Source organism: Nocardiopsis sp. NPDC055879, from assembly GCF_053615935.1.
The window spans coordinates 112,177-169,847 of sequence record NZ_JBSHCT010000015.1 but is presented as its reverse complement, the minus strand read 5'-3'; the positions used below and the strand labels follow the sequence as shown (position 1 = coordinate 169,847).

49 protein-coding genes (2 of these 49 only partly in view) are annotated in these 57,671 nt (G+C 69.2%); 26 read left to right on the top strand and 23 right to left on the bottom strand.

Annotated elements, in window-relative coordinates:
- A protein-coding gene (locus ACWGKS_RS19425) for a Bcr/CflA family efflux MFS transporter (protein WP_452455302.1) crosses the window boundary here: on the top strand, positions 1–242 show its 3' end. Its footprint begins 997 nt before the window's first position; only the last 242 of its 1,239 coding nucleotides appear in the window; its start codon lies beyond the left edge, outside the window; its stop codon occupies positions 240–242.
- Here the strand turns inward: ACWGKS_RS19425 and ACWGKS_RS19420 are convergent.
- Both ACWGKS_RS19420 and ACWGKS_RS19415 read right to left on the bottom strand, forming a co-directional pair.
- The gene (locus ACWGKS_RS19420) at positions 239–1,408 is read right to left on the bottom strand and encodes a sialidase family protein (RefSeq protein WP_358513814.1); all 1,170 of its coding nucleotides are present in this window, start codon (positions 1,406–1,408) and stop codon (positions 239–241) included. The genes ACWGKS_RS19425 and ACWGKS_RS19420 overlap by 4 nt on opposite strands.
- Before the next feature lie 50 nt (positions 1,409–1,458).
- Positions 1,459–2,208, bottom strand: coding sequence for a FadR/GntR family transcriptional regulator (locus ACWGKS_RS19415; RefSeq protein ID WP_358513816.1), 750 nt, complete (start codon positions 2,206–2,208; stop codon positions 1,459–1,461).
- Positions 2,209–2,322: 114 nt separating this feature from the next.
- Between ACWGKS_RS19415 and ACWGKS_RS19410 the strand changes: the two genes are divergently transcribed.
- The 7 genes from ACWGKS_RS19410 to ACWGKS_RS19380 all read left to right on the top strand — a co-directional run bounded on the left by ACWGKS_RS19410 (position 2,323) and on the right by ACWGKS_RS19380 (position 10,402).
- Positions 2,323–3,903, top strand: coding sequence for an ABC transporter substrate-binding protein (locus ACWGKS_RS19410; RefSeq protein ID WP_358513818.1), 1,581 nt, complete (start codon positions 2,323–2,325; stop codon positions 3,901–3,903).
- Positions 3,904–3,973: 70 nt separating this feature from the next.
- The gene (locus ACWGKS_RS19405) at positions 3,974–4,924 is read left to right on the top strand and encodes an ABC transporter permease (RefSeq protein WP_452455303.1); all 951 of its coding nucleotides are present in this window, start codon (positions 3,974–3,976) and stop codon (positions 4,922–4,924) included.
- Between the two features lie 4 nt (positions 4,925–4,928).
- Positions 4,929–6,887 carry a dipeptide/oligopeptide/nickel ABC transporter permease/ATP-binding protein gene (locus ACWGKS_RS19400; protein ID WP_358513822.1) on the top strand — a complete coding sequence of 653 codons (1,959 nt, stop codon included), beginning with the start codon at positions 4,929–4,931 and terminating at the stop codon, positions 6,885–6,887.
- Positions 6,884–7,864, top strand: coding sequence for an ABC transporter ATP-binding protein (locus ACWGKS_RS19395; RefSeq protein ID WP_358513824.1), 981 nt, complete (start codon positions 6,884–6,886; stop codon positions 7,862–7,864). The genes ACWGKS_RS19400 and ACWGKS_RS19395 overlap by 4 nt, the downstream gene beginning before the upstream one ends.
- Positions 7,861–8,790: a dihydrodipicolinate synthase family protein gene (locus tag ACWGKS_RS19390; protein ID WP_358513826.1), complete on the top strand. Its 930-nt coding sequence runs from the start codon at positions 7,861–7,863 to the stop codon at positions 8,788–8,790. Before ACWGKS_RS19395 ends, ACWGKS_RS19390 begins: the two co-directional genes overlap by 4 nt.
- On the top strand, positions 8,787–9,719 hold the full coding sequence (locus ACWGKS_RS19385) for an ROK family protein (protein WP_452523423.1): 933 nt from the start codon (positions 8,787–8,789) through the stop codon (positions 9,717–9,719). Before ACWGKS_RS19390 ends, ACWGKS_RS19385 begins: the two co-directional genes overlap by 4 nt.
- Positions 9,716–10,402 carry an N-acetylmannosamine-6-phosphate 2-epimerase gene (locus ACWGKS_RS19380; RefSeq protein ID WP_452455304.1) on the top strand — a complete coding sequence of 229 codons (687 nt, stop codon included), beginning with the start codon at positions 9,716–9,718 and terminating at the stop codon, positions 10,400–10,402. The genes ACWGKS_RS19385 and ACWGKS_RS19380 overlap by 4 nt, the downstream gene beginning before the upstream one ends.
- A 52-nt stretch (positions 10,403–10,454) precedes the next feature.
- Here the strand turns inward: ACWGKS_RS19380 and ACWGKS_RS19375 are convergent, their stop codons facing one another.
- The 4 genes from ACWGKS_RS19375 to ACWGKS_RS19360 form a co-directional block, all read right to left on the bottom strand.
- The gene (locus ACWGKS_RS19375) at positions 10,455–12,122 is read right to left on the bottom strand and encodes an ABC transporter ATP-binding protein (protein WP_358510106.1); all 1,668 of its coding nucleotides are present in this window, start codon (positions 12,120–12,122) and stop codon (positions 10,455–10,457) included.
- Complete coding sequence (locus ACWGKS_RS19370; protein WP_452455306.1) at positions 12,119–13,000, bottom strand: ABC transporter permease; 882 nt, start codon at positions 12,998–13,000, stop codon at positions 12,119–12,121. Before ACWGKS_RS19370 ends, ACWGKS_RS19375 begins: the two co-directional genes overlap by 4 nt.
- Positions 12,997–13,932 carry an ABC transporter permease gene (locus tag ACWGKS_RS19365; RefSeq protein ID WP_358510112.1) on the bottom strand — a complete coding sequence of 312 codons (936 nt, stop codon included), beginning with the start codon at positions 13,930–13,932 and terminating at the stop codon, positions 12,997–12,999. Before ACWGKS_RS19365 ends, ACWGKS_RS19370 begins: the two co-directional genes overlap by 4 nt.
- A 93-nt stretch (positions 13,933–14,025) precedes the next feature.
- Positions 14,026–15,630 carry an ABC transporter substrate-binding protein gene (locus ACWGKS_RS19360; RefSeq protein ID WP_358510115.1) on the bottom strand — a complete coding sequence of 535 codons (1,605 nt, stop codon included), beginning with the start codon at positions 15,628–15,630 and terminating at the stop codon, positions 14,026–14,028.
- Positions 15,631–16,313: 683 nt separating this feature from the next.
- On the opposite strand from ACWGKS_RS19360, the gene ACWGKS_RS19355 reads away from it, so the two are divergent.
- Positions 16,314–16,838 carry an ATP-binding protein gene (locus tag ACWGKS_RS19355; RefSeq protein WP_452523419.1) on the top strand — a complete coding sequence of 175 codons (525 nt, stop codon included), beginning with the start codon at positions 16,314–16,316 and terminating at the stop codon, positions 16,836–16,838.
- A 5-nt stretch (positions 16,839–16,843) separates the two neighbouring features.
- Here ACWGKS_RS19355 and ACWGKS_RS19350 read toward each other — a convergent pair whose 3' ends face one another.
- The 4 genes from ACWGKS_RS19350 to hisS form a co-directional block, all read right to left on the bottom strand.
- Positions 16,844–17,686 carry an AMP-binding protein gene (locus tag ACWGKS_RS19350; protein ID WP_452523417.1) on the bottom strand — a complete coding sequence of 281 codons (843 nt, stop codon included), beginning with the start codon at positions 17,684–17,686 and terminating at the stop codon, positions 16,844–16,846.
- Between the two features lie 414 nt (positions 17,687–18,100).
- Entirely contained in the window at positions 18,101–20,665 is a 2,565-nt protein-coding gene (locus ACWGKS_RS19345; protein ID WP_452455365.1) for a LuxR C-terminal-related transcriptional regulator, read from the bottom strand.
- 153 nt (positions 20,666–20,818) lie between these two features.
- A complete protein-coding gene (locus tag ACWGKS_RS19340; protein ID WP_358510124.1) occupies positions 20,819–23,275 on the bottom strand; it encodes an ATP-binding protein in 2,457 nt (818 codons plus the stop codon).
- A 238-nt stretch (positions 23,276–23,513) separates the two neighbouring features.
- Entirely contained in the window at positions 23,514–24,833 is a 1,320-nt protein-coding gene (hisS, locus tag ACWGKS_RS19335) for a histidine--tRNA ligase (protein ID WP_358510126.1), read from the bottom strand.
- 763 nt (positions 24,834–25,596) lie between these two features.
- On the opposite strand from hisS, the gene ACWGKS_RS19330 reads away from it, so the two are divergent.
- From ACWGKS_RS19330 to ACWGKS_RS19315, 4 genes are all read left to right on the top strand, one after another.
- Positions 25,597–26,232 (top strand): GTP-binding protein, encoded by a 636-nt coding sequence (locus ACWGKS_RS19330; RefSeq protein WP_358510129.1) that lies wholly within the window; start codon positions 25,597–25,599, stop codon positions 26,230–26,232.
- A 145-nt stretch (positions 26,233–26,377) separates the two neighbouring features.
- On the top strand, positions 26,378–28,678 hold the full coding sequence (secA2, locus tag ACWGKS_RS19325; protein WP_358510132.1) for an accessory Sec system translocase SecA2: 2,301 nt from the start codon (positions 26,378–26,380) through the stop codon (positions 28,676–28,678).
- Positions 28,679–28,860: 182 nt separating this feature from the next.
- The gene (locus tag ACWGKS_RS19320) at positions 28,861–29,130 is read left to right on the top strand and encodes a DUF6406 domain-containing protein (RefSeq protein ID WP_067606468.1); all 270 of its coding nucleotides are present in this window, start codon (positions 28,861–28,863) and stop codon (positions 29,128–29,130) included.
- Between the two features lie 471 nt (positions 29,131–29,601).
- Positions 29,602–29,895 carry a Dabb family protein gene (locus ACWGKS_RS19315; protein ID WP_452455309.1) on the top strand — a complete coding sequence of 98 codons (294 nt, stop codon included), beginning with the start codon at positions 29,602–29,604 and terminating at the stop codon, positions 29,893–29,895.
- A gap of 254 nt (positions 29,896–30,149) precedes the next feature.
- Here the strand turns inward: ACWGKS_RS19315 and ACWGKS_RS19310 are convergent, their stop codons facing one another.
- The 7 genes from ACWGKS_RS19310 to ACWGKS_RS19280 form a co-directional block, all read right to left on the bottom strand.
- The gene (locus ACWGKS_RS19310; RefSeq protein WP_358510138.1) at positions 30,150–30,422 is read right to left on the bottom strand and encodes a hypothetical protein; all 273 of its coding nucleotides are present in this window, start codon (positions 30,420–30,422) and stop codon (positions 30,150–30,152) included.
- A gap of 561 nt (positions 30,423–30,983) precedes the next feature.
- Positions 30,984–31,922, bottom strand: coding sequence for a cytochrome d ubiquinol oxidase subunit II (locus ACWGKS_RS19305; RefSeq protein WP_452455310.1), 939 nt, complete (start codon positions 31,920–31,922; stop codon positions 30,984–30,986).
- A 23-nt stretch (positions 31,923–31,945) separates the two neighbouring features.
- Positions 31,946–33,262 (bottom strand): cytochrome ubiquinol oxidase subunit I, encoded by a 1,317-nt coding sequence (locus ACWGKS_RS19300; protein WP_452523413.1) that lies wholly within the window; start codon positions 33,260–33,262, stop codon positions 31,946–31,948.
- 161 nt (positions 33,263–33,423) lie between these two features.
- Complete coding sequence (locus ACWGKS_RS19295; RefSeq protein ID WP_358510144.1) at positions 33,424–34,098, bottom strand: response regulator transcription factor; 675 nt, start codon at positions 34,096–34,098, stop codon at positions 33,424–33,426.
- On the bottom strand, positions 34,095–35,276 hold the full coding sequence (locus ACWGKS_RS19290; protein ID WP_452523410.1) for a sensor histidine kinase: 1,182 nt from the start codon (positions 35,274–35,276) through the stop codon (positions 34,095–34,097). The genes ACWGKS_RS19295 and ACWGKS_RS19290 overlap by 4 nt, the downstream gene beginning before the upstream one ends.
- A gap of 287 nt (positions 35,277–35,563) precedes the next feature.
- Positions 35,564–36,727, bottom strand: a complete 1,164-nt coding sequence (locus tag ACWGKS_RS19285; protein ID WP_358510150.1) for a pentapeptide repeat-containing protein — start codon at positions 36,725–36,727, stop codon at positions 35,564–35,566.
- A gap of 63 nt (positions 36,728–36,790) precedes the next feature.
- Complete coding sequence (locus ACWGKS_RS19280) at positions 36,791–37,642, bottom strand: spermidine synthase (RefSeq protein ID WP_358510265.1); 852 nt, start codon at positions 37,640–37,642, stop codon at positions 36,791–36,793.
- A 177-nt stretch (positions 37,643–37,819) separates the two neighbouring features.
- Here ACWGKS_RS19280 and ACWGKS_RS19275 point away from each other — a divergent pair, with 177 nt between their 5' ends.
- Entirely contained in the window at positions 37,820–39,553 is a 1,734-nt protein-coding gene (locus ACWGKS_RS19275) for a proline--tRNA ligase (protein ID WP_358510268.1), read from the top strand.
- 82 nt (positions 39,554–39,635) lie between these two features.
- Here ACWGKS_RS19275 and ACWGKS_RS19270 read toward each other — a convergent pair whose 3' ends face one another.
- Positions 39,636–40,082 (bottom strand): ferritin-like domain-containing protein, encoded by a 447-nt coding sequence (locus ACWGKS_RS19270; protein ID WP_358510153.1) that lies wholly within the window; start codon positions 40,080–40,082, stop codon positions 39,636–39,638.
- A gap of 29 nt (positions 40,083–40,111) precedes the next feature.
- A complete protein-coding gene (locus ACWGKS_RS19265) occupies positions 40,112–40,621 on the bottom strand; it encodes a hypothetical protein (protein WP_452523408.1) in 510 nt (169 codons plus the stop codon).
- A 355-nt stretch (positions 40,622–40,976) separates the two neighbouring features.
- On the opposite strand from ACWGKS_RS19265, the gene rimP reads away from it, so the two are divergent.
- From rimP to truB, 7 genes are all read left to right on the top strand, one after another.
- Positions 40,977–41,459, top strand: a complete 483-nt coding sequence (gene rimP, locus ACWGKS_RS19260; protein ID WP_358510159.1) for a ribosome maturation factor RimP — start codon at positions 40,977–40,979, stop codon at positions 41,457–41,459.
- Positions 41,460–41,483: 24 nt separating this feature from the next.
- Complete coding sequence (nusA, locus tag ACWGKS_RS19255) at positions 41,484–42,506, top strand: transcription termination factor NusA (protein ID WP_358510162.1); 1,023 nt, start codon at positions 41,484–41,486, stop codon at positions 42,504–42,506.
- A 13-nt stretch (positions 42,507–42,519) separates the two neighbouring features.
- A complete protein-coding gene (locus ACWGKS_RS19250) occupies positions 42,520–42,828 on the top strand; it encodes a YlxR family protein (protein WP_452523405.1) in 309 nt (102 codons plus the stop codon).
- Between the two features lie 232 nt (positions 42,829–43,060).
- Positions 43,061–46,129, top strand: a complete 3,069-nt coding sequence (infB, locus tag ACWGKS_RS19245) for a translation initiation factor IF-2 (protein ID WP_358510165.1) — start codon at positions 43,061–43,063, stop codon at positions 46,127–46,129.
- A gap of 86 nt (positions 46,130–46,215) precedes the next feature.
- Positions 46,216–46,512: a DUF503 domain-containing protein gene (locus ACWGKS_RS19240; RefSeq protein ID WP_358510168.1), complete on the top strand. Its 297-nt coding sequence runs from the start codon at positions 46,216–46,218 to the stop codon at positions 46,510–46,512.
- Positions 46,513–46,514: 2 nt separating this feature from the next.
- Positions 46,515–46,952 (top strand): 30S ribosome-binding factor RbfA, encoded by a 438-nt coding sequence (rbfA, locus tag ACWGKS_RS19235; RefSeq protein ID WP_358510170.1) that lies wholly within the window; start codon positions 46,515–46,517, stop codon positions 46,950–46,952.
- 60 nt (positions 46,953–47,012) lie between these two features.
- Positions 47,013–47,900 (top strand): tRNA pseudouridine(55) synthase TruB, encoded by an 888-nt coding sequence (gene truB, locus ACWGKS_RS19230; RefSeq protein ID WP_358510173.1) that lies wholly within the window; start codon positions 47,013–47,015, stop codon positions 47,898–47,900.
- A gap of 18 nt (positions 47,901–47,918) precedes the next feature.
- Here the strand turns inward: truB and ACWGKS_RS19225 are convergent, their stop codons facing one another.
- On the bottom strand, positions 47,919–48,185 hold the full coding sequence (locus ACWGKS_RS19225; RefSeq protein ID WP_358510176.1) for a hypothetical protein: 267 nt from the start codon (positions 48,183–48,185) through the stop codon (positions 47,919–47,921).
- A 275-nt stretch (positions 48,186–48,460) separates the two neighbouring features.
- Between ACWGKS_RS19225 and ACWGKS_RS19220 the strand changes: the two genes are divergently transcribed.
- From ACWGKS_RS19220 to ACWGKS_RS19205, 4 genes are all read left to right on the top strand, one after another.
- A complete protein-coding gene (locus tag ACWGKS_RS19220; protein WP_358510178.1) occupies positions 48,461–49,423 on the top strand; it encodes a bifunctional riboflavin kinase/FAD synthetase in 963 nt (320 codons plus the stop codon).
- Between the two features lie 276 nt (positions 49,424–49,699).
- Positions 49,700–49,969 carry a 30S ribosomal protein S15 gene (gene rpsO, locus ACWGKS_RS19215; protein WP_358510181.1) on the top strand — a complete coding sequence of 90 codons (270 nt, stop codon included), beginning with the start codon at positions 49,700–49,702 and terminating at the stop codon, positions 49,967–49,969.
- Between the two features lie 296 nt (positions 49,970–50,265).
- Positions 50,266–52,566: a polyribonucleotide nucleotidyltransferase gene (locus ACWGKS_RS19210; protein ID WP_452523400.1), complete on the top strand. Its 2,301-nt coding sequence runs from the start codon at positions 50,266–50,268 to the stop codon at positions 52,564–52,566.
- Between the two features lie 104 nt (positions 52,567–52,670).
- Positions 52,671–54,005, top strand: coding sequence for a M16 family metallopeptidase (locus ACWGKS_RS19205; protein WP_358510187.1), 1,335 nt, complete (start codon positions 52,671–52,673; stop codon positions 54,003–54,005).
- An 82-nt stretch (positions 54,006–54,087) separates the two neighbouring features.
- Here the strand turns inward: ACWGKS_RS19205 and ACWGKS_RS19200 are convergent, their stop codons facing one another.
- The 3 genes from ACWGKS_RS19200 to ACWGKS_RS19190 form a co-directional block, all read right to left on the bottom strand.
- Positions 54,088–54,555, bottom strand: coding sequence for an Hsp20/alpha crystallin family protein (locus ACWGKS_RS19200; protein WP_358510190.1), 468 nt, complete (start codon positions 54,553–54,555; stop codon positions 54,088–54,090).
- Complete coding sequence (locus ACWGKS_RS19195) at positions 54,552–56,207, bottom strand: BCCT family transporter (RefSeq protein WP_452523444.1); 1,656 nt, start codon at positions 56,205–56,207, stop codon at positions 54,552–54,554. Before ACWGKS_RS19195 ends, ACWGKS_RS19200 begins: the two co-directional genes overlap by 4 nt.
- Positions 56,208–56,489: 282 nt before the next feature.
- The gene (locus ACWGKS_RS19190) at positions 56,490–57,038 is read right to left on the bottom strand and encodes a MarR family winged helix-turn-helix transcriptional regulator (RefSeq protein WP_452455319.1); all 549 of its coding nucleotides are present in this window, start codon (positions 57,036–57,038) and stop codon (positions 56,490–56,492) included.
- A 219-nt stretch (positions 57,039–57,257) separates the two neighbouring features.
- Between ACWGKS_RS19190 and ACWGKS_RS19185 the strand changes: the two genes are divergently transcribed.
- On the top strand, positions 57,258–57,671 hold the beginning of the coding sequence (locus ACWGKS_RS19185) for a polyprenyl synthetase family protein (protein WP_358510280.1). Its footprint extends 648 nt past the window's final position; the window shows 414 of its 1,062 coding nt (coding positions 1–414); its start codon is at positions 57,258–57,260; its stop codon lies off the right edge, out of view.

Here is a 57,671-nt window from a genome sequence, read left to right as displayed (position 1 = left end):
CGCTGGCGATGGAGGGCCAGGAGGACCGGGCGGGCAGCGCCGGTTCGCTGTTGGGCGCGCTACCCATGTTCATCGGCGCCGTCGTGGCGCCGCTGGTGGGGTTGGACGAGACCACCGCGGTGCCCATGGGGGTGCTGCTGTTCGGCACCTCTGCCCTGGGCCTGCTGGTGATGGCGACGATGACCCGCCCTCGGGTCCCGAAGGTCCCGAGGGCGGGGCCGGGTGAGGCTCGGATTCCCTAGCAGTCCTCTTCCAACCAGGCGGAGTTGAATCGCAGGAACGTGATGTGCTCGACGTTCCCGCGCTCGTAGAGGACACCGAACTCGTCGTCGCCCAGGGGCACGATCGTGGAGTAGGCGGCCGCGCCGCGGTCGATGGCCCTGGCCACCGGCCAGGTCTCACCGTCGTCGCAGGACATGTTGACCGTCAGGTTCTCCCGCGAGCTCTCGTGTCTGGTGTTGGTGAACAGGAGCTTGTGCGCTCGATCCGTGCCCTCCTCGGCGTCGGCGTCGTAGCGGATCAGGCCGGCGTTGTTGGTGGGGTCGATCAGTTCGTGGTCGGGGACCGGGTCGCCGTAGGTCTCGCCACCGTCCTCGGAGTAGGCGATCAGGCGGTAGGGGCCCTGCGGGGTGCGGCTGTTGAGCATGACGCGACCGTCGGCCAACTCCACGGTCTTGTTCTCGTCCATGCCCGGTCCCACGGGTTCTCCGGCCTGCCAGGTCTCCCCGTGGTCGTCGCTGTAGACGCTCACGGCGTAGATCCCGTCACCGGAGTCGTAGGCGTACTGCTGGACCAGGCGACCGTCGGAGAGCTGGATGCCGGTGCCGGACGAGGCGAAGATCCCGAACCAGGCGGGGTCCTTGATGTCCTCGGTGATGCGCCGGGTCTTCCAGGTCCGTCCGCCGTCGTCGGAGTAGGAGTAGTCGGTGTGGAGGATGTCCTGGCTGTCGTTGGAGTTGCCGTCGGAGGAGTTGAAGAACCCGACCCCGTCGGGTCCGTGGGCGTGGAACATGAACAGGCGACCGGTCTCGCGGTCCAGGAGCAGGCTGGGGTCGCCCGCGCCGACACCGTCGTCGTAGTCGACGACCACCTGGGGTTCGGTCCAGGTGCGTCCCTTGTCGTGGCTGCGACGGACCATGAGGTCGAGGTCGCCGGGCAGGTCGGCGGCGCTGTCATTGCGTCGGTCGTAGGCGGCGACCAGCGTGCCGTCTTCGAGCACTTCGAGGGCGGGGATGCGCCAGGTGTGGGCGCCCTCTCCGGCACTGGCCAGGTCGACGCGTTCGATGATCGGTTCGGCCGCGGTGGTCCGGGGGTCGGGGGTGGCGTCGTCGGCTGCGGCGGGCGACACCAGGGCGGCGGTGACGGCCAGGCCCACAGCCATGACGACGGGACTCGCGTGCTTTCTCATGGATACCTCCGGTAGGGGGCGGAGGCATCGGACATCAGACGTCTAGGACGCTAAGCGTCGGGGGTGTCGTGGTCAACCCCCGTTGTGGCGGGTTTTTCGAGGAGATGGAGGATCGGGGCGTAGTGGTCGGCCACCGCCGCCACGAACCCGGCCTGGTCTCCTCGGTGCGCGGCGTCGATGATCGCTCGGTGCGCGGCGGCGGTCTCGCGGGCGTCCTCCTCCGTGGTGAGCAGTAGCGGGGCCACGACCGCCTGCACGTCCCAGAAGGCCCCGGTGAGCTGGGTGACCAGCTGGTTGTTCAGGGGGGCCAACAGCATCAGGTGGAAGGCGCGGTCCTCCTCCACGAAGCTCTCGCCGCGTTCGGCGGCCTCCTCCATCCCGGTGACCAGTTCCGCGAGGCTCTGGTGCTGTTCCTCGTCGTACCCGTTGACGATGTCGCGGCCCAGGCCCTGTTCGAGGACCTTGCGCACGGTGACCAGCTCGTAGAGTGTCGCGAGGTCGTCTCCGCTGCTCAGGCGACCGCGGAAGGTCAGGCTCTCGACCAGGGAGTTGAGGGACAGCCGCCCCACGTAGGTGCCGTGTCCGTGCCGGACCTCGACTATGTCCAGGGCACTGAGGCGTTTTATCGCCTCGCGGACGCTGGAGCGGCTCGCGCCGAGCTCGGAGCACAGTTCGGTCTCGGTGGGCAGCGGGTCGCCCGGGGTCAGGCCGTTGCGGAGGATGAAGTTCTTGATCTGCTCCGTAACCTCATGACCGCGCAGAGTGTTCCGCGAGGCGGGCTTGGTCAATTCCTCGGTCAACGTATTGACCCCTTTCCTGTTTGGTGCTTAGAGTCACACCCTACAGGCATCGGACATCAGACGTCATATGCCCTTCCCCTGAGGTCTTGCCCGTCCCCCCGACAAGGAGTGATCGTGTTCCACTTCGACCCCGGCGCCATGGAGCGTCGGCGTTTCCTCCAGTTCGTCGGTGCCACAGGCACCGCCGCGGCCCTGGCCGGATCGCTCAGCGCCTGCGGGGCCTCCTCGGGGGGAGGAGGGGGTTCCTCGAACCGCATCGAGGCCGGCCTGTCCTACACGCTTTCCACCGGTTTCGATCCCATGACCGCGACCGGGGCCCTGCCGCAGGCGGCCAACCTGCACATCTTCGAGGCCCTGGTCGACCTGGACCCGGTGACCCGGGAGCCCTACAACGCGCTCGCCGCCGACATGCCCGAACAGGTCGACGACACGACCCTGCGCGTCACCCTCCGCGAGGAGGCGGTGTTCCACAACGGAGACCCCGTCACGGCCGAGGACGTGGTCTACAGCTTCGAGCGGGTCCTCGACCCCGAGAACAACTCGCTGATGGCGCAGTTCGTCTCCTTCATCGAGGAGGTGACGGAGGTGGACGAGGACACGGTGGAGATCGTCCTCAAGCACCCCTTCGCGCTCGCGGTCGAACGGCTCGGCATCATCAAGATCGTGCCCAAGGCCCTCGTCGAAGAGGACCGGCAGGGGTTCGACTCGGCACCCGTCGGCTCCGGCCCCTACAAGCTGGTATCGGCCACCGCCGCGGACAACATCACCTTCGAACGGTGGGAGGCCTACAACGGCCCGCGCGAGGCGCTCGCCGACGAGATGGTGTGGATGCTGCTGGACGACCCCAGCGCCCGCGTCACCGCCCTCCAGTCCGGCCGGGTCAGCGTGATCGAGGACGTGCCCTACCTCGACGCCGAAGCGTTGGAGTCCGCCTCGACCGTCGAACAGGAGCAGTCGTTCGGCCTGCTGTTCCTCATGTTCAACTGTGCCGAGAAGCCCTTCGACGACAAGCGGGTCCGCCAGGCCCTGCACTACGCCATCGACCACGAGAAGATCGTCGAGACGGCGATGCTGGGCGGAGCGGCCGCCGCCACCGGATTCCTGCCCGAGTCGCACCCCGACCACCGCGAAGCGGGCACGGTCTACCGGCACGACCCCGACCGGGCTCGGGAACTGCTGGAGGAGGCCGGGGTCGACGGACTGGAGATCGACCTGGTCGCCACCAACACCGGCTGGGTCAAGGACGTGGTCCCGCTCATCAAGGAGAGCTGGGACGCGGTGGGCGTCACCACCACCCTCGACATCGGTGAGTCGGGCGGTCAGTACGCGAACAAGGTCGAGAGCGGCAAGTTCCGTGCCATGGTCGCCCCCGGTGACCCGTCCGTCTTCGGTAACGACGTCGACCTTCTGTTGCGCTGGTTCTTCGACGGTCAGTGGCCCACGAGCTACTACAACTGGTCCGAGACCGAGGAGGCCGACAAGGTCCTCGAACTTCTCGACGAGGCCGTCCGGACCGACGACGAGGCGGAGCGCGCCGAACTCTGGGCGGAGACGATCGACCTCATCGCCGACGAGGTCCCCCTCTACCCGATCCTGCACCGCAAGCTGATCACGGCTTGGAACGACGACGCGCTGGAAGGGTTCCGGCCGATCAACACCACCGGCTTGTCCTTCCTGGACGTCGGCCCGGCCTGACCTCGACCTCGGGGCCGGACCCACCCGAACGGGTCCGGCCCCCGCCCGCTCCACGAGGAGAGAAACCCCGATGCGCGTCTTCATGCGCCTCGCCCTGCGCAGAGCACTGGTCCTACCGGTGATGCTCCTGGGCGTCTCCCTGCTGGTCTTCGTGATCCTTCAGTTCTCACCGAACGACCCCGCCTACAACGCCTTGGGCGTGGGCGCCAGCGAGGAGGCCCGTGCCGCCTACGCCGCGGAACACGGACTCGACCAACCACTGCCCGTCCGTTACATCGACTTCCTCGGGGACCTGGTCCAAGGTGACCTGGGAATGACCGCGCCGCCGGCCACCCCCGTGGTCGACCGGATCGCGGAGGCCTTCCCGCTCACCCTGGAACTGACCATGACGGGCATGGGCGGAGCCATCGTCTTCGCCCTGTTCATGGGACTCACCGGCGCTCTGTGGCGGGACCGTTGGCCCGACCAGGTCACCCGGATCGTGTCCATCGCCTGTGTGGCGCTCCCACCGTTCTGGCTGGCGATCCTGCTCATCCAGCAGTTCTCCCTCGGGCTCGGGCTCCTGCCCACCGGTGGCTACACCGCTCCGGTCGACTCCTTCTCCGGTTGGGTCATGACCATGACCCTGCCGACCATCGCGGTGGCGATCCCCATCGGCGCGCAGCTCTCCCGCCTGGTGCGCACCTCGATGGTGGAGGAACTCGACCGCGACTACGTCCGCACCGCCATCGGCAACGGCCTGCCCCGGTGGCTCGTACTGCGCAGCGCCCTGCGCAACGCGCTGATCACGCCGTTGACGGTGCTGGGGTGGCGGTTCGGCTACGCACTCGGCGGCGCGGTGGTCATCGAGACCATCTTCGACCTGCCCGGCATGGGCCAACTCCTGCTCACCGGCGTGACCAACGCCGACGTCGCCCTCGTCCAGGGCGCCGTGCTCACGGTCGCCATCTCCCTCTTGGTCGTCAACCTCGTGATCGACCTGCTCTACGTCGTCGTCAACCCACGGATCCGAGAGGTGTGATCACGTGCGCCCTCGACTCGCGGACCGCCTGACCGGGCTCTCCAAGCCCTCCAGGAAACACCGCCTGTCCCTCGCCGCGAGGATCTCCCTCGTGGTCATGCTGGCGATCTGCGTCATCGCGATCGTCGCACCCTTCTTCGTCCAGAACCCGCTGGCCACGGGCGTCCCGGCCCAGCCGCCCGGACCCGAACACTGGTTCGGCACCGACCGGGCCGGACGCGACGTCTTCTCCCGGGTCGTGCACGGGGCGCGCTACTCGTTGCTGATCGGCATTGGCGCCACCCTGTTGGCCCTGTTCGTGGGCGGGATCCTCGGTGGTATCGCCGCCACCTCCCACCGCGTCATCGACGAGTCGATCATGCGGGTGCTGGACGTGCTCATGGCGTTCCCCGGGATCGCCCTGGCCGCCGTGCTGGTCGCGGTCTTCGGCAGTGGCATCCCCGTCCTCATCGGCGCCATCGCGGTGATCTACGTGCCCTCTCTGGCCAGGGTCGTGCGCGCCAACGTCCTGACCCAGTACGGGGAGGACTACGTGGCGGCGGAACGCCTGATCGGTGCCCGTCGCCACTACGTGCTGATCAAGCACGTCGCGATCAACTGCGCCGCGCCGGTCATGGTGTTCGCGGCCATCCTGGTGGCCGACGCGATCGTCTACGAGGCCAGCCTGGCCTTCATCGGCGCCGGTATCCAGGACCCGCTGCCCAGCTGGGGCAACGTCATCTCCTACGGACGTCAGCTGCTGTTGTCCGGCGGCTGGTGGGCCACCTTCTTCCCCGGCCTGGCCATCCTGCTGACGGTGCTCGCCCTCAACATCCTCTCCGAGGGACTCACCGACGCCTGGGCCGCGCCCAAGAGCGCGGTGCGCGGCGGGGGCGGCGCGACCGACTCCGCCGAGACCACCACCGACGTCCCGGCCGAGGACGACGACCGCACCGAGGTCCTGGCCCGTCTCGCCACGGCCGTCCGTGAACGCGAGGAGACCGTACCGCCGGTCGCCGAGGACGCGCCCACCCTGCTGTCCGTGCGCGACCTGCGCATCGGGTTCCCCGGCAGCCACGGCGACGTGTCCGTGGTCGACGGACTCTCCTTCGACGTCCGGGCCGGAGAGACCCTCGGCCTGGTCGGCGAGTCCGGCTGCGGCAAGAGCCTCACCAGCCTCGCCCTGATGGGTCTGCTGCCCCGCCAGGCCGAGGTGACGGGCGAGATCCTCTACGACGGCAAGGACCTGCTGTCCCTCTCCCAGAAGGAGCGGCGCGCCTACTCCGGACCCGAGCTGGCGATGGTCTACCAGGACGCCATGTCGTCCCTCAACCCCTCGGTCCTGGTCGGTACCCAGTTGCGCCAGCTCACCAGCCGGGGAGGTGACCAGAGCCCGGCCGAACTCCTGGACCTGGTCGGCCTCACCCCCGAGCGCACCATGCGCAGCTACCCGCACGAACTCTCCGGTGGTCAGCGCCAACGCGTGCTCATCGCCATGGCGCTCTCCCGCAAGCCGCGGCTGCTCATCGCCGACGAACCGACCACGGCGCTGGACGTCACCGTCCAGGCCCAGGTGGTGGAACTGCTCGCCAGACTGCGGGACGAACTCGGCTTCGCGATGGTGCTGGTCTCGCACGACCTCGCCCTGGTCGCCGAGATGTCCCACCGCGTGGCCGTCATGTACGCGGGCCAGCTCGCCGAGGTCGCGCCCGTCCGCGACCTGCTCACCCGGCCGCGCCACCACTACGCGCGGGGGATGCTCGGTTCGGTCCTGTCCCTGGAGGCGGGGGCCGAACGCCTCCACCAGATCCCCGGGGTCGTACCGGCCGCGCAGGACTTCGGTGCCGGCTGCCGTTTCGCCGGCCGCTGCTCCGCGGTCACCCCCGAGTGCCTGACCGCACCGCCCTCCCTGACCAACGACGGTCCCGGCCACGACTACGCCTGCCTGCATCCCGCACCGGCGTCGAAGGGAGCCCTGCTGTGACCGAGCCGATCGTGGAACTCGACGGGGCGCACGTCGTCCACACCGCACGCACCGGAGGCCTGTTCCGCCGCGACCGTGTCCACGCCCTGACCGACGCCACCGCCACCATCGCGCGCGGCGAGGTCCTGGGCATCGTCGGCGAGTCCGGCTGCGGGAAGTCGACCCTGGCCAAGGTGGCGACCGGACTCCAACGACCCACCCGGGGCACCGTCCGCTTCCGTGGCGAGGACCTGTGGGCGATGCCCACCTCGCGACGCCGGCGGGAGTTCGGCTCGGCGATGGGCGTCGTCTTCCAGGACCCCTCGACCGCGCTCAACCCGCGCATGTCGGTCCGCGGGATCCTGCGGGACCCGCTCGACGTCCACCGCCGGGGCACCATGAGCGAACGCGAGGCGCGCGTCGACGAGCTGATCGACCTGGTCGGTCTGCCCGGACACGTGGGCGACGCCGTCCCGGCCCAGTTGTCGGGCGGCCAGCGACAGCGCGTCGCCGTGGCCCGCGCCCTGGCCCTGCAACCGGACGTGGTGGTGGCCGACGAACCGACCAGCGCCCTGGACGTGTCCGTCCGCGCGCAGGTGCTCAACCTGCTCGTCGACCTCAGGTCCCGCCTGGGCCTGGGCATGGTGTTCGTGTCCCACGACATCCAGACCGTCCGCCACCTCGCCGACCGCATCGCCGTGATGTACCTCGGGCGCGTCGTCGAGGAGGGCCCCGCCGAACAGATCGTCGCGGACCCCCGTCACCCCTACACCCGAGCCCTGTTCTCCGCCACCCCGAGCCTGACGCAGCGCTCGGAGCGGATCATCCTGCGCGGACCCGTACCGTCCGCCACCGCACCGCCCACGGGCTGTCCCTTCCGCACCCGCTGCTGGAAGGCGACCGACGTCTGCGCCGAGGAGTTCCCGGCCGGCGACTCCGACAACGGGCACACATGGAACTGCGTCCACCCCGAATCGAACGCGAGGAGCACCGCATGAGTCAGCGCACGCCGAAGTACACGGGCGTGGTCCCGCCGATCGTGACCCCTCTGGACACGAACGGCGAGGTCGACACCGTGTCACTGGAGCGGCTGGTCGGCTCCCTGATCGACGCGGGGGTCTCCGGGATCTTCGCCCTGGGCAGCTCCGGCGAGTCCGCGTACCTGACCGACACCCAGCGCGACACCGTCCTGGACACGGTCGTCGGCGCGGTGTCCGGGCGGGTCCCGGTCATGGCCGGCTGCATCGAGACCACGACCAACAGGGTCGTGGAGCGGGCCGAGGCCGCCGCCAAGCACGGGGCCGACGCCCTGGTGGTGACCGCGCCCTTCTACACGCGCACCCACCCCGCCGAGATCGACCGCCACTTCCGTGTGGTGCGTCACCGGACCGAACTGCCGCTCCTGGCCTACGACGTCCCGGTGTCGGTGCACAGCAAGCTGTCCGCGGACGAGGTCCTCCGGCTGGCCGCCGACGGGATCATCGACGGGATCAAGGACTCCAGCGGAGACGACCCGGGCCTTCGCGACCTGGTGATCGGTGGCCGGGAGATCCCCGGTTTCTCCGTGCTCACCGGGCACGAGGCCGTGGTCGACGCCATGATGCTGATGGGCGCCGACGGCGCGGTCCCCGGACTGGGCAACGTCGACCCCGCCGGCTACGTGCGCCTGATGGCGGCCTGCCTGGCCGGTGACTGGGAGACCGCCCGGCGCGAGCAGGAACGCCTGATCCGACTGTTCCGCATCGTCCGCGCGGCCGACCCCGCCACCGCCGGCGGATCCACCGCCGGGCTCGGCGCGTTCAAGTGCGCGCTCGCCCTCCTCGGAGTCATCGACGACCCCGTGCCGGCGCCTCCGATGCGGCCCTTCACCGACGAGGAGACCTGGCGCGTCCGCGCGATCCTGGAGGAGGTCGAGCTGCTGTGAGCAGGGTCGCCGTGGCCCTGGACATCGGTGGCACCAAGACCGCGGCGGCCACGGTCACCGCCGACGGGGCCGTTCTCACCCGCGCCAAGCGTCCCACCCCGGCCGCGGGGGGAGCTGGGGCGGTACTCGACACCGCGGTCGAACTGGCCCGTGAGGTGGGTGCCGACCACGAGGTCGTCGGGGTCGGTGTCGGCAGCGCCGGGGTCGTCGACCCCGACACCGGACTGGTGCTCTCGGCCACGGACTCCCTGCCCGGCTGGGCCGGTACCGACCTTTGCGGTCACCTGACCGCGGAACTCGGGATGCCGGTGGCCGTGGTCAACGACGTCCACGCCCACGCCCTGGGGGAGTACCGCCGGGGCGCGGCCCGGGGAGGTTCGACGGTCCTGCTGGTGGCCGTCGGCACCGGGGTGGGCGGCGCCCTGCTGTGCGAAGGACGGATCCACGGCGGGGCCCGGGCGGCCGCGGGTCACGTCGGACACGTGCCCGTGGCCGCCGCGGCCGGCCGCCGTTGTCCCTGCGGGGCCGAGGGCCACGTCGAGTCGGTCGCCTCCGGCCCCGCGTTGGTGGCCGAGTACACCGAACGCGGTGGCGCCGCCGTGACACGACTGGAGGAGGTCGTGGCGCTGGTGGATCGGGACCCGGTGGCCCGCTCCGTGCTGGTCGACGGGGCCACGGCCCTGGGATCGGCGCTGGCCGGCCTGGCCAACGTGATCGACCCCGACGTCATCGTGGTCGGGGGCGGGGTCGCCGGGGCGGGGGCCGACTGGTGGTCGGCGCTGACCGAGGAGATCGAACGGGGCCTGGTCCCGGCGCCGGGCGGACTATCGGTGGTCCCCGCGGCGCTGGGGGCGGACGCGGCCCTGCTCGGCGCCGCCCACCTGGTGTGGCGGGAAAACGAAGAGACGACGCGGAAGGAACACCGATGACGAACGTGGTGGAGCGACTCCGATCGGGGGTCGTGGTCTCCTGCCAGGCCTACCCGGGGGAGCCGATGCGCGACCCGGACACGATGGCCCGGGTCGCGCGGGCCGCGCAGGACGGCGGCGCGGTGGGGATCCGGGCCCAGGGACTCGCCGACCTGGCCCGGATCCGCGAGGCCACCGACCTGCCGCTGATCGGTCTGGTCAAGGAGGGGAACAGCGGGGTCGTGATCACCCCGACCCTGGGCCTGGCGCTGGAGGTGGCGCGCGCCGGTTCCGACATCGTGGCGATCGACGCGACCGGCCGCCGGCGACCGGACGGGAGCGCCACCGCCGACATCGTCCGCGCGGTCCACGAGGAGACGGGCCGGTTGGTCATGGCCGACGTCGCGACCCACGAGGAGGGACTCGCCGCGGTGGCGGCGGGCGCGGACCTGGTGGGCACCACCCTGTCCGGCTACACCCCCGCCACGACCGGTGGGGAGGGCCCCGACCTGGACCTGGTGGAGAGCCTCTCGGGCGCCCTGGACGTCCCGGTACTGGCCGAGGGGCGCGTCCACCGGCCCGAACAGGTCACCGAGGCCTTGCGTCGCGGCGCCTTCGCCGTGGTCGTGGGCACGGCCATCACCCACCCGAGCACGCTGACGAGCTGGTTCGTGGCCGCCGCGCACGCCGACGGCGGCGAATGAACGGTGAGGGGCCGAGGACACGTCACGTGTCCCCGGCCCCTCACCGTTGCGTTCAGCCGTCGGTGACCCGGCCCTCGGATTCCATGCCCAGGCGCTCCGGAGCGCCCGGGAACGACAGTTCGAAGTCGGGGGTGTCGGCGATCAACGCCCGCGTGTACTCGTGTTCGGGGGTCGACATCACCTGTCCCACCGGCCCGTACTCCACGATCTTCCCTCCGTTGAGGATCGCGACCCGGTCGGCGATGTTGGACACCAGCGCGATGTTGTGCGTGACGAACAGCAGCGCCATCCCGTCGTCCTGCAACGACCGCAGGAGCTTCACGATCTCCGCCTGCACCGACACGTCCAGGGCCGACGTGATCTCGTCGCACACCAGCAGGTCCGGCCGGGTCGCCACCGCGCGGGCGATGCACACCCGCTGACGCTCACCACCACTGAGCTGCTCGGGGAACCGCTCCCCGTAGGAGGCGGGCAGCGCCGCCCGTTCCAAGGCCTGGGCCACCACCGAATCCGCGTCGGCGGGACGACCCACCAGGTGCCGGTAGGGGCCCAGGATCTGGTCGCGCACCCGCTTGCGCGGGTTCAGCGCCTCGTACGGGTTCTGGAACACGTACTGGATCCGGCGACGCTGCTCGGCGGTGCGCCGATAGCCGTTCGTGGCCAGGGCCTGCCCGTCGAAGGACATCTCGCCGGAGAACTGGTGGTGCAATCCCACCACCGAACGCGACAGGGTCGTCTTGCCCGATCCCGACTCGCCCAGCAGGGCCACGCACTCGCCGGGGGAGACCGACAGATCGATCCCCTCCAACACCCGCGTGCGCCCGTACCCGGCGGACAGCCCGGAGATCCGCAGCAGCGGCTCCTCGTCCCGCTCCGGAGGGTCCTCGTGCCCGGAGGTGCGCAGCAGCGGCACCGCCATCAGCAGCCGCCGTGTGTACTCGTGCCGGGGGTTGGACAGCACCTCGTCGGCGCGCCCGTGCTCGACCAACTCACCGCGGTACATGACCGCGATGTCGTCGGCCAGGTCCGCGACGACCGCCATGTCGTGGCTGATGTACACACCCGCGGTCCCGTACTCGCGGGTCATCGACCGGATGGTCCCCAACACGTGCGCCTGGGTGGTCACGTCCAGACCGGTGGTCGGCTCGTCCAGCACGATCAGGTCGGGGCGTCCCACGAACGCCATCGCGATCGCGACCCGCTGCTGCTGGCCACCGGACAACTGGTGCGGGTATCGGCGTAGGAACGCGGGGTCGTCGGGCAGCGCCACCTCGCGTAGGACCTCGCTCACCCGCTCCGCGACCTGCCCTGGCGTCGCGTCCGTGTCGTGCACGGCCTCGGTCAGCTGGGTGCCCAGACGCAACGCCGGATTGAGCGCCGACGCGGGCGACTGCGGGATGTAGGCCACCGCGCGGCCGCGCAGCTCCCGTACCTGCCGCTCGTTCAGTGACGCGAGTTCGCGTTCGCCGACCCACACCCGACCGTCGGTGATCTCCGTGGCCCGCTTGAGGTGGCGCAGCAGCGAGAGCCCCAGTGTGGTCTTGCCGGAGCCGGACTCGCCGACCAGGCCGAGGATCTCTCCTCGGTTCACGGTCACGGACACGTCGCTGATGATCTCGACGTCCGAGGGACGACCGATCACCGTCAGGCCGTCGACCCTCAACACGGTCTCGTCGCCGGTGGGCTCGTCGGCCCCCGTCGGTTCCGGATGCTCGGTCACTTCTCGACCCCCCGATCGATACCGATCGCCGCGCGGGACAGCCCGTCGGTGATGAGGTTGGCGCCCACCGTCAGGATCGCGATCGCCGTCACGGGGAGGGCCACCGCCCACGGCTGCACGGCCATCCCCTGTCGGTTCTCGTTGATCATCAGGCCCCAATCGGCGGTGGGCGGCTGCATACCCATGCCGAGGAAGCCCAGCACGGCCACCACCCCGATCGAGTAGGTCAGGCGCAGGCCCAGTTCGACCAACAGCGGGCTGGTCACGTTCGGCAGGATCTCCACCGCCATGATCCGCCAACGAGGCAGCCCGATCGCCTCGGCGGCCTTCACGTAGTCCTGTTCGATCACCTTGCGGGTGGCCTCACGGATCACCCGGGCCACGCGTGGCATGTGCGACACCGCGATCACGGTGACGATCAGCCACACCTTCGGGCCGATGATCGACATCACCAGCAGCGCCGCGATGAGCTGTGGGAACGCCAGTAGGACGTCGTTGACCCGCATGAGGACGTCGTCCACCCAGCCTCGGCGGTAACCGGCGATGATGCCGATCACGGTGCCCGCGGCCACGCCGATACCGGCGGCGGAGCCGGCCAGCAGCAACAGCGTCCATCCGCCCCACAGGAACCGGGTGAGCACGTCGCGGCCTCGGTTGTCACCGCCGAACAGCACATCGTCCACACCCGATTCGAACGGCTTGGCCACGAACTCGGTGGGTGTGTAGGGGGCCACGAAGGGGCCCACCACGGCGACCAGTACGACGAGGCCGGTCAGGGCCACACCGATCCTGGTACGCCCGAACCGCCACGCGGTCCGGAACAGCCCCGGACGCCGGACCGGCGTCTTGGGGGTGGTGCTCATCGAAGGTTCACTCATCGGTTCGCGACCCTCACCTTCGGGTTGGCCGCCAGCCCGACCACGTCGGCGATCAGGTTGACCAGGATGTAGATCCCCGCGATGAGCAGGACCACGGCCTGGATCAACGGCACGTCACGGTCTTCGATGGCGTCCATGAGGACCTTGCCGACGCCGGGGAAGTTGAACAGGAACTCGATGGCCACCACACCGCCGGCCAACCAGGCCAACTGCAGGGCGACCACCTGGGCCACGGGGCCGATCGCGTTGGGCGCGGCGTGCCGCCACAACACAACGCGTTCGGACACGCCCTTGAGGCGTGCCTGTTGCACGTACTCGCTCTCCAGGACCTCGATCATCGTCGCCCGCATCATGCGGACGATCGGTGGGGCGACGGCCAGGGAGAGCGTGAGCACCGGCAGCACCCACTGTTCCGGTCCACCCTCACGGGCGTAGACCGACGGGAACAGATCGAGACCGCCCGGGCCCAGGAGCAGGATCAACAGGATGCCGACCACGAACTCCGGGACGGAGGCCAGGACCAGGGTGCCCATGGAGGCGGAGTGGTCGAAGCCGCGGTCCCGGCGCAGCGCGCTGAACGCGCCGACGAACAGCGCGATGGGGGTGGCGACCAGCGCGGACAGACCCATGAGGGTCATCGAGTTCTGGACGGGGGAGGCCAGGTACTCGGAGACGGGTTGCCGATTGGAGAAGGAGGTGCCGAGGTCGCCTTGGACGATCCCCTGCAGCCACTGCGCGTACTGGACGGCCACCGGCTCGTGCAGGTCGAGCTGGTCGCGCAGTGCCGCCAAACGCTCCGGGGTGGCGTCGCGGCCCAGGATGAGTTGGGCCGCGTCGCCCGGTAGCGCCTGCGTGGCCGCGAAGACCACGAGGGACACCGCCCAGAGCGTCAGCGCGCCGAAGAAGAGGCGTACGACGATGAGTCGAGTCATGGTGAGCTTTCGATAGCGGGACTACGGAAATCCGGGGAGGTCCGGTGGCGCCAGGGGTTTGCTCCGTGAACCACGGGGGCGCCAGAACACCGCTTAGTCCTGCTCCATCCACATGGTGTGGAAGGCGTACGAGCCCAAGGGGTGGCCGGAGACGGCGGGCTCCAGCCCGTGCACCCGGTTGGAGTGGGCGTCGATCAGATTCACGAAGCCCCACACGATGTAGCCGCCCTCCTCGTACTCGATCTCCTGCGCCTTGCGGATGAGCTCGTTGCGCTCGTCGTCGTCGGCGGTCTGGCGCGCCTGTGTCAGGTGGTCGAGCCACTCCTCGTGCTCGCCCCACATGGTCTCGTTGTAGGGGGCGCCCACGACGGAGCCCTGCGCGGTCTGGGTGATGTAGTTGCGGGCGCTCCAGAAGTCCTGGCCCAGGGGGTAGGGGAAACCCTCCTCGGGGTTCCAGTAGTCGCTGGGGTTGACGCGGCGCAGGCTCACGTTCACCCCGGCCTCACGGGCCTGCTCCTGGAAGACCTCGGCGGCGGCGACCACACCGGCGCTGATGTCGGAGGTGACCAGCTCGACGTCCAGGCCGTCCTCGTACCCGGCGTCGTCCAGCAGCCGCTTGGCCTCGTCGATGTCCTGCTCACGCTGCGGGAAGTCCTCGGGGTAGGAGGGGTCCATCCGCGCGTACATGTCGTTGCCGACCTGACCGTAGCCGGCGAGGGCCTGGTCGATCATCTCCTGGCGGTCCACGATGAGCCGGAAGGCCTGACGGACGCGTACGTCGTCGAACGGCTTCTCCTCGATGTTCATCGTGAACGGCAGCCACATGCCGGTCTCGGACTCCATGAGTTCCAGGTTCGGGTCGGCCTCGATGATGGTGACCTGGGCGTGCGGCACCTGACTGATGATCTCGACGCTGCCGCTGTTGAGCGCGTTGACGCGGGCGTCGTCGTCGGGGAAGTCGATGATCTCCAGTTCGTCCACGTACGGCTGTCCCTCGACGTGGAAGCCCTCATGGCGTTCGAAGAGGCTGTACTCGCCCACGACGAACTCGGAGTACTTGAACGGTCCGGCGCCGATCGGGTTCTCCGGGTCGTAGTCGACCGGGACGACGCAGTTGTAGTACTCGGCGAGTGCCTCGGGCAGGGTCACCAGCGGTTCGTCGACGGGGATGAGGACGGTCAGGTCGTCGACGATCTCCAGCTTCTCGGGGTCGACTCCGGGCATGTCGCCCGCGCCGCGCATGGGGTTCTCAGGGTCGAGGATGCGCCGCAGCGAGTAGACGACCGCCTCGGCGTCGACGGGGGAGTCGTCGTGGAAGGTCAGTCCTTCCTTGAGGACCAGGGTCCATTCGGTCCCGTCCTCGTTGGCCTCCAGCGACTCGGCCAGGTACGGCTCGATGGTGCCGTCGTTGGCGAAGCGCATCAACGCCGCGTAGAGCGCGTAGTTGCGCGCGATGTCGACGTTGTCGGTGGGGTCGTGCGCGTCGAGGGTGTCACCGGAGCCACCGCCGGCCACCCCGACCCGCAGTCGGCCACCCCGCTGGGGGTCCCCTTCGGCCCCACCGCCGGAATCGGAGTCACCACCGCCGCACGCGGCGAGTACCGGGGCGACGGCTGCGCCGGCGGCGGAGACCTTGAGGAGGCTGCGGCGACTGGTGAGGCGCTGAACGGGGGTGGAGTCTTCGGGCAGGGTCGGCACGTGACACCTCGGTTGGGGATACGGACGGGGTTCGACCGACAGGGCACCGGCACTCGGAGAGTGGGGGCGTGTCCCCGGGTGACGTGGAAGAGTCGGTCCCAAAGATCCTTGTTGTCCCTGCATAGGGCGTCAAGCGGGGTAGAAACCGGGGCGGGTGTGAACCATCGGTTTCCAGCGAGTGACGGAGAGGGAGGTCTCTGGACCGGCGGAAACCCCACGTGGAGCGGGCCGTTCCGTGCGAAACCGTGGTGGTGTGACATGTGCGCTTTCGTGTGACCCGTGAGTGCCGGCGGGGCGTTTCCACGCTCGGTGTTGTGTCCCCATCGTTGTCACTGGGACGCGAAACCGTGGTGTTTAGGCGAGACTTTTCTCGCTTTACCGGATGCCCGGTGACGCACGGTGACCGATATCTTGGTGGAGGTGGGCCCGCGGCAGGTGGTCGCGGATCGCCCCCGATGCCGGTTTCGGCAGGGTATTGCCAACGTGTTGCACCTCACATGGGCGCCGCTGGGGTCCCGAGCTGTTTCCTTTGTCCATATCGGGGAGGACACGGGAAGGGGTTTTGTGGCCAATCGCCGGCGCCACGAACGTGGGTGTGCTGTTCTGTACCCGGTGCACCCTTGTCTAAGGTGAGTGCAGGCGGCGCGACCCGCGCGCCCGACGCGGGTGATTGGAGTGACCGGATGGCTGAGGCGAGGCAACTCCGGGACTACGTGCCCCCGCGGGCCCCGGACGCCGCGACGTCGGCCGCGCCGGCGATCGACGTGGCGGATATGACCGGTGGGGTCACCGACCACACCGTGTGGAGCTGCGCGGGGAACCTGACCGCGGTGCGTTCCATCCGTGCCCGAGTGCGCGAGTTCCTTTCCCGGACCGGCCACTCCGAGGGGGCCTTGGACGACGCCGAACTCTCCGTCAGCGAATTGGCCACCAACGCCCTGCTGCACTCCCGCTCCGGTCAGAGCGGCGGGGTCATGACACTGTTCATCCGCTCGGACGAGGGACGCCTGCGGGTGGCCATCGCCGACCAGGGAGAACGCGAACCCGATGGCTCCGCGGACGAGCACACCCGCGAGGACGGCGGCGACTTCGGCCGCGGGAAGTTCATCGTGGAGAGCTGCGCGACGCGCAGCGGTGAGTACTGCAGCGAGGCCACCCACGTCGCCTGGTTCGAGATCGACGACGAGGCGGCCTCCAGCGGGTCCTGAGCGGTTCAGCCGGCTCCGGGCGGGGTGCCGACCCGGATCGGGTCGGGTGCGCACTCCACCGTTGTCCCACGCCCCTCCGGGGGAGGGCATCCCTCTCCGGCGACCACGCACGCGCCCGTCCACAGTGCGAGCGCCACCAACGCCAGCCGGGTGGCCTCGTCCCCTCGTCGATCCACCGCCACGACGTCGTCGGGCGTCAGGTTCAGGGTCTGACGCAGTTCCGCGAACCTCGCCAACAGGTCGTGGTGGGTGTGCAGCGTGGTCAGGATGCCGTCGCCGGTGCTCTCGTATCCCAGCAGCCCGTTGTCGAAGAGCCCGCGAGCGGGGCTGTAACCGTTGCCGTCGGGGCTGGGCAGGAGCAGTTCGTCGAAGGGCGTGGTGCCCGGAGCCGAACCGAAGGTGATGATCTGGCGGACCCGCGATCGTTCGGCCAGTTCCAGGCCGCGCGCGGCGAGGTCCTCGCTGACCAACAACAGTCGGGCGTCGGTCTCGGCGAGCGCCGCGCACTGGGTGTCGGCGTCGGACTCGGGCAGGACGGTCAGGGCACGGCCGCCGACCGCCATCACCGTGTAGGAGGCCAGGAACCGGTTGGGTGAGACGGGCGCGAGAACGCCCACCACGTCACCCAGACACAGGCCGCGCCGGCTCAGCCCGGCCGCCGCCTGTTCGACCGTGGCCGCGAAGGTGAGTCCGTCGGTGCGACCGGATCTACCCCTGATCGATCCGCCGAGCCCGGGACGCAGCCGAAGCCGCTCGCGCAGGCCGCCGGTGAGCGAGCCGATCGGATCGTCCCGACGCGGCAGATGCCTACCTGGTCGTCCGGTTCCAGAAGACAGCCCTACCCCCATACGTTCCCCCAGTCGACCGAAGCGGTGGTGGGTTCGCCTTCCGGTCTCGTCACGCCCCCTCCACGTGACGAGACCGAAAGGCGCCGTGTCGGCTACTCGTCGCGAGCGGGTCCCTCCCCGGTTCCCCACTCGCACCGACACGGGTGCCCACCGGTCCCGAGGGCCACCTCGGGACCGAAGGCGCGACGGGCGACCGGTGCTCGACCAGGCTCCCCGACGGCCATTTCCGGGACGTGATCGGGCTCGGATCCATGGCGTCGCGAGCCTGATGTCCCATGGCTTGAAGCCTAGCTTGTTCACAGCCAAATGCACATGCATCTTGCCATGCATGTGCATATGTAGATTCGGGGCATGGTATTTCTACACAGCCCCCGAACAGGGACGCACGCGACCCGGGGGGTGTCTCCCGGGCCCTCAACCGGCCCTGTGGTGCTCCACCCACGCGGTGATCTGTGCGCGCGAGTGGAAACCCATCTTGCGGTTGATGTTGGCGACGTGTCGGGCGGCCGTCGACGGGCTGATGAACAGGTCCCGCGCGATCTCCGGGTTGCTCAGACCGGTGCTGACCAGGAGGGCGATCTCCAACTCACGCTTGGTCAGACCGTCCTGTGGCCTGGTGGCGTCGGGGGAGTACGTCGCGGCGGGGGCGCGTCGACGCCCCGTTCCGTGGCGTTCCGACGAGCGGGCCCGCTTCTTCTCCGGTGCCTTCCCTCCCTCCCCGACCGGGGAGGAGGCCCGGGAGCGCTTCTCCGGGGGGCGGCGCGCCTCGGCCACCACCCACTCGGCCTCCTGGACCGCCTCGGCCTGCCCCATGCGGTACCCCCGCTCCCACCAGGCCACCAGATGGCGGCGGCGCCGGCGGACCGGTTCCACGTCCACGAACGGCCACGGGGCGCCTTGGGTGGGAAGTCCGACCCGTTCGCGCAGGGCGACGGCCGCTCCGGCCAACCGGCAGGCGGGTTCGCGCAGGTCGTCCTCGAAGGCGGCCCGGGCGATCGACGTCAGGATCCGGGCGGCCTCGGCGCGCTGTCCGCTCTGGTGACTGAGCAGCAGCCCCTCGCTCAGGTAGTCGTAGGCCTGCCCGGGTGAGCCCTGGGCGTGGGCCACCCGACCGATGCCGGCCAGGCAACGAGCCTCCTCGGCCGTCGTCCCGATCATCCGCTGGGTGTCCAGGGCCTCCCGATAGCAACGGTCGGCGGTCATCAGGTCCCCACCGATCTCCGCGGCGCGGGCCTGACCGATGAGGACCACACCCACGCCCCAACGGTGGTCGATCCCGCGGAGCAGGGTCAACGCCGCGTTGTAGTGGTGGTCGGCGGTGGGGTGGTCCCCCTGCTGGGCCACCAGGGCCGCTCGGGTGCTCAGGGCGATCGCCTCACCCCACATGTCCCCGGCGTCACGGCACAGCCGCAGCGCCTCCTCCACCAGCATCGAGGCGCGTTCGACGCAGCGGTCGCGCACCTCCACCAGGGCCAACAGGTTGAAGGCGGTGCGCACGAAGAGGTCGTCCCCGGCCTCCCGGCACAGCCGCAACCCCTCTTCGCCCGCGCTGCGGGCCAGGTCGTGGTCGCGTCGGACACGTGCCAACTGGGCGCGGCCGACCAGGGCCCGGGCCCTGGAGGGAGCCTTGGCGGCCTCCTCCAGGTCGAGCAGCCGGTCCATCCAGTGGGCACCCTCGGAATAGTTGTGGTGACTCACCCAGTGCGCGGAGAGGCTCACACACAGTCGAAGCCCCGATTCGGCCGCGGCCCTGTGGTGGGACCTGCGCAGCAGCGAGCGGAGCGTGTCGTACTCGGCGAGCACCCGACGCCGTCCGGCGTCTCGCTCGGACCAGGGCATCGAACGAGATGACTCCAGCTTGCCGCTGAGGTCCTCCACCAGCACGAGCATCCGGTCCAGGAGGCGGTCCTGGAAGAGGAGGTCCTCGCCCTCGGCGACCAGACGATCCTCGGCGAACCTGCGCACGGCCTCGGGCAGCCGGTAACGCACACGTCCCTCGAACTCGCCGGTCACCGTGGCCAGGGAACGGTTCAGCAGGGAGGTGAGCAGGTCCAGGATGGAGGACTCGGGTAGACCCTCGTCGGAGCACACCTGTTCGGCCAGTTCCAGGTCCCACCCCCGGAACACCGACAGCCGGCGCAACAGCACCCGCTCGGGTTCGGGCAGGTTCCGGTACACGTAGTCCAGCACCACGGGCAGTACCTGGCTGCGCGAGACCGCCTGCCCCGGGCCGGGCCGCAGCTCGGGGGAGGCCAGGTGGTCGCGCAACCCCTGGAGCAGGGGCCGCACACCGGACTCCGGGGCCTCCGCGCCGAGCAGTTCGATACCGAGCGGCATGCCGCCGGCCAGGTCGCACAGGGCCGAGATCGCGTCCAGTTCCTCGGGGGAGGCCTCGAAGCGGGGGTCACGAGTACGCGCGCGGTCGAGGAACAACCGCACCGGTTCGGTGCCCGAGGGGTCGGGCGGCGGGGCGTTGCGCGCCACCACCGGCTGGGACATCGGCGGGACCATCCACACCGTGCCGCCGGACAGCCGCACCGCCTGCTCGCTGGTGAGCATCAACGACACCGAGGGGCAGGACGCCAACAGGGCGTCGCCGATCTCGGTGACCTCCTCGGCAACGTGCTCACACGAGTCCAGGACCAGCAGCAGCCGACGGTCGCGCAGTGCCTCGGTCACGGTGGTGGCCAGGGGTTGCCCGGCCTCCTCGACCACGCCGACGGCCTCGGCGATCCGCGCGTACACCTCCAAGCGGGTGCACACGTCGGTGAGATCGGCGAACCACACCCCGTCCGGAAAGGACACGGTGGACTGTTCGGCCACGTGGAGGGCCAGTCGCGTCTTGCCGATCCCATCGGCGCCACGAATGGTCACCGACCGGCTGGAGCCGAGCAGACGGAGCAGATCGCTCAGATCCGGCTCCCGGCCCACGAAGCTGGTGCCCGGCCGGGGGAGGTTGTGCCGCGCGGGCGCGGTCAAAGGTGCCATGGCCTTCACAATTAGGGGCTGGTCGGGGGTGTGTTCACCGCCGCGAGGCAGGGGTCACAGGGGTTCGGGGTGGTCGAGGGCGGACTTCCTGGTTTAGCGGGTGCACGCGCACTGTGCAAGTGTCGTCGCGCGTACGGGGGACGTTCAGCCAGGTTCTCGGGGAGAGGTCCAGCCGGTCAACTGCGTCCGGGACGAAATCGAGAGTTTTCTGAAGATGTTCGCGATATGACGCGCGGCTGTGGCCTGACTGATGATCAACTCCTCGGCGATCTCACGATTGGACAAACCCTTCTCGGCCAGTATGGCGATCTCCCGCTCACGAGGGGTGAGCGAGTCGGGGCCACCGGCGCGGGCTCCCTGAGGTCTGGGAAAGGCCAGGGCGCGGTCACGTACCTGCTCCAACGGCAGCGAGCGCCACGCGTTCCACGCCTGGGCGGCCTGGGCCGCGCCCACCCTACGCTCCACCGCCGAGCGTAGCCGGACGGTCTCGGCCGACGGTTGTTCCAGGGATTTGCGAAGGTCGGTGGCGACACCGGCCAACGCGGCGGCCCGGGTGGCCTCCTCCTCGGCCAGAGCCAGCTCCGCCAGGGCCTCCAACGCCCGGGCAACCGAGATCCTGCGACCCGAGGTGAAGCTCACCTGCAGGCAGCGGGCCAGGGGAGCGCGTGCCGACAGGGGGTCGCGCCAGGCCAGGTGCAACCGGCCCAGGTCGGCGGCGCACCGCGCCACCGCCGGATCGGAGGGCAGTTCACCGAAGACGTCCAGCGCCTCCGAGAGCATCTCGCGAGCGGCCTCGTGCTCTCCGGCCTCCGCCGCGATCGACCCCAGACCATGCAGGGATCGGGCCTCGATCCATCGGTCGCCCAGGGTGCGCGCCGTGGACAGGCTCACCTCCATGTGGGCGACCGCCTCCTTCGGAGCGCCGCGGTGCCGGGCCGCGCGGGCCAAGACTTCGCGCGCGTCGGCCTCGGTGATCGGGTCCCCGGCGATCATGGCCCATCCCATGGCCTTGCCCGCCTGACGTTCGGCCTCCTCCACCGAACCGGTGCGCAGGGAGAGGGTGGCCAGGGTCGTCAGGGCGGAGGCGGCGGCGCGGGGCTCCCGGCAGGCCCGTGCCGACTCCAAGGCGCACATGGCCAGGTTGGACACCCGCGTGGCGGGGTCGACCTCCAAAAGCAGTTCGGCGTGCAGGGCCAGGGCACGGGCCCGGAGCGGGGGCGACTGGTCGTCGGGGGACACGGCCAGGGCGAGTTCCAGGAGACGACCTCCCTCGGCGGACAGGTCCCGCATCAGCCAGTACGAACGCAGCGCCACGCACACGCGCAGGGCCTCGTCCACCCGCCCCGTGGACAGCGCCCAGGCCACCACCCGGGTGTGGTTCTCCCGGTTGTGGTCGTGTTCGCGCAACCGGCCCAACCGCTCGGGCCAGTCGTTGGGCGAGCAGCCGCGTTCGGCCGCGTCCTCCAACCGCTGGACGGCGAAGGAGAGGAAACGTGACCAGCGTTCGTCGACGTCCGCCTCCTCCTCCAACCGTTCGACGGCGTAGGCGCGCACGGTCTCGGTGAGCCGGTAGTGCGCGGTGCCGTTGATCTCGGCGTCCACCACGATCAGCGACTTGTCCAGCAGGGAGAAGTGCAACGGCAGGATGTCGGTGGGCTCGACCCCTTCGCCGGAGCACACCTCCTCGGCCATCTCCAGGTACCAGGTGGAGAACACGGACAGTCGGTGCAGGAGCGCGCGCTCGGCGTCGGAGAGCATGCCGTGGCTCCACTCCAACACAGCGCGCAGGGTGCGTTGGCGGGCCGGCAGGTTCTCCGTGCCGTCGCTGGTCAGCAACTGGAAACGGTCGTCGAGCCTGCGCAGGATCTGTTGGACCGACAGGACCCGGACCCGGGCGGCGGCCAGTTCGATGGCCAGCGGAAGGCCGTCGAGCATGCGGCAGATCTCCGCGATGTAGCCGGAGTTCTCCCGTGTCATCTCGAAGCCGGCGCGGGCGGCGTGCGCGCGGGTCAGGAAGAGCCGCACCGACTCGTAGCGCTGGGCGTCCCGTCGCGGAATCGGCACCGGCATCGCGGCGTAGGGGTCGGTGGGGGTCGGCCGCGAGGGCAGGGAGAGCGGCGGCACCCGCCAGACGCTCTCCTCGGGTACGTGGAGCGGCTGACGGCTGGTGGCCAGGATGCGCACCCGCGGACAGTCGCGAAGTACGGCCTCGCACAGCTCGGCCATCGGACCCACCGCGTGCTCACAGGTGTCCAGGAGCAGTAGCAGGTGCTGGGTGCGCAGCGCCGTGATGATGCCGTCCATCAGGGCGGTGGAGTCGCCCTGGGCGGCCTGCAACCCGGCGGCGACGGTGCGCAGCGCCTCCTCGTGGGTGGAGGCCTCGCTCAGGTCGATGAAGCGCACCCCGTCGGGGAATTGACGCAGCACGCGTTCGGCCAGGTGGAGGGCGAGTCTGGTCTTGCCGATTCCACCGGTGCCGGTCAGCGTGATCATCCTGGCGGTCCCGAGCAGGCGACCCAGGTCGACGATGTCGCGTTCACGTCCGACGAACCGGATGAACTCGCCGGCGGACAGGGGCAGGTTGTGGCGGGGAGGAGACATGGCCTCGTTTACTAGGACACCGATGTCGACCGCCCCGTGTCCATGACGCCCACGAAGCGGCCGGTCCCAGTCTGGCACCGGGTGTCCGCGGCTGTCTCGTGAATGGCCGGTTCCGGCAGAAGGGGGCGGAAACCGCCCATGCCGGGCCGTGATTTGCTAGGGGCCCACCGTGAACCTCGCGAATCGAGGCCGGGACGGCCCGGGGGAAGAGACGTTCCCCCGGGCCCGAAAGCGAGGATCAACCCCTCGGGTCCCAGTCCGTGGGGTCGGCGGTTGCCTGCTCGCCGCGCTCCATGTCCTTGACCTCGTGGTCGCCGCCCTCCTCGAAGGGCGGGAACCAGACGAAGGGGACGCCCTTCTTGGACGCGTACTGGATCTGCTTGCCGACCTTGGCGGTGGAGTGGAACACCTCGGTGTTGAACCCGCGTGCGCGCAGCAGTTCGCCGGTGCGCAGCGCCTCGGCGCGTCGCTCGGCGTTGGGCACGACCACCATCACGTCGGTGGGACACACCCGGCCGCCCTCGATGAGTCCTTCCGCGACGAGCTTGGCGAAGATGCGGGTCAGACCGATGGAGATGCCCACCCCGGGCAGCTTCCGCCGGATGAACTGGCCGGCGAGGTCCTCGTAGCGTCCACCCGCGCAGATGCTGCCGTACCCCGGGTCGTCGTCGAAGGAGGCCTCGTAGACGGTGCCGGTGTAGTAGTCCAGGCCACGGGCGATGGACAGGTCCGCCACCACGTCGCCCTCGGGCAGGTCGGCCAGGTCGTTCATGACGAACGCCAACTCCTCCAGACCCTCGTCCAGCAGTTCGGAGACGACCCCCAGCTCGCGGACGGCCGTGACGACGGTCGCGCCGTCGCCCTTGATCCGGGCCAGCGCCAGGCAGGGGTCGATCTGCTCCGTGGTCAGGCCCTCGGAGGTCAGGATCTCCCGCACGCCCTCGTCCCCGATCTTGTGGAGCTTGTCCACGGCGCGGATGACCGCGATCGGGTCCTTGATGCCCAGACCCTCGTAGAGGCCCTGCAGCACCTTGCGGTTGTTGACGTTCAGGGTCCAGGCGGGGATGTCCAGTCCGCTGAGCACCCGGTGCGCGATGCGGGGGAGTTCGGCGTCGAAGTGCAGCGGTACCGAGTCCACGTTGATGACGTCGATGTCGCACTGGGTGAACTCGCGGTACCGGCCCTCCTGCGGGCGCTCACCACGCCAGACGCGCTGCATCTGGTAGCGCTTGAACGGGAAGGTCAGCTCGTTGAAGTGCTGGGCGACGTAACGGGCGAAGGGCACCGTCAGGTCGAAGTGCAGCCCGAGCCTGGCGTCGGAGTCGTCCTTGGCGTCGGCCTGGAGACGGTGCAGGGTGTAGACCTCCTGGGAGGTCTCGCCCTTGGCCATCAGCACGTCCAGGTTCTCCACCGAGGGTGTCTCCACGGACGCGAAGCCGAAGGACTCGAACCCGGCGCGGATATGGTCCAGCCAACGCTGCTCCACGGCCCGGACCTGAGGGGTCCACTCGGGGAAACCGCTGATGGGAGTGGGGCGGACGACGCGCTGATCGGACATGTGGGGTTCTCGGCTCCCTTGGGAGTGTTCTCTGCCTGTGGATTCACCGTCCCCGCCGGGAACACGCGGGCACACGGGTGCGCGCTGTTCGGGGTAGGGGCGTGCGGTCCATCCTACGCACCGGGCGAGGCCTGAGCATCGTGAGCGGCGACAGCGGGCGGGGGTGGGCCACCACCGGCCCACGTGGACGGTTGTGGGCCGGTGGGGCTCGGGAACGCCCGAACGGGGTGGTACGGCCGGTTCGACATCGAAGAGCGAGACGTCGGTGGCGGTCGTGCGCCCCAAGGCGCCGCCGGGGCCCCGTGGGTCGCGTGCTCGTGCCAGGAGTCGACGGCGACCTCACTCAACTGGGTGCCCTGCTTTCCACCGTAGATGCAGGGAGCGGCGCCGGACAGGGATCCACGCGGCCGAAAGCGGCCGAAAATGGCCGCTCACAATGTCGTAAAGTGCCACGACCGGGGTACGGGAATGTGCTTTCCTGGCTACTGTCCGTGCCCGAACTCGGACTCCGGGCTACGAGTCGGACATCCGGCGCCAGGGTGTCCACGGTCACGTTCCGACCGGAACCCCCCCCTCACCTCGACGTCGTTCCGACCGGCCCGACCACTCTGCCCAAACCTCGGAATCCAGTGTCCTTCCGGTGTTAGGTTCCAGGTGCGGATCCTCCCGTGGAGGTTCGGACCCGAGCGGATCCGCGCCCCTCCAGACCGGGTCGAGTGAGCCAATCGTCCGTCCAGACCCGGCACTCTCGCTAGGACAAACTGTGATCCACTCAGCTAACAGTACGAACAACGTCCACGCACCCACCGAACTGTCCACCAAGATCATCATCGCCGGGGGCTTCGGAGTCGGTAAGACCACGTTCGTCGGGGCTGTCTCTGAGATCCCCCCGGTCCGCACCGAGGCGGCCGTCACGTCGGCGAGCGTCGGCGTGGACGACCTCTCGCACACCCCGGACAAGACCAGCACCACGGTCGCCATGGACTTCGGTCGCATCTCGCTCGAAACCGACCTCACCCTGTTCCTGTTCGGTACGCCCGGCCAGCAACGCTTCTGGTTCATGTGGGACGACCTGGTCCGAGGCGCCCTCGGCTCGGTGATCCTCGCCGACACCCGACGCCTGGAGGACACCTTCCAGGCCCTCGACTACTTCGAACGTCAGTACCGGCTCCCGTTCGTCGTGGCCGTCAACGAGTTCGACCCCGAGGCGGGCTACACCGCGGACGAACTGCGCGACGCCCTGGACCTGGCCCCCGACGTGCCCGTCGTCCGCTGTGACGCCCGCGACCGCAAGTCGGTGGTCAAGGTCCTGCTCACCCTCGTCAAGCACGCCATGGCCCTGGAGGCCCGACAGCGCTCTGGGGGCGGTCGATCGAGCCAGAGCCAGCTGGTCAACTAGACACGAGACCCGACGGGTGCACGGTCCCGTCGCTGTCCGAACGAGTTCCCTTTGGGTGGTTTCGCGGCATTGTTGTGCACATGCGATCACCCAGGGGGAACCAATGGGTTGTGTCCGGCGTTACCCTGGCGTGGTGTTCGGACGAATGGCGGAAAGCGTCCGCCGCCTACTGGGCAAGCCCGGTGCGGTGGACCTGCGGCCCTATACCAAGCTCCTGCCGGCGATCGAGGCCGAAGAGGAGGGTCTGCGTGAACTCAGTGACGACGAGCTGAAGGAGAAGGCTATCGAGCTCGGTTACGCCGAGCTGCCCTACTCCACGGCCGATCTGGTCAACCTGTGCGCCGTGGGCCGAGAGGCCGCACGCCGTACCCTCGACGAACGACCCTTCGACGTCCAGCTCCTGGGCGTCATGGCGCTGCTCGACGGTCACGTGGCCGAGATGGCCACCGGTGAGGGCAAGACCCTCGCCGGAGCCCTCGCCGCCGCCGGGTTCGCCCTGCGCGGCAAGCGTGTCCACCTGCTCAGTGTGAACGACTACCTCGCTCGACGCGACGCCGAGTGGATGCAGCCCCTCTACGGCATGCTCGGCGTCACCGTCGGCTGGATCAACGAGGACTCCGAGACCGAGGAGCGCAAGGCCGCCTACGGCTGCGACGTCACCTACGCGGCCGTCAGCGAACTCGGTTTCGACGTCCTGCGCGACCGCATGGTCACCGACGTCGAGGACCGGGTGGTCCCCGAACCCCACGTCGCCATCATCGACGAGGCCGACTCCGTGCTCGTCGACGAGGCCCGCGTGCCGCTGGTCCTGGCCGGCGCCGCGGAGGCCGTGCCCGCCGACATCGAGATGGCCGACGTGGTGCGCGACCTCAAGCCGCGCACGCACTACGAGATCGACGGTGAGGGACGCAACGTCCAGCTCACCGACGCCGGTATCGACGCGGTCGAGAAGGCCCTGGACGGAGTCGAGCTCTACTCCGAGGACGACTCCTCACTCCTGCCGCAGGTCAACCTGGCCCTGCACGCGCACGTGCTGTTGCAACGCGACGTCCACTACGTCGTGCGCGACGGCGAGGTGCGCATCATCAACGAGTCCCGTGGTCGCATCGCGCTGCTCCAGCGCTGGCCCGACGGCCTGCAGGCCGCGGTCGAGGCCAAGGAGAAGGTGGCGATCAGCGAGACCGGAGAGGTCCTGGACTCCATCACCGTCCAGGCCCTGGTCATGCGCTACCCCACGCTCGCCGGCATGACCGGTACGGCGATGTCCGTGGCCGAGCAGCTGCGCGAGTTCTACGAGCTCGAAGTGGCGGTCATCCCCTCCAACAAGCCCAACGTCCGCGAGGACCAGGGCACGCGCCTGTACGCCACGCGCGAGGAGAAGGAGGACGCCCTCATCGAGAAGGTGGAGGAGGTCCACAAGGGCGGCCGCCCCATCCTCATCGGCACCCAGGACGTCGCCGAGTCCGAACTGCTCGCCGGCCGGCTGCGCGAGGCCGGGCTGGAGTGCGTGGTCCTCAACGCCAAGAACGACGCGGACGAGGCGTCCATCATCGCCGAGGCCGGCACCTACGGGGCCGTCACCGTCTCCACCCAGATGGCCGGCCGCGGTACCGACATCCGACTCGGCGGCAGCGACATGTCCGACCGTGAACGGGTGGTGGAGACCGGCGGCCTGTTCGTGATGGGCTTCGGCCGCTACCCCAGTAGCCGTCTGGACGGCCAGCTTCGCGGCCGTGCGGGCCGACAGGGCGACCCGGGTGACTCCATCTTCTTCGTGAGCATGGACGACGACCTGATCGTCAACAACGCCTCCGAGAGCACCGGCTACAAGACCACCTCCGAGGGCGAGATCACCGACGAGGCGTGGTTGGACATGGTCGACCACGCCCAGCGGGTCTCCGAGGGCCAGTTGTTGGAGGTGCACCGCAACACCTGGCGCTACAACAAGCTCATCGACGTGCAGCGCGAGGTGGTCTTGGAGCACCGCGAACTGGTCCTGACCGGGGACCAGGGCGACCGGCACATCGCCAAGGACCAGAAGGAACGACACGAGGAACTCGTGGAGGAGTTGGACGCCGAGCGCGTCGGCGACGCCTCCCGGATGATCACCCTCTACCACCTGGACCGTGGCTGGACCGACCACAACGCGTTCCTGTCGGAGCTGCGGGAGGGCATCCACCTGCGCTACCTGGGTCGTCGCGACCCTCTGGACGAGTTCAACCGTGAGGCCGTCCCGGTCTTCAAGGGTTTCCTGGACGAGGCCCGCGCCCGCGCCGCCGAGAGCTTCGCCGAGTTGGAGGTCGTCGACGGTGAGCTGGACGTGAGCGGGGTCGGGGTGAAGCGTCCCTCGATGACGTGGACGTACATGGTGCACGACCATCCGTTCAGCTCCGCCCTGGAGACCCTGGTGGGTCGCCTCAAGGGCAACCGGGGATCCGACGACTAGCCGTCACCCTCCGCAGATCCCATGCGCGGGTCAGGACCAAGGTCCCGGCCCGCGCATTACCTTTGTCGGCTATTCTTCTCAAAACGCTGGGACGCTCCCTCTGCCCCCTGTGTAATGACCGGGAGAGGGTTAATATGGAAGCGTTTTCAATAGAACCCGAGACGGTTGGGATTGCATCCACGGTGGCTCACGAGATCGGTGCGCAAGAGAAGATCAGTTACGGTCGAAACGACCGCTTCGCCGGGGGTCCCGTTGGTGGCGGGAGTTTCTGGATCGACGACGAGGGCCGCCCTGTGGCCAAGATCGGTGGGCCGAAGGAGTGGCGTCCCACTCCCATGATCGATGTCCGGGTGGGTGACGTGTTCAGCGTCGGGGGTCAGGTCTGGCGGGTCGGCGAAATAGTCGACGCCGATTCTCCGAGCGCGTATCTACTGGCGACCAGGATTAGTTGACTCGCGGGTCGACTTCTCGTCGCCCTCTTCTTTGTTCGCCCCCCGTTGGAATTGCAACCCTCTGCAACTGTTTCACTGATCGTTGCGGAGGGTATTGTCTTGCGGTTTCCGGCGGGGGGTTTTGTGTGCCGACCATATTCCGGGAGTTCGTGAGGTGCGGTCCCCCCGTCTCTTCGGGGTGGACGCATACCGCGGTGACGTTCCGTCGTCGCAGGTCGGCGCGGTGTCGCCGGCATCATCTTTCGGTCAATCGAGACGTTCCGGTTATCCAACAGGGGTGTTCGTGTCGCCGATGCTTCGTTAACGTCGAAGTTGCACGGCACGCCCCGCAGGTGACCGGTGGGAGAGTCCTCGTTTCGATGGGGGGACGGTCATCACGCCTGCCGACCAAGGTCGGTCCCAGGGGCTGTCCCCCGCCCCTGGGCCTGGCCACCCCCGCGCCGGATCGCGGCTCCCGATAGGTTCGGCGGCATGGCACTTCGACACATCGCTCTGTTCCGCTGGCAGGACGGCACCACCCCCGAGCAGGTCGCACGGGTGGAGGAGGCGCTGGGGATCCTGCCCGACGTGATCTCCGCGCTCGACGCGTACACCTTCGGCCCGGACCTGGGAATCGGTTCCGACACCTTCGACTTCGCCGTGGTGGCCGACGTCGCCGACGAGGCGGGATTCGTCGCCTACCGGGACCACCCCGACCACCAGGCCGCGCTCGCGGTGATCCGCCCGCTGCTCGCCGAGCGCGCCGCCGTCCAGTGCCAGGTGTGAGCTTGGAATAGATCCTGTTCCAGAAAAGCTGACGCCCGTATTTCACTGGGATGTCAGCATGTTCCGAATCTGGTTCGGGTCTTGCGGTAGAACGAGTTTCAGTTTATTCTCTGGGTATGTCCCGCCCGGTGAGGGCACCTCGACTGTTCGGTCGTGGGTGGTCGTCGACGGCGGGCAGAGAGAAGACCGTCGCCCGTCGAAGTCGGATCGCGCCCCGACTTCGGCGGGCGACGTCCGTTGTGCGGGGCGGGGGCTCAGCCCAGGAGGCGGGAGATCTCACCGAAGCTCGGGCAGGGCCAGGGGAGCCGACAGCCCTGACACCGGGATCCGTCGTCCCCGTCGGGGCTGTGCAGGAGGAGCAGGTGCGCGCACACGCCGGCCAGGTTGGTGACCTCCTCGCGCGCGTTCGCGTAGAAGGCGACGTCGTTGATGCGGGCCAGCGCGCTGTCGGAGTGGGCGTCGGGGAGCCCGACGGTATCCGGATCCCAGGGCACGGCCCGATCGGAGCGTTCCAGTATCTCCTGCACACACTGGAGCAGGCGCGCGTGTTCGGAGGGTCGTCCCCTCCGGTTCGCTGGACTGGTGAACGGCGGCATCGCTGATCTCCCCCAACGGGTGGGTACCCGGCGTCTCTCCCTACAGGGAAACGCTGTGACTCACAGTACACATATCATTGCCCATTGTCGCGAGTCGGTGCGTGCGAAACCGCCGGGAACGTTCGGTACCCGTTAGGTCGGAGGGGCTGCCCCCAAGGGGAGGGGCAGCCCACTGGTAGGGGGCGGGAGACCGGTGGCCGCCGGACGTCTCCCGAGGGTCAACCGCAGTTTCCGCCGCAGTTGCAGGAACCACCGCTCTGGCAGCCGCAGCCGCAGCCGGAACCACAGCTGCACCCTGCCTGTCGCGGGGTCGTGATCAGGGAGTGGGTCACGGTCCCTCCTCAAGGGCTCGGAGCTTTCCCGAAGGTTGAACTTCCCACCGCGAGTCTTTCCCAACCGGAGACCGACCCTCGACGCCGACCCGACCTTGGGATCGCGTGGGGCCCAGAGCCCGGCCCCGCGTCGCTGAACTGGGTCATCACACTCGGGAGGTCAGGCGAAGAAGGTGGGTTCGGCGGCCGGTCGGCGTGTCATTCGGTACAGCCAAACCTGTCCCAGGAGCATGACCGGAATCGTGGGCAGCAGCACCGACCACACGAACACCCCGGTCGTGCCCGGGAGCGGGGTGACCGACAGGCCCGCGGACAACGCCACGATCAGCCCCGGAACCGCGATGGCCATCGCGGAGGTGTGCCGCGAGAGCATCGGCCCCGCCAACCCCGCGGTCGCGGCCAGGACCGCCACCGCCACCACCGTCAGCACCAGTGCCGCCTCCACCCGCACCATGGGGACCACGCCCGGACCCACCGCCACGGCGGCCGTCACCAGGACCGCGGCCAGCGCGACCCGGGACAGGGTCCGGGTGGCACGCGCGGCCACGTCCGCGCTCTCCGCCTCGGCGGAGCCCACCAACCGTTCGGCGCCGAAGGCGGCCCCGCGCAGCGCGAACAACGACACCACCGTGGCGGCGCAGACCACCGTGAAGGGCGACAAGGCGAGCTCGCCCGCGAGCAGGCCCGCCAGTGCCACACCCCAAGAGCCGGCCAGCAGCCAACTGCCCGTCACGATTGCGGTGTCGCAGGTGGACCGCCAGCCGGGGGAGTCGACCCGGGCACGGAACCACAACCCCGCGTCGCGCAGCACCCACGCCGCGAGAAGGAGCAACAGAACCGGCCACAGGGTGGCGACCACCCGGTGTTCCACGTCCGGGAGCATTCCCGCCATCACCCCCACGGCGGCCACCAACCAGACCTCGGAGGCCAGGAAGTAGGGCGCGATCGCGGACACCACCCGGCGCCGCTGCTCGGGTGTACGGGCCAGGTGCGGCATCAGCATGCCCAGGCCCACGTCGGCCCCGGCCAGGACGAGGTAGCCCACGACGAACAGGCCGAGGAGTGATGCGGTCAGGAGCGGAGAAGCGAAGAGTTCCATGGGTGTCATCCCTGCAGGCTCGGTCAGAAAGTGTGGATGGGGGGAGTGGACTCCACGGGTTCCACCTCGCGGCGCTCGGCGAGGGGACCGCCCTCCGGGCCGCGCCGGCCGTAGCGGATCAGGAGCCAGTACGTGACCGTGGCCAGGACGGCGAAGGCGACGGTGAAGAGCGTGAACGAGACCACGGCGGTACCGGGGGACATGGGCGTCACCGCGTCGGCGGTCGTCAGGTGGTGCACCACCACCCAGGGCTGACGGTTGGTCTCTCGGAACACCCAGCCGCCCACGCTCGCCAGGTACGGCAGGACGGGTGCGACCAGGAGGGGCGCCAGGGACCAGCGGATCCACCAGGCGGGGCGGCCGGCGAACAGTTGCGACCCGGGTGCCAACCGCAGCATTCGGCCCAGGGCGCCTCGCCGCTCCGAGAACAGGGGGAACACCAGCACCATGAGCGGGCCGCCGAAGAACATGAGCGCCCAGGAGGTCATCATGACGACGTCCCCGGCCGTGTTGACGGCCGAGACGAAGGAGCTCTGTCCGGCGGTCTCGATCGTCTCGATCTGTTCGGAGGTGTAGGTCAGCCCACTGGTGGGCGGGTCCACGTCGAAGATCTGGAACTGCATGCCACCGAAGGTCACCACCAGGAACGGCATGACGCACATCATGATCGCCGAGTAACCGATCCCCCGACGGAAGACACCCTCGTCGTCCCGGCCGCGCATCAGGTGGTGGGCGCAGACCGCGCCCACCACCAGGGCGCCGAGGGTCAACGCTCCGGTGACGACGTGCGCGAAGGCGAAGAGCGCGGCCGGGTTGGTGAGCATCGCGACCGGATCGCTCATGTGCGCGATCCCGTCCACCATCTCGAACCCGACCGGGTGGCGCAGGAATCCGTTGGAGACCAGCACCCACCAGGCGGACGAGAACGCGGTGGCGGTGACCACCAGGAAGCAGAACAGGTGCGCCCAACGGCCCATCCGGTCCCAGCCGAAGATCCACAGCCCCAGGAAGGTCGACTCGACGAAGAACGCCGTCATCGTCTCGATCGCCAACGGGGCCGCGAAGCTGTAGCCGAACGTCTCCTGCAGCCCGCTCCAGTTCAACGCCAGCTGTAGTTCCATCACGAGGCCGGAGAGCACGCCCATGCCGTAGTTGACCACGTACAGGCCGCCCCAGAACCGCACGGCGGTCATCCGGGAACGGTCACCGCGCAGCGTCGCGACCAACTGGGTGAAGAGGATGTAGGGGGCCAGACCGAGGGTCAGGGCCACGAACATGTAGTGCGTCGCGGCGGTGAGTCCGAACTGTAGTCGCATCAGGATGAGGGGATCTTCGAACACGGTCGCGACCTTCTGCTCTCGTCGGTGGGGACAGCAGAAGCATCCGTCGCGGGTCCGGTCCCGCACATCGTCCCGGGGGCGTCATCCGCCCCGTTTCCGGGGGTGTATCGGACGTCCCCCCGCTACATCCGCGGGCGTACGGGACATCCCCGAGCCGACCCTCAGGACTCCCGGGGTCGGCCGGGGACGACCAGGGCGGTCTCGTAGGCCACCACCACCAGCTGGGCGCGGTCGCGCACCCCGAGCTTGACCATGGTGCGACTGACGTGGGTCTTGGCGGTGGCCGGACTCAGCACCAGCTCCCGGGCGATCTCGTCGTTGGAGAGCCCCTGCCCGACCAGGGCCAACACCTCTCGTTCGCGGGCGGTGAGCCCGTTGAGGCGGGTCGAGGAGGCCGGGGTCTTCGACGGGCGGCTCGCGAAGTCCGCGATCAGTCTGCGCGTGATGCCGGGGGACAGCAGCGCCTCCCCCTCGTGCACCACCCGGACCGCCTGTAGCAGGTCGCGCGGTTCGGTGTCCTTGACCAGGAACCCACCGGCCCCGGCGCGCAGCGCGTCGAAGATGTACTCGTCCAGGTCGAACGTGGTGAGGATGACAACGCGGGTCTCGCTCAGTGCCGGTTCGCCGAGGATGCGCTCGGTGGCGGCCAGACCGTCCATCCCCGGCATCCTGATGTCCATCAGGATCACGTCGGGGCGCTCTGTCAGTGCCAGCCGGACCGCCTCCTCCCCGTCGGCGGCCTCCGCGACCACCTCGATGTCGTCCGCGCTGTCGAGCAGCGCCCTGAAACCGGCCCGGACCAGCGCCTGGTCATCGGCGAGCAGAACCCGGATCACTCTTGTCCACCCCGTTTCCCAACGGGCCCGGCGTCCACCGGTAGTCGCACCCGCACCCGGAATCCTCCACCCTCCAGCGGATCGGCGTCCACCGAACCACCCACGAGGGCGGCGCGTTCGCGCATTCCCGTGATCCCGTTGCCGGTGGCCGGTGGTCCCACCGTCCCACGCCCGTCGTCGGTGATCTCCAGTGACAGTTCCGTCGACCCGTAACCGATCCGCACCACGGCCTTCTCGGCGTGCGCGTGCCGGACGACGTTGGTGAGGGATTCCTGCAGGGCCCTGTAGGCGACACCCTCGACCCCTTGGGGGAGCCGCCGTTCGTCGCCCTCGGTCTCCACCAAGACCTCCAGGCCCGTGCCCCTCGCGCCCTCGACGAGGTCCGACACCCGGTCCAGGCCGGGGGTGGGCGAGCGCGGGGCCGCCTCGTCCACGGCCCGCAGCACCCCGAGCATGGCGCGCAGCTCGGTGAGGGTGTCCTTGCTGGTCTGCTTGATGGTGGTGAGCGCGTCGGCGGCGCGCTCGGGCCGGCTCTCCATCAGGTACAGGGCGGTGCCGGCCTGCACGTTGATGAGGGAGATGTTGTGGGCGACGGTGTCGTGCACGTCGCGGGCCAACCGGAGGCGTTCCTCGGAGGCGCGGCGCAGCAGTTCCTCCTCACGGGTGCGGCTCGCCTCCTGTTCCCGTTCCCGGTCGGCCTTTTGGTACTCGGCTCGCCAACGCAGGACCTCGGCCACGCACAGCAGGACCAGGACCCAGGCCACGATTCCGACGGCCTCCGGGCGGAAGGTGCCGGTCAGGACGAGTTCGTAGATGTTGACCGCGAGGAACTGGCCGATGCCCAGGATCCAACCGAAGGCACGGTGGCCCCACCGCACCACGCTGTAGAGCATGACCGCGGTGCACAACATGACCAGGCCGTCGGGGTAGCCCAACGGGTAGTAGATCGTGGCGGCCACCACCGAGACGACGGCGACCAGGCGAGGGAAGGCCGTGCGCCACAGCAGCGGCAGACAGGCCACCAGGATCAGCGCGTAACCCCAGGGCCAGGCGGGCCGGTCACCGGGGACCGGGTCGAAGGCCTCGATGCCCGCGGGACTGATCACGGACAGGGCCAACAGGATGGCCGTGATCCACAGATCGGTGCGGGTGGGACGGGGAAGGGTTCGTGCTGCCACGATCCCGACGGTACGGTGCGCCCCTCCGGGATCGCGTCATCCCGGGGGAGGGACCTCGGGGGTCGGAACTACGCCCGGGGGAGTAGCGGCCTGGAACCGAAGACGGCCGCCCGGTCCCCGGGTGTGAACGGGGACCGGACGACCGGAAGTCCTCCGGGCGGGACAAGGGGGGTGTGTCCACGGCCCGGAGGGCGCTGGGGAAAAGGCGCGCTCCGCACAAAGTTAGGGGTTCGCCGGACCGGAAGGGGCCGGATGTCCGCTTCCGGTCATTTTCTGGAACAGATTCCTCACCGGGCGTGAAGGGAGGCGTCCTCTCCGGCCGCCGGTCCTTGGGAGCCGGTGGGCCGCCCCGCAGTCGGTCCGGTCCAGGGCTCCGGTAGGCGCACCACCCCGGGTGCCCCCGCGGCCACGGCGTCGAGCAGCCCGTTCGGTGGGTCCCCGAGCGCGGGTTCCCCGCCCTCGCCCTCCGATCGGAACTCCACCCGTCCACCGGTGAAGCCGGCCCTGGTGAACGTCATCGTCTCCGGAGCGATCCGCGTGTTGTGGAGCAGGACCCGCGCGCCCGAGAACTCGGCCTTGTGGAAGTCGGTGAGGGGACCCTCGAAGCGCACGTGCCGGAAGTTGACCGTGCCGCCGGTGAACCGTGCCCCACGGAAGGTCACCCGGGCTCCGGAGACTCGTGAGTAGCGGAAGTCCATCTCCCCTTCGCCGAACACCGAACGATCGAAGATCAGCTTGCCGCCGATGAGGTGCACCCCGCGCAGGCTGCCGCCGTCGAAGACCACGTTGGAGAGGTCGAAGCGGTGACCCTGCCAGGAGGAGTGCTCGTCGCGCAGTCGGTCTCCGATGACCCGGATGATGCTGAACCGCACCTCTCGGAACGCCTCGTACTCCTGGCGCGCGGCCGTGCCGACCTCGTCTCCCTCCGGCACGGGGGCGTGCGGCATGCGCAGGTAGGAGCACAGCACGTTGATGCACATCTGGCGCAGTTCGGGGGTGGGCGCGTCGTCGGCCAGGTGCGCCAGCGCGTGCACCGCGCCGAGCCGCGCCGCGGCCTGCTCGTTGCCCAGTTCGGTGTAGGCGCCGGTGAACCGGTCGTTGAACAGCTTGACCCCGTCGCGCTCTGCTGCTCGGAGCGCCCGCAGGTTCTCCAGGTTGTTGTTGCGCTGCCGGTGGTAGGCGATCACCAGCAACGCGATACCGCTGAGCCCGGCCATGATGGCGAACGCGCGGATCACCACGCCCTCGAAGGCGCGCAACGACAGTGTGTCCGGTCGGGCTATCTCGGGGAAGCCGAGGAACCACAGTGCGCCCAGAATGAGCACTCCCACGCAAAGAGCGGTGACCGTCCAGGTCACGGCGATGTGCAGCCACAACCGGGGCGGGCGGCCCTCCCAGGTGTGGTCGGGTTCGCTCTCTTGGGCGCCCTTGACGGGGCGGGGGATGGGCATGCCGAAGACACTAGGAGATCCTCGGTACGTCTGCGGGATTATGTCCGTGTTCGGTCAGGGTGGTCAGAACAGGTCCACGGGCGGGGCGGGGGAGTCCACCGCGTCGGTGTCGTGGACCGAGGCGTACCCGGAGGTGAACCGGTCCAGGTCCTCGCCGGCGACCAGCCGCGCCATCTCGGGATCACGGTGCGCCGCGCGACCCAACTCCTCCTCTGGCAGGGGACGATGGCCCGCCACCAGCACCAGGTTGCCGAACCTTCGGCCGCGCAACACCCCCGGCTCCGCGGACATCACCACGTGCGGCAACACCGAACGCACCGTCGCCACCTGCGCCCGGGTGTGCTTCAGCGCGTAACCGTCACCGACGTTGACCACCAGGAATCCGTCGGGTCGCAGCACGCGGGCCGCCTCGGCGTAGAACTCCGCGGACGTCAACCGCGCCGGGGTCCGCGCTCCCGCGAACACGTCCGCCACCACCAGGTCGGCGCTGGAGTCGTGCCGGGCGCCGATCCACTCGCGCGCGTCACCGATGCCCACCCGTAGCCGCGCGCGCCGGTCCCAGGGCAGCCGGCGCCGCACCATTTCCACCAGGGCCGCGTCCACGTCCACCGCGCGTTGGTTGGAACCCGAGCGGGTGTGCGCCACGTACCGGGCCACGGTGAGCGCGCCGGCGCCCAAGTGCAGCGCGTCGACGGCCTCGCCCTCGGGCGCCACCAGGTCGACCGCGTGCGCGATCCGTCGCACGTACGAGAAGTCCAGATAGGCGGGGTCGGACAGGTCCACGTGCGACTGTGGGGTGCCCTCCACCAGGAGGAACCACGAGTTCGGTCGGTCCGCGTCGGCGAGCAGGTCCACCCCGGGAACGACGGAGACCTCCTCTTCGGCCTCGACCCTGTCACGCACACGTCGGCCCATGTCCTCGTCCTGTTCTGCCGTGGAGATCACTCCAAGGTAGGCGTACCGCGGGCCCCTTCGGAACCGACGCGCGAATCCCCTCTTCGGGGCGCTAGCCTGGGTCCCCCCAACGTTTTTCCGATCATCGCGCCCGGACTCTCCGGGCGCGTTCACCGAGGAGTGGCCGTGCTACTGCGGATGTCGAACCTGTTCCTGCGCACCCTGCGTGAGGACCCGGCGGACGCCGAGGTGCCGAGCCACAAGCTGCTCGTGCGCGCCGGCTACGTTCGTCGGGCCGCCCCCGGCGTCTACAGCTGGCTGCCCTTGGGCAAGCTCGTCCTGGAGAACGTCTCCCGCGTGGTCCGCGAGGAGATGAACGCCATGGGCGGCCAGGAGGTCCTGCTCCCCGCCCTGCTGCCCAGGGAGTACTACGAGGCCACCGGCCGCTGGGAGGAGTACGGCGACACCCTCTTCCGGCTCAAGGACCGCAAGGGCGCCGACTACCTGCTCGGTCCCACCCACGAGGAGCTCTTCACCCTCCTGGTCAAGGGCGAGTACTCCTCCTACAAGGACTTCCCGGTCGTCCTGTACCAGATCCAGGAGAAGTTCCGCGACGAGGCGCGTCCCCGCGCCGGTGTCCTGCGCGGCCGCGAGTTCCACATGAAGGACTCCTACTCCTTCGACATCGACGACGAGGGACTCCAGGAGTCCTACGACAAGCACCGCGCCGCCTACATCCGGATCTTCGAACGGCTCGGCCTGGAGTACGTCATCGTCTCGGCGACCTCCGGCGCCATGGGCGGCTCCGCCTCCGAGGAGTTCCTGGCGGTCGCGCCCACCGGCGAGGACACCTTCGTGCGCAGCACCGGGTCCGACTACGCCGCCAACGTCGAGGCCGTGAGGGTCCCCGCCCCCGAGGCGCTGCCCCTGGACGGGCTGCCCGAGGCGAAGGTCCACCACACCCCCGCGACCGCCACCATCCAGACCCTGGTGGACTTCCTGAACGAGGCGGGCCTGGGCCGCGACTTCAGCGAGGCCGACACCCTCAAGAACGTCCTGGTCAAGACTCGTGTCCCCGGTGCCAAGGAGTGGGAGCTGCTGGCCGTCGGCGTTCCCGGTGACCGTGAGGTCGATTTCAAGCGGCTGGAAGCGGCGCTGGAGCCCGCCGAGGTGGAGATCCTCGACGAGGCCGACTTCGCCGCCAACCCGTTCCTGGTCAAGGGCTACATCGGCCCCAAGGCCCTGATCGACAACAAGGTCCGTTACCTGGTCGACCCGCGCGTGGCCACCGGTACCGCCTGGGTGACCGGCGCCGACGAGGCCGACCACCACGTCGTCGACCTGGTGGCGGGGCGCGACTTCACCCCGGACGGCACCATCGACGTCGCCGACGTGCGCGACGGCGACCCCTCCCCGGACGGGAAGGGCACGCTGTACACCGCGCGCGGCATCGAGATCGGCCACATCTTCCAGTTGGGCCGCAAGTACGCCGACGCCTTCCAGGTGGACGCCCTGGGCCCGGACGGCAAGCCCAAGCGCATCACGATGGGCTCCTACGGCATCGGTGTCTCCCGCGCGGTGGCCTCCATCGTCGAGCAGTCCCACGACGACAAGGGCATCGTGTGGCCGCGTGAGATCGCCCCCGCCGACGTGCACGTCGTCGGCACCGGCAAGGGCGATGAGGTCCCCGAGGCGCTGCGCATCGGTCGGGAACTGCAGGCCAAGGGCCTGCGCGTGCTCGTGGACGACCGCAAGGCCGCCCCGGGTGTGAAGTTCACCGACGCCGAGCTGGTGGGCATCCCCACCACGATCATCGTGGGCCGTGGACTCAAGGACGGTGTGGTCGAGCTGCGCGACCGCAAGAGCGGTGAGCGTTCCGACGTCCCGATCGAGGAGATCGTCGACCGCACCGTCGCCGCCTGCGCCGAGTAGGACGTCGACACGGGGAATCGAACACGAAGAGGGGCTCCCGCGGCTGCGCACGGGAGCCCCTCTCACCTGTGTCCACGCGGTACTAGGGTCTCTCGAAGCCGGGGAAGGCGTCGGGTTCGGCGCCCCATTGCAGTGAGCGCAGCGTCGCCTCCTGCAGGGCCCGCGCGGCGGTGACGCGCAGGTCGGTGTCACCGGAGGAGGTCAACCACAGGTACGCCTCCATCGTGGCCCCCTCCAGTCCGGCCGCGAACGTGTCCATGCCGTCCCCGTCGCGCCCTTCCGGGATCGGGTACGAGGGCAGGGCGGGCGGCGCCTCCAGGTCGCGTTCGACGGCGGCGTCGCGCAGCGCGTCCCGCAGCGCCTTGTGCTCCATGGCGGCCGTGGACGCTCGCTCGCGCCGTCCCTCGTCACCGGCGGCACCGCCGACGAACTCGAACCCGTACACCGCCGCGTGCTCGGCGCGCAGCGCCTCCGCCAGGGCTTCGGCCGTGGGGTCGGTGCCCTCGCTCGGGGTGGGGGTCTCGCTCACCTGACTACCTCGCCTATGTCGATGGGCCCTCAGGCCTCGTCCAGCAGATGGGCGTGCACGGCCTCACAGGCGCCGATCGCGCTCACCAGCTGGGCCAGCCCCGGGTCGGTCACGGCCGCCGCCTGGTCCAGACGCGACGACGAGGCCGCGACCTCGACCAGCCGTAGCCCCGCGGTGTCCAGGGACGGACCGGGATCGGTCTCCGTCCCGCCCGACCCCTCGGGCTCCTCCGGTTCCGCGGACGGGCCCACCCCCTCGGGCAGGGCCTCCAACAACGCGTCCAGGTGGGCCAGGTGGTGTTCCCGGAACCCCTCCAACAGGTCACCGGGGCCCACACCGTCGGCCAACGCCTGTTCGTACCGGGCCACCGTCCGCTCCTTCTCCCGGATCAGGGAGCGCAGGACGGACACGTCCGGGGTCACGTCGTAGGGATACCAGTCGGCCGTGCCGCACCCGCTCAGACCGGCCACGGCGCCCGCCGCCACGACACCTGTCGCCGTGACGCCCAGCACAGTGCGGCGGCTGACGTTCCCCTGCACGCGGTCTCCTCCCCCTGCCCCGCGTCCGGGGCGGTGTCGACGGCCCCCGCCGTCGAGCGGCGGTCGGGACCCATCTTTCCACGCCGGTCGAGGCACCGAGGCCGGGTCGCTCCCCCTCGCGGGAAAGGGGCGAGGGGCCCCCGTTCACACCCGAAGGCACGCCCCGAGGAGCGAGGCGACCTGGAGGAGGCCCGGGAGTGGATACCCTTGCACGACAACCGCCGTCGTGCGCGACGTGCGGCGCTTTCGCGTCCGACGCGAAAGTGGAAGAAGACTACGTACAGAGCTGGACCGCCCCGTTCAACGGCTCACGGCCGAGCGGGCGGGATTTCGCCGTTTTGAGGGGCTGACACGCATGGGAGCGCAGGCGCGGGAAGAGCGCATCGCCGAGCTGCTGGAACCGGTCCTGGCCAAGGCCGGACTGGATCTGGAGGCCGTCGAGCTGACACCGGCGGGCAAACGTCGAGTGCTGCGCGTGGTCGTGGACTCCGACAACGGGGTCGACCTGGACCTGGTCGGCGAGATCAGCCAGGACGTCAACGAGGCGCTGGACGCCTCCGACGTCATGGGTGAGACGCCCTACGTCCTGGAGGTCACCTCGCCAGGGGTCGACCGTCCGCTGACGATGCCCCGCCACTGGCGCCGCTCTCGCGGTCGCCTGGTGAAGGTGAACCTCGTCGAGGGCGGGGACCTCACCGGACGCGTGACCGAGTCCGACGACCAGGGCGTGACCCTGGACGTCAAGGGTCGGTCCCGCACTCTGGCCTACGACAAGATCGCCAAGGCCAAGGTCCAGGTGGAATTCCGTCGCGAAGCCGACACCGACGCGGCGGACTAGAGGGGGAGCCCCGTGGACATTGACATGAGCGTCCTTCGCAGCCTGGAGCGCGAGAAGGACATCGCCGTCGAACTGGTCGCCAAGGCGATCGAAGACGCACTCCTGATCGCGTACCACCGCGAGGAGGGCCCTGAGAAGAAGGCACGAGTGGAACTGAACCGTTCCACCGGCCACGTCATCGTTTGGGTGACCGAGACCGACGAGGAGGGTGTGGTCGTCGGCGAGTTCGACGGGACCCCCACCGGGTTCGGTCGCATCGCCACCTCCACCGCCAAGCAGGTGATCCTGCAGCGGCTGCGCGACGCCGAGGACGAACTGACCCTGGGCGAATTCGCCGGCCGCGAGCACGACATCGTGTCGGGCATCATCCAGCAGGGCAAGGACCCGCGCAACGTCCTGGTCGACCTCGGCAAGATCGAGGCGATCCTGCCCCCGCAGGAGCAGGTCCCCACCGAGAACTACACCCACGGTGAGCGCCTGCGCGCCTACGTGGTCCAGGTCCGCAAGGGCCTGCGCGGTCCCTCGGTGACCCTGTCGCGTACCCACCCCAACCTGGTGCGCAAGCTCTTCGAGTTGGAGGTGCCCGAGATCGCCGACGGCACCGTCGAGATCGCGGCCATCGCCCGTGAGGCCGGTCACCGTACCAAGATGGCGGTCAGCTCCAACCGGGGCGGCGTCAACGCCAAGGGTGCCTGCATCGGTCCGCTGGGCAGCCGCGTTCGCAACGTCATGGCCGAACTCCACGGGGAGAAGATCGACATCGTCGACTACTCCGAGGACCCCGCCGTGTTCGTCGCCAACGCGCTGTCCCCGGCACGGGTCAACTCGGTGGAGATCCTCGACATGGCCGCGCGTGTGGCACGCGTCGTCGTTCCCGACTACCAGCAGTCGCTCGCCATCGGCAAGGAGGGCCAGAACGCCCGACTGGCCGCGCGTTTGACCGGATGGCGCATCGACATCCGCTCCGACGCGGAGCCCGCCCGACCCCTCGAAGAAGAGGCCGGTGACCCCGTCGAGGACACCGACGACACCGCTTCGACCGGCTGAACGGGTCGCGACCATGCCTCGACACGATATGGTGGCCGAAGACGGTCCTGACCGTCCCGTGCGAACGTGCGTGGGTTGTCGGTCGCGGACAGTCCAGTCCGACCTCGTGCGGCTGGTGGCCGAGGGCACGGCCATCACGCCCGACACCCGAGGTCGACGTCCGGGGCGCGGAGCCTATCTGCACCACGACCGCAGGTGCTTCGAACTAGCGGAGCGCCGAAGGGCGTGGTCACGCGCCTTCCGGAACCGGAGCGGAGGAGGTCCCACTCGGTGGGACGTCTCACGTGTGGCGTCGTTGTTCGACGACGCCCCACGTGGCTGAGCGCGCCGCTATCCGGATAGGGTTGGAATGTCTGGGCCGACCTCGAGGTTGTAGGGACCGAGGTCGGCGTGCTGTGCCGTGTCGGCACGCATGAGCCGGCCCATTGTTGTGTAGCGATGAGGAAGCAGGTCGAGATTGCGATGAGCGCCTGATGAGTACGCAGCGATGAGTAACTCAAGCTAACGACGGTCCGGCACAAGCCCCTGTCCCGGACCGAAGCTGAAGGAGAGTAGTGGCGAAGGTCCGGGTATACGAACTCGCTAAGGAGTTCGGTGTAGAGAGCAAGGCCGTGCTGGCCAAGCTCAACGAGATGGGCGAATTCGTTCGTTCGGCGTCCTCCACGATAGAGGCCCCCGTCGTTCGACGCCTTCAAGAAGCTTTCAACGATGGCTCCGACGGTGGCAAGAAGGGTGGATCGGCTCCCAAGCCGGCCCCCAAGCCCTCCGCCGGTGCCTCCGCGCGCCCCGCGGCTCCCAAGCCGGGGCCCGCGCCCAAGCCGGGTCCGAAGCCGGCTCCGGCTCCGGCCGCCAAGCCCGCGGCTCCGGTCGCCAAGGCGGAGACGGACAAGCCGGTCGCCGAGAAGCCGTCCGCCCCGGTCGACAAGCCCGCGGCGCCGACTTTCGAGGCCGCGCCCAAGCCCGGCCCCAAGCCGGCGCCCAAGACCCCGCGCGGCGACGCGCCGAAGCCGGGTCCGAAGCCGGCCGCGGGCTCTCAGCAGCGTGGCGGCGACCGGCCGCAGCGCGGCGGTGAGCGTGGTGGCGAGCGCGGCGGTGAGCGTGGTGGCCGTGACGGCGGCCGCGCTCCGCGTCCGGGCGGTCCCCGTCCGGGCCCGCGTCCGGGCAACAACCCGTTCGCGTCCAACGCCTCCGGCATGGGCTCCAAGCCGGCCCCGCGTCCCGGTGGCGGCGGCGCTCCGCGTCCGGGTCCGCGTCCCGGCCCGCAGGGTGGCGGCGGCGCTCCGCGTCCGGGCGGTCCCCGTCCGGGCCCGCGTCCCGGCCCGCAGGGCGACCGTGCCCCGCGCCCCGGCCCGCAGGGTGATCGTGCCCCGCGTCCCGGTGGCGGCGACCGTGCTCCGCGTCCCGGTGGCGCTCCCGGCGCCCCGCGTCCGGGTGGTGCCGCGGGTGCTCCGCGCCCCGGTGGCGGCGGTGGCGCTCCGCGTCCCGGTGGCCCGCGTCCCAGCCCGATGAACATGCCCTCGTCCCGTCCGGCCGCGCCCGCGGGCGGCGGTCGTGGTGGCGGCGGTGGTCGTCCCGGTGGCGGCGGTCGCGGTCGGGGCGGCGCCCCGGCGGGCGCGCGTCCCGGTGGCGGCGGCGGTCCGCGTCCCGGTGGTTTCGGTGGTCGTCCCGGTGGCGGCGGCCGTGGCCGCGGTGGCGGAACGGCCGGTGCGTTCGGTCGTCCGGGCGGTCGTCCCGGGCGTGCGCGCAAGTCCAAGAAGCAGCGGCGTCAGGAGTTCCACGACCTTGCGGCACCGTCCTTCGGTGGCGTCAAGATCCCGAGCGGCAACGGTCAGTCGATCCGACTGTCCCGTGGCGCCTCGCTGTCGGACTTCGGCGACAAGATCGACGTCAACCCGGCGTCGCTCGTCCAGGTCATGATGCACCTGGGTGAGATGGTCACCGCGACCCAGTCGCTGCCCGACGAGACCCTGCAGTTGCTCGGTGAAGAGCTCAACTACAAGGTCGAGGTCGTCAGCCCCGAGGACGAGGACCGCGAGCTCCTGGAGTCCTTCTCCATCGAGTTCGGCGAGAACGAGGGCGGCACCGCCGAACTTCGTCCGCGCCCGCCGGTGGTCACCGTCATGGGTCACGTCGACCACGGTAAGACCCGACTGCTGGACACCATCCGCAAGACCAACGTCTCCAGTGGCGAGGCCGGCGGAATCACCCAGCACATCGGTGCCTACCAGGTCTCCACCCACGTGGACGGTGAGGAGCGCAAGCTCACCTTCATCGACACCCCTGGTCACGAGGCGTTCACCGCCATGCGTGCCCGTGGTGCGAAGGTCACCGACATCGCGGTGCTGGTCGTGGCGGCCGACGACGGCGTCAAGCCGCAGACGGCCGAGGCCATCGACCACGCCAAGGCGGCCGAGGTCCCGATCGTCGTCGCGGTCAACAAGATCGACGTCGAGGGCGCAGACCCGCAGCGGGTGCGTGCCCAGATGACCGAGTACGGCCTGGTGGCCGAGGAGTACGGCGGCGACGTCCAGTTCGTGGACATCTCCGCGCTCAAGGGCGAGAACATCGACACGCTGCTCGAATCGATCGTCCTGACCTCCGACGCCGCGCTCGACCTGCAGGCGAACCCGGACATGGACGCTCAGGGTCTGGCCATCGAGGCCTACCTGGACCGCGGTCGCGGTTCCATGGCCACGGTGCTGGTCCAGCGAGGCACGCTCAACGTCGGTGACTCCATCGTCTGTGGTGACGCCTACGGCCGCGTTCGCGCCATGCTCGACGAGCACGGCAAGAGCGTGGAGACGGCCGAGCCGTCGCGTCCGGTCCAGGTCCTGGGTCTGACCAACGTGCCCAGCGCCGGTGACAACTTCCTGGTCGTCAAGGACGACCGGGTGGCGCGGCAGATCGCCCAGCAGCGTGAGGCGCGCGAGCGCTTCGCCCAGCAGGCGAAGTCGGCCCGTCGGGTCACCCTCGACAACTGGCAGTCCGCCATCAAGGAGGGCGAGCGCTCCGAGCTGCTCCTCCTCATCAAGGGCGACATGTCCGGTTCCGTCGAGGCGCTGGAGGAGTCGCTGCTCAAGATCGACGCCGGTGGCGACGAGGTCGGCATCCGGATCATCGGTCGCGGTGTCGGTGCGATCACCCAGAACGACATCAACCTGGCGTCGTCCGCGGACGCGATCATCGTCGGCTTCAACGTTCGGCCCGAGGGCAAGAACAGCGAGCTGGCGGACCGCATGGGTGTCGACATCCGGTACTACTCGGTCATCTACCAGGCCATCGACGAGGTCGAAGCCGCGGTCAAGGGTCTCCTCAAGCCCATCTACGAGGAGGTCCAGCTCGGCAGCGCCGAGATCCGCGAGGTCTTCAAGGTGCCCAAGATCGGCAACATCGCCGGTTCGATCGTCCGCAGCGGTCTCATCCGCCGCAACGGCAAGGCGCGTCTCATCCGCGATGGGGTCGTCATCTCCGACAACCTCAACGTCGATTCGCTCCGACGCTTCAAGGACGACGCGACCGAGGTCCGTGAGGGCTTCGAGTGCGGTATCGGTGTCGGTTACAGCGACATCCGGGTCGGGGACGTCATCGAGACCTACGAGATGAAGGAGAAGCCCCGCGACTAGTCGTGTGGACTGATCCGCCTGGGGCCCCGGACCATCGTGTCCGGGGCCCCGCCTTTGCCGGCTCACACAACACCACAGGTGATCACTTGTACGTTGGGGCGTTGACGCTGGACGTGCTCCTTGGAGACGTCCACTCGCTCAAACAGAAGCGTTCGATGGTCCGGCCGGTCATCGCCGAGCTGCGCCGAAAGTTCTCGGTGTCGGTGTCGGAGGTGGGCGATCAAGACCTCTACCGTCGGGCGAAGATCGGTGTCGCGGTGGTCGCTCCCACGGCCGCCCATGCCAGGGACCAGATGGACACCTGCGAGCGTTTCGTCGCGGGCCGTCCCGAACTGGAGCTGCTGTCCGCCAGGCAGCGGCTCTTCAACGAAGAGGAAGACTGACGATGGTCGACGCAGCACGCGCGCGCAAGATCGCCGACCGGATCCAGCGCATCGTCGCCGAGATGCTGGACCGGCGGATCAAGGACCCGCGCCTGGGATTCGTGACCGTGACCGACGCCCGCATCACCGCTGACCTGCGGGACGCCACGGTGTACTACACGGTGTTCGGTTCCCCCGAGGAAAAGGCGGCCAGCGCGGCCGCACTGGAGAGCGCCAAGGGCGTGATCCGTAGCGAGGTCGGCAAACAGACCGGTATCCGGCACACGCCGAGCCTGGCCTTCGTCCTCGACGACGTGCAGGAGAACGCCCAGCACATCGAGGAACTGCTGGTCAAGGCGCGTCAGTCCGACGAGGAGGTGGCCCAGCGGGCCACCGAAGCCAAGCCCGCGGGCGAGGCCGACCCGTACAAGGTCCCTCGTGAGGACGACGAGGACGAGTGACCACCCGGGACGGCGGCGTCGGTCGCCGTCCCGCCCCCTTTCTTCCCTCGAAGGAGCACCATGGCCGAGAGCGGCGTCGTGGTCGTTGACAAGCCCGCGGACTGGACCTCGCACGACGTGGTCGCCAAGACCCGTGGTCTGGCGCGCACCCGACGTGTGGGGCACGCGGGCACCCTGGACCCGATGGCCACCGGGGTGCTGGTGCTGGGGATCGAGAAGGGCACCAAACTTCTCGGCCACCTGACCCTGACCGAGAAGACCTACGAGGCGACCATCCGGTTGGGCCTGGTCACCAACACCGACGACGCCGAGGGCGAGCCCGGTGCGCGCATCGACGCCTCCGCCGTCACCGACGACGCGATCCGAGCGGCCGTCGCGAAGCTGACCGGCGTCATCTCACAGGTTCCACCACAGGTCAGTGCGATCAAGGTGGACGGTAAGCGCGCCTACAAGTCGGCTCGCGAGGGCAAGGAAGTGGCCCTCAAGGCTCGCGAGGTCACCGTGTCCGAGTTCCAGGTGACCGACATCCGTCGCGTGGCGGATCCCGATGGCGGGTTCGTCGACGTGGACGCGGTCGTCACCTGCTCCAGCGGCACCTACATCCGCTCGCTGGCCCGCGACATGGGTGTGGACCTGGGAGTGGGCGGCCACCTCTGCGCCCTGCGCCGTACTCGCGTGGGTCCCTACGACCTGTCCCAGGCCCGCACCCTGGACGAACTCGCCAAGGAGTTCACCCAGGTTCCGCTGGCCCGGGCGGTGGCGGCGGCGTTCCCGGTGCGCACCCTGGACGAGGCCGAGACCCGCGCGATCCGGCACGGCAACCGCATCGGTGAGAGCACTCTGGGAGAGGGCCCCGTGGGCCTGTTCGCCCCGGACGGCACAGTGGTGGCACTGGGCGAGAACCGCCCCGGCCACATGAAGCCGATCGTCGTCTTCGCACCGGCCTGACCGGTCTTCAGGATTGCCTCAGATCTTGATGACGGTTGCTCTGTCCCCACAGAGCTTCCGTAGGTCGTCAGGATCCGAAGTGAGGATGGTGACCGGTCCGGGAGACGCCAACGCCGTGGCACACAGCATCTCTTCGATGAGGTCGTTGAGATTGTCCCGTTCAAGCTGCCTGGCCACAGCCGCGGCAACGTAAGAGGACAGACCGGATGGTCCACTCCGGGAGCGTGCCCGCTCGGCGATGTCTCTGGGCATGGTGATCGAATACTTCTGAGTAGCATCACTCATGCCACTTATGCTGCCCGGCATGCCACCGTCGTGTTCGGTGCGCGACCAGGTGGTTTCTCCGTCGAGGGTCGATGTCGATGTATTGCTCACATGGGTGAAGATAGTGATCCGTCACGCACTGTGTGCGGATTATTCGAAAGTTCCGCGTCGAATTTCGGGGAACGCGTGGGGCAGAGCCGGTGTGGTGGCCCACACCGACCGCGTGGCGGAACACGCCCCGGCTCCATGGCACGCTTGAGACCGGATCACATCTCGACGAGCAAGGGGAGCCGAACGTGCGGAGATGGGACGGGCTGGGCGACATTCCCACCGATCGGGGACGCTCCGTGGTGGCGATCGGTGTCTTCGACGGTGTGCATCGCGGCCACCAGGCCATCTTGGCCTCCGCCGTCGCCCATGGGCGCGATCTGGGCCTACCGGTGGTCGTGGTCACCTTCGATCCGCACCCCGAACACGTGCTGCGCGGCCGTACCCCCGCGGTGCTCACCCCGGTGGACCGCCGCGTCGAACTGTTGGGGGAGCGGGGCGCCGACGCGGTGTGCGTGCTGCCCTTCACCAAGGAACTCTCCGCGCTGAGCCCCGAGGAGTTCGTCCGCCGGATCCTCGTCGACCGTCTCGGAGCGGTCGCCGTGGTGGTGGGGGAGGACTTCCGGTTCGGGCATCGGGCCGCCGGCGACGTGGCCGCCCTGGCCCGTCTGGGCGAGGAGTTCGGGTTCGGCGCGGACGGGGTGAAGCTGGTGGCCGAGGGCGAGACGATCACCTCCACCCGGATCCGCGAGCTCCTCGCCGAGGGCGACGTGGCCGGCGCCGCGGCGCTCCTGGGCCGCCCGCACCGGGTCATCGGAGAGATCGTGCACGGAGCGGCCCGCGGGCGGGAGCTCCTGGGCTTCCCCACGGCCAACATGGACCTGCCACCGGACACCGCGGTGCCCGGTGACGGTGTCTACGCGGGGTGGCTCGGCCGCCTGGAACCCGCCACCGGTCACGAGACGCGTTGGCCCGCCGCCATCTCGGTGGGCACCAACCCCACCTTCGACGGGGCCGAACGTACGGTGGAGGCCTACGCGCTGGACCGCGACGACCTGGAGCTGTACGGGCTGACGATGGTCGTGGACTTCACCGCGCGTATCCGTGGGCAGGAACGGTTCGACGACATCGACGAGTTGATCGTGGCGATGCGGCGGGACGTGGACCGCTGTCGTGAGGTCCTCACCGCCGAGGTCGACCACACCCCTTGACCCGGACCCCTGACCTCCGGAGAGTCCGGTATCACCGCCGACGCGGGCCGATCGCCCTCTGAACTGCGGTAAGCTGAAAACGTTCACGTGTGCCCGTGGCCGGTCCGTCCCCAAAGGGGCGATGGAACCGACGGGAACGCGGCAGGGTCACGCCATCGGCGCCCTGCCGCGCACAGCACACGCGACGGTGACTGTTCGTACGCGCGGTCACCGTGTCCGACCCCTGTCACGTGCCGGGGTTCGCCCCGCGTACCGAACCATGAGCGAAGGAGCGTCGTGTCGATCGACACCGACAGCAAGAAGAGGATCATCGCGGAGTACGGCACCAAGGAAGGTGACACCGGCTCCCCCGAGGTGCAGATCGCGCTGCTCACGCACCGCATCACCGAGCTCACCGAGCACCTCAAGACCCACAAGCACGACCACCACAGCCGTCGTGGTCTGCTGCTGATGGTCGGCCGTCGTCGCGGTCTCCTGAAGTACCTCGCCAAGGAGGACATCACCCGCTACCGCTCGCTGATCGAGCGCCTGGGTCTCCGCCGCTAGGTGAATCGGGAGGGAGTGGCCTCGGCCGCTCCCTCTTTGTTAGTAAGGTGTAACCGGAGTGGCGGTCGATCGCGACCGCCGCACCATGAACCACACCCGTGCCGTTCCCCCGGTCCAACAGGGGTCGGTCCTCGGTAGTGGCCTTCGGGCCCTGTCTGTACGACGGGCCGCGGGCTTCGATCGATGACCGGCCGGCATCACCTCCGGGGCACGACGCGGGAGAGAACGTAGGCGTCGATTCCTCTGGGCATCGCCCGGATGACGACGCGTCCCGACCGTGTATCAGGAGGTCGCCCATGGAGGGCGTTTACTCTGCCGAAGCCGTGATCGACAACGGCAAGTTCGGCTCGCGCACCATCCGCTTCGAGACCGGCCGTCTGGCCCGTCAGGCCGCCGGTTCGTCCACGGTCTACCTGGACGACGAGACCGTCATCCTGTCGGCCACCACCGCCTCGAAGCGCCCCAAGGAGAACCTCGACTTCTTCCCGCTGACGGTGGACGTCGAGGAGCGGATGTACGCCGCCGGACGTATCCCCGGCTCGTTCTTCCGTCGTGAGGGACGTCCCTCCGAGGACGCCATCCTCACCTGCCGTCTCATCGACCGGCCGCTGCGTCCGTCCTTCAAGAAGGGCCTGCGCAACGAGATCCAGATCGTCGAGACGATCCTGGCCCTGCACCCCGAGCACCTGTACGACGTCGTCGCCATCAACGCGGCCTCGATGTCCACGCAGATCGCCGGGCTGCCCTTCTCCGGCCCGATCGGCGGCGTGCGCGTCGCCCTGATCGATGGCCAGTGGGTCGGTTTCCCCACCCACTCCGAGCTGGAGAACGCCACCTTCGACATGGTCGTCGCCGGCCGTGTGATGGAGGACGGTGACGTCGCGATCATGATGGTCGAGGCCGAGTCCACCACCCGCACCCTGAAGCTGGTCGCCGAAGGGGCCGTCGGCCCCAACGAGCAGACCATCGCCGAGGGCCTCGAAGCCGCCAAGCCCTTCATCAAGGTGCTGTGCAAGGCCCAGCAGGCCGTCGCCGACCAGGCCAGCCGTGAGCAGGGCGACTTCCCGATCTTCCTCGACTACGAGGACGACGTCTACGCCGCCGTCGAGGGCGCGGTCCGCGAGGACCTGGCCAAGGCGCTCACCATCGCCGACAAGCAGGAGCGCGAGGGCGAGCTCGACAAGGTCAAGGAATCGGCCGTCGCGAAGCTGGCCGAGACCTTCGAGGGTCGTGAGAAGGAGCTCGGCGCCGCCTTCCGCAGCCTGAGCAAGCAGCTCATGCGCGAGCGCGTGCTGCGCGACCAGGTCCGCATCGACGGTCGTGGCCCCAAGGACATCCGTCAGCTGAGCGCCGAGGTGGGCATCCTGCCGCGCGTGCACGGCTCGGCCCTCTTCGAGCGCGGTGAGACCCAGATCATGGGTGTGACCACGCTGAACATGCTGCGCATGGAACAGACGGTTGACACGCTCAACCCGGACAAGACCAAGCGCTACATGCACAACTACAACTTCCCGCCCTACTCCACCGGTGAGACCGGTCGGGTGGGCTCGCCCAAGCGGCGCGAGATCGGGCACGGCGCCCTGGCCGAGCGGGCCCTGCTGCCGGTTCTGCCCTCCCGCGAGGAGTTCCCGTACGCGATCCGTCAGGTCTCCGAGGCCCTCGGCTCCAACGGTTCCACCTCGATGGGTTCGGTCTGCGCCTCCACCATGTCCCTGATGGCGGCCGGCGTGCCCCTCAAGGAGATGGTGTCGGGCATCGCCATGGGTCTGATCAGTGAGGGCGACCAGTTCGTCACGCTGACCGACATTCTCGGTGCCGAGGACGCCTTCGGCGACATGGACTTCAAGGTCGCCGGTACCCGTGACCTCATCACCGCCCTGCAGCTGGACACCAAGCTCGACGGTATCCCCGCCGAGCAGCTGGCCCTGGCCCTGCAGCAGGCCCGCGGCGCCCGTCTGGCCATCCTGGACGTCATGCAGGAGGCCATCGAGAGCCCGGCGGAGATGAGCCCGAACGCTCCGCGGATCCTCACGGTGAAGGTCCCGGTGGAGAAGATCGGCGAGGTCATCGGCCCGAAGGGCAAGATGATCAACTCGATCCAGGACGACACCGGCGCCGACATCACGATCGAGGACGACGGCACCATCTACATCGGTGCCGTCGACGGCCCCTCCGCCGAGGCGGCCCGGGACACGATCAACCAGATCGCCAACCCGACCATGCCCGAGGTCGGCGACCGCTACCTGGGTACCGTCGTCAAGACCACCGCCTTCGGTGCGTTCGTGTCGCTGCTGCCCGGCAAGGACGGTCTGCTGCACATCTCGCAGATCCGTAAGCTGCACGGTGGCCAGCGGATCGAGAACCTCGACGACGTGATCAGCATCGGCGAGAAGATCCAGGTCGAGATCCGCGAGATCGACGACCGTGGCAAGCTGTCCCTGGTCCCGGTCGAGGTGGTCGAGGCCGAGGCCGCCAAGAACGAGGGTCCCTCCGAGGACTCCGCCCCGGACGACGACAAGTCCGACGAGGACAAGGGCGAGGGCGCCCCGCGTCGTCGCCGTCGTCGTAGCTCGGGCGGGCGTTCCGAGAACACCTGATCGAGTCTCACCCCTCCGCGGGGCGGTCGCGTCTTCGATGATGCGGCCGCCCCGCGGTCGTACGTATGCTCATCCGGACGTTTCGACGCGAAGAAGAAGGTTGCATGAGTTCTGTCCCCACCGCCGCGGAGCAGGAGCCGGGCACGACCGTCACGCTGCTGGAGCCCGATGGCGGTTCCGGTCTGGCGCGTCGGACGGTGTTGCCCGGTGGTCTGCGTGTGGTCACCGAGCACATCCCCGGGGGCCGTTCCGCGGCCTTCGGCATCTCCGCCAGCACCGGGTCCCGTGACGAGGACTCCGCGCACGCGGGTTCGGCGCACTTCCTGGAGCACCTGCTGTTCAAGGGAACCCACACCCGTTCGGCGCTGGAGATCTCCGCGCTGTTGGACGGGGTGGGTGCCGACCACAACGCCTACACCACCAAGGAACACACCTGCTACTACGCGAAGGTGCTCGACCGTGACCTGCCGCTGGCGGTGGACGTGGTCGGGGACATGGTCGCGAACTCGGTGCTGGACGAGGGCGAGGTGGAGACCGAGCGCGGCGTGATCCTCGAAGAGATCGCCATGTACGAGGACGAGCCCTCCGACCTGGTGGACGACGTCTTCGCCGAGCACTTCTTCGGTGACAGCCCGCTGGGTCGTCCCATTCTGGGCACCATCGACACGATCAACGCCCTTCCGCGCGATCGCATCGTCGAGCAGTACCGCGACTCCTACGTGCCCTCCGAGCTCATCGTGACGGCCGCGGGCAGCCTCGACCACGACGCGGTCGTGGAGCAGGTCAGGTCCATCTTCGCCGAGCGTCTGGCCGCGGCCGGGGACGCTCGTCCGTCGAGCCCGCGCGGTGTCGGCGGCCCGGTCCGCACCTACGACGGAACCGTCGTGCAGTCGCGGGAGACCGAACAGGCGCACATCATCCTGGGGTCGGAGGGCATCACCCGTACCGACTCGCGCTGGCACGCGCTGCGCCTGCTCAGCGCCGCGCTGGGCGGCGGCATGTCCTCGCGACTCTTCCAGGAGGTGCGGGAGAAGCGCGGCCTGGCCTACGCCGTGCACGCCTACCACATCGCCTACGCCGACACCGGCGCCTTCCAGCTCTACGCGGGCTGCCTGCCGGAGAAGGCCGACGAGGTCATCGGTGTGTGCCGCGAGGAGCTCGCGAAGGTCGCCGCCGGCGGTATCACGCCGGAGGAGCTGACCCGCGCCAAGGGCCAGATCCAGGGCGCCATGGTGCTCGGCAGTGAGGGCACCAACGCGCGCATGGGCCGCCTGCTCTCCCACGAACTGGTGCAGCCGCGCCACTTCTCCATCGACGAGGACCTGGCCCGGTACGACGCCGTCACCCTGGACGACGTCGCCGCGGTCGCCGCGGAGTTGTTCGACCGCCCGCGCGCCCTCGCGGTCATCGGCCCCTACGAGAAGGACCGGGTCTTCTAAGCAGCGTTCGATGGGGCGGGCCCCGCCGGAGGTGGTCCTCCGACGGGGCCCGCCGCCCGCGTCGCACGTGCGCGGTCCGGTCTCAGCCGCGCCTGCGGCGGGAGACCTTGATCGTCTTGGCCTTGCGCTGGTTGGCCGCCCCGTGCACGACGATCTCCAACAGTCCCTCGCCGTAGCTGGCCTCGATGTCCTCCTCACGGATGCCCTCCGGGAGGCTGATCTCCCGTCGGAACGTGCCCATGAAGCGTTCCGAGGAGTAGTAGACGACGTCCTCCTCGTCTCGCATGCGTTCACCGCTGATGGTGAGGACCCCGTGTTCGAAGGTGACCGCCGCGTCCTCCTCGAACACCCCCGGGACCTCGCAACGGATCACCAGGTCCCGGCCGCGGGCCAGGATGTCGGTGGGCGGGCTCCAAGCGTCGGCGAAGCCGCGTTCGCGTTCCCCGGCCTGGCTGGTCTCGATCGACGACATGGTGTCGGAGATGCGGTTCATCTCCGTGATCATGTCGATGACCCCGTGGAAGGGGTTGTTGAACCTCTTGGGGCTCACGTGGCCTCACCTTCCTCTGGATTGTTCTCGTCACCGCGGTGTTCGGTCCGGCCGTGGTCGCGGTGGCCCACGGGGATGTTCCCGGAGCGTCCTCGTTGTTCGGGTGGGGGCCGATCCTCGGCACGCATCCTCTTGGGTGCCCCCGGTTTGGGTTCCTGGGACAGTGCCTTGAACAGGCCCCACACCATGAAGATCAGGATCACCGCGAACGGCAGACCGGTGACGACCGATGCCGCTTGGAGCGCGTCGAGGGCGCTGGCCCCACCTAGGACCAACAGGATGAGCGTGACCGCACCCTCGCTGATGGCCCAGAAGGCGCGCTGGACCTTGAGCGGTTTGGTGCTGCCTCCGTTGGTGAGCATGTCCACCACCAGCGACCCGGAGTCGGAGGAGGTGATGAAGAAGATCGCCACCACGATGATGAGGAACAGTGACAGGATCACTGCGACGATCGGGCCCAGCGGCAACGCGTCCAGTAGGTGGTAGGCGGCGTCGGACTCGTCGCCGTCCATGAAGCCGCCGTCGCCGAACAACTCGTAGTACATGCCCGAGCCGCCGAACACCCCGAACCACAGGATGGAGACCAGTACCGGTCCGAACAGCGCGCCGAGCACGAACTCACGGATGGTGCGTCCGTAGGAGATACGGGCCAGGAAGACGCCGACGAAGGGCGCCCAGGAGATCCACCATCCCCAGTAGAAGACGCTCCAGGCGGTGGTGAAGTCGGCGGCGGTCTCGTCGGCCATCGGGCTCGGGAAGGACATGCTCCAGGGGATCAGGTTGCCCAGGTATTCGCCCGCCCCGGTGACCATGGTGCTGATGATCCACAGCTTGGGCCCCACGGCGAAGATGATCGCCAGGAGGATGAACGCCAGCCACAGGTTGAGCACCGACAGCCGGCGCATGCCCTTGTCGATCCCGGAGACGACGCTGTACAGGGCGATCCCGGTGATGACCACGATGATGATCGACTGGGTGAGCGAGTTGTTGGCGATGCCGAACACCTCGGACAGACCACTGTTGATCTGTAGGGTGCCCAGACCCAGTGAGGTCGCCAAACCGAAGATGGTCCCGAACACCGCCAGGATGTCCACCAGGTTGCCGGGCCAGCCGAAGGCCTTGTCGCCCAGCAGCGGGTACAGCGCCGATGCGGGGCGTAGCGGCAGGCCCTTGCGGAAGGCGAAGTAGCCCAGGGACAACCCCAACGCGATGTAGATCGCCCACGGGTGGAAGCTCCAGTGGAAGAAGCTGGAGGCGAGCGCGGTGCTGGCTGCGTCGGCCTGGGGCACCGCCTCACCGCCGCCCTCGGGTACGACGGGCGCCAGCGCCGAGTCACGCGGCTCGTGCATGTGGGTGACCGGTTCGGCCACACCCCAAAAGACCAGACCGATACCCATACCGGTGGTGAAGAGCATCGCGAACCAGGCGATGGTGCCGAACTCCGGCCTGGAGTCGTCCGGACCGAGCCGGATGCTCCCGAAACGGCTCAGCATCAGGAAGATCGCCGCGCCCAGGAAGAAGGTCGTGGACAGGACGTAGAACCAGCCCAGCTGTGAGCCGATCCAGTCACGTGCCGTACCCGCGGCGTCCAGGAGGGGATCGGTGAGGGCGATCCCCAGAACCACGAAGACGACGACCACGATCCCGGAGATCGCGAAGACCGGTGGGTTCGTATGTTCTCGGATGTATCTGCGCAGGGTTGAGATGGTTGCTCCTTCCCAGCCCCGTCGGTCGGGGGTCGGGGGTGCCGGTTCCTGCCTCCGGCCATGAATGGGTCCCGTGGGATGGTAGAGGCTTTCTTCCCTAGGAGTAAAGCAACCGTCACAACACGGAGAGTTCCGACAAAGCGGGTGATGTGGTAGTTGCCGGGTTCCAGACAGGAGGGGAGACAGGGGAGAGGAAGGAGCCGGCGGGGGTGGAGCGGCCGGGAGGGGTCAGCCCGAGCGGCGTGGGGAGCGCTGGGCGATGAGGCCCTCCAGGGTGTCGTTCACCCTGTTCACCCAGCCCACGATCACCTTCAGTTCGTCCACGGAGTAGTCCTCGTGCATGGCGGTCATGGTGTCGCGCATCCCCACGGCGGTGCTCGTGGCCAGCTGTTCGGCCCCCGTCACCAGGCGCACCGCCACCTTGCGCCGGTCCAGTGGATGAGGGGTGCGCTCGACCAGGCCGTGCGCCTCCATCCGGTCGATCACACCCGTCACCGAACCCGTGGACAGGCACAGGCTGTCCGCGATCTCTCCGGGGGTCATGGAACCGGCCACGCGCAGCAGCGTGTAGCACTGGAAGTCGGTGGGGTTCATGCCCGAGCGTTCCGACATCCGGTGCAGCAACCGCACCAGCTGTACCGCCAGCTGTTGGCCATCGGTCTGTAGAGACGAGTACAGGTCCGCGCGGGGATCGGCCGTTTCGGTCATGGGCGCCTCCACCTCGGTGGCCTCGGACCCCTCGGGCCCGGTGAAGCGGATTCTGGGCGCGGTGTTCATCCATCTCCCAGCGTCACGATGATCGGGCCTTCCGGTCACTGCCATCGAGTTTACGGGGGCTCGAAGTGTTGGGTGGCCCAGAGTCTATGCGATGTGTAATAGTTCGTTTTATGAGAATCACGTAAAACGAGACAAAGCGCCCAAGTGGCCTTCCCAGAGGAGAGTGTCATCGTCGACTTCAAGACGGAAGCACCACGAACGGAGTGGCGACCACCGCCGATGGACTTGGGCGGGGTCCGCGCGGCCGTCGGCGACCTCCTGCACCGACACCTGGAGCCGCGAGTCCGGGAGGTGGGCCTCCTCGATCCGGACTGCGCCCGTGATCTGGCCGACCGAATCGTCTCCTTCACCCTGGGCGGCAAACGACTCAGGTCCACACTGGCCTGGTGGGGCTGGCTCGCCGGTGGTGGTCCGTCCCATGGGCCCCGGGCACGCGCGGCGCTGTCCGCGGCCTCCGCTCTGGAGTTGCTCCAGACCTTCGCCCTGATCCACGACGACGTGATGGACTCCGCCCCCACCAGGCGGGGAGACCCCTCCCAGCACGCCGTCCACACCGCCGACCACCGATCACGGTCCTACCGGGGCGAACCGGCGCGTTACGGCGAGTCCATGGCGATCCTCACCGGAGACCTC

Bases quoted from the DNA above. Each gene is read 5' to 3' on its own strand.
- ACWGKS_RS19280 (WP_358510265.1), bottom strand. From the start codon at position 37,642: ATGGGCCGACGTGTGCGTGACAGGGTCGAGGCCGAAGAGGAGGTCTCC.
- ACWGKS_RS19210 (WP_452523400.1), top strand. From the start codon at position 50,266: ATGGAGGGCGTTTACTCTGCCGAAGCCGTGATCGACAACGGCAAGTTC.
- nusA (WP_358510162.1), top strand. From the start codon at position 41,484: ATGAGCGTCCTTCGCAGCCTGGAGCGCGAGAAGGACATCGCCGTCGAA.
- secA2 (WP_358510132.1), top strand. From the start codon at position 26,378: ATGGCGGAAAGCGTCCGCCGCCTACTGGGCAAGCCCGGTGCGGTGGAC.
- ACWGKS_RS19380 (WP_452455304.1), top strand. From the start codon at position 9,716: ATGACGAACGTGGTGGAGCGACTCCGATCGGGGGTCGTGGTCTCCTGC.
- truB (WP_358510173.1), top strand. From the start codon at position 47,013: ATGGCCGAGAGCGGCGTCGTGGTCGTTGACAAGCCCGCGGACTGGACC.
- hisS (WP_358510126.1), bottom strand. From the start codon at position 24,833: ATGTCCGATCAGCGCGTCGTCCGCCCCACTCCCATCAGCGGTTTCCCC.
- ACWGKS_RS19315 (WP_452455309.1), top strand. From the start codon at position 29,602: ATGGCACTTCGACACATCGCTCTGTTCCGCTGGCAGGACGGCACCACC.
- rimP (WP_358510159.1), top strand. From the start codon at position 40,977: ATGGGAGCGCAGGCGCGGGAAGAGCGCATCGCCGAGCTGCTGGAACCG.
- ACWGKS_RS19340 (WP_358510124.1), bottom strand. From the start codon at position 23,275: ATGTCTCCTCCCCGCCACAACCTGCCCCTGTCCGCCGGCGAGTTCATC.
- ACWGKS_RS19390 (WP_358513826.1), top strand. From the start codon at position 7,861: ATGAGTCAGCGCACGCCGAAGTACACGGGCGTGGTCCCGCCGATCGTG.
- ACWGKS_RS19355 (WP_452523419.1), top strand. From the start codon at position 16,314: ATGGCTGAGGCGAGGCAACTCCGGGACTACGTGCCCCCGCGGGCCCCG.
- ACWGKS_RS19225 (WP_358510176.1), bottom strand. From the start codon at position 48,185: ATGAGTGATGCTACTCAGAAGTATTCGATCACCATGCCCAGAGACATC.
- ACWGKS_RS19370 (WP_452455306.1), bottom strand. From the start codon at position 13,000: ATGAGTGAACCTTCGATGAGCACCACCCCCAAGACGCCGGTCCGGCGT.
- ACWGKS_RS19350 (WP_452523417.1), bottom strand. From the start codon at position 17,686: ATGGGGGTAGGGCTGTCTTCTGGAACCGGACGACCAGGTAGGCATCTG.
- ACWGKS_RS19420 (WP_358513814.1), bottom strand. From the start codon at position 1,408: ATGAGAAAGCACGCGAGTCCCGTCGTCATGGCTGTGGGCCTGGCCGTC.
- ACWGKS_RS19365 (WP_358510112.1), bottom strand. From the start codon at position 13,932: ATGACTCGACTCATCGTCGTACGCCTCTTCTTCGGCGCGCTGACGCTC.
- ACWGKS_RS19285 (WP_358510150.1), bottom strand. From the start codon at position 36,727: ATGCCCATCCCCCGCCCCGTCAAGGGCGCCCAAGAGAGCGAACCCGAC.
- ACWGKS_RS19275 (WP_358510268.1), top strand. From the start codon at position 37,820: ATGTCGAACCTGTTCCTGCGCACCCTGCGTGAGGACCCGGCGGACGCC.
- ACWGKS_RS19305 (WP_452455310.1), bottom strand. From the start codon at position 31,922: ATGGAACTCTTCGCTTCTCCGCTCCTGACCGCATCACTCCTCGGCCTG.
- ACWGKS_RS19190 (WP_452455319.1), bottom strand. From the start codon at position 57,038: ATGAACACCGCGCCCAGAATCCGCTTCACCGGGCCCGAGGGGTCCGAG.
- rbfA (WP_358510170.1), top strand. From the start codon at position 46,515: ATGGTCGACGCAGCACGCGCGCGCAAGATCGCCGACCGGATCCAGCGC.
- ACWGKS_RS19405 (WP_452455303.1), top strand. From the start codon at position 3,974: ATGCGCGTCTTCATGCGCCTCGCCCTGCGCAGAGCACTGGTCCTACCG.
- ACWGKS_RS19205 (WP_358510187.1), top strand. From the start codon at position 52,671: ATGAGTTCTGTCCCCACCGCCGCGGAGCAGGAGCCGGGCACGACCGTC.
- ACWGKS_RS19250 (WP_452523405.1), top strand. From the start codon at position 42,520: ATGCCTCGACACGATATGGTGGCCGAAGACGGTCCTGACCGTCCCGTG.